Source organism: Leeuwenhoekiella sp. CH_XMU1409-2 (genome assembly GCF_037029365.1).
Lineage (GTDB): Bacteria > Bacteroidota > Bacteroidia > Flavobacteriales > Flavobacteriaceae > Leeuwenhoekiella > Leeuwenhoekiella blandensis.
In genome coordinates, this window is sequence record NZ_JAYMEI010000006.1 from 57,672 (window position 1) to 115,342 (window position 57,671).

A 57,671-nucleotide genomic window follows, 5' to 3' on the forward strand; every position below is an offset into this window, starting at 1 on the left:
CGGTCATTGGCACGTAGGCAGTATGCCAGATTCCCGAAGCATTGCCGTTGCTCAAAAAAATGGTTTGGATATCACAGATCAACGCGGTATGCAGTTTAAACCGGCGTTTTTTGATCGCTATGATCACATCTTTGTGATGGACAATTACAATTATGAAGATGTAGTTGCTCAAGCCACTAAAGATGAAGACAAAGCAAAAGTTCAGCTTATTTTAGACGAAATCTTTCCGGGAGAACGTGTTGATGTTCCTGATCCTTACAATGATAGTTTGAGGGGTTTTGACCGCGTTTACGAAATGCTTGACGAGGCCACTACAAAAATTGCAGAGCGACTTAGTTAATCTCAAGTACAAACTATGCATATCAAAACTGAACTTGGTAAACTTTATCTCATTCCGGTAACGCTTGGCGACACACCACCCTTGGAAGTGATGCCGGGAATGGTGCAAAAGATCGTTGAGCAATTAGATGATTATATAGTTGAAAATGAAAAAACAGCACGTCGTTTTATAAAACAGATTTCTCCAAAAAAACCACAACCTTCCCTAATCCTACATGCCTTAAATAAACATACGGAAGTTTCTGAAATACCTAACTTTCTAGATGCTTGTTTAAAAGGTAAATCTATGGGATTAATGTCTGAAGCCGGAGTTCCCGGTGTTGCAGATCCCGGTGCTGAAGTGGTGCGCATCGCTCATGAAAAAGGTATTCAAGTTGTTCCGCTTGTTGGTCCTTCTTCAATCTTAATGGCGATGATGAGTAGCGGAATGAATGGTCAAAACTTTGCATTTAACGGCTATTTACCCATTGACCAAAAAGAAAAGCGCAACGAGCTGAAGCGCTTAGAACACCTTTCTAAAGACTATAACCAAGCACAACTTTTTATTGAAACCCCTTACCGTAACAATAAGATGCTTGACGAACTTTGCAATACCTTGAATGGCTCTACACGATTATGCATCGCTTGCGACATCACATTAAACACCGAGTTTATCGTAACCAAACCCATTTCTGTCTGGAAAACCAATAAACCGGATTTACATAAAAGACCCGCGATCTTTATTATACAACATTAAAAAAGCGACCCACAGGTCGCTTTTTTAGTTCTATATGAATATTGATCTTAACTTTCTAAGTTTACTTTCGCAGTACGATTAGGCTCTATAAAAGAAACATCATATCCTGAAAACTTCTTCATATAGCTGCGTATAGAAGTCCCAAAAGCATCTCTAAAACCCTCTACGCCACCAGAGCGTAAATAACTTTTAACGCTACCTGGACCTGCAAGATGCGCAGCTGCCAGAATTCCAGATTCTGTCACCTTCACACCATTGATCACTTTACCATTAAAGCGTTTGATGTCTTTTCTTAAAACCCACTTGTTACGCGAGGCATTAGCTACAAAGGCTTTCTCCTGCCAAACGGGATTGTTCAAAAATTCTTCAGTATCTGTTATTCCTAAAAGCAACAAGGTACTTCTGCCAAACTGATACTTACCTAAATATCCAAGCTTGTTAATGCGCTTGTAATCATTTTGTGATTCTTTAAATCCTAAAGCTTCTTTGAAACCTGTGAACGATTTTCCGGGAGTAGCAAGATTTAAATTTGAAGTGTTGTCCAAAACTGACGAATCTACTTCATCAAATTGCGGAACAGTATAAAATAACTCTAAACCTTCAGTAGAATTTTCGCGTGGCTTATCTGCATCTTTTACTGACATGCTTAATGCCACAAGTCCAAATACAGAAGGAAGCGCTGCTAGTTTTACTATGTTTTTCGTCATAAACTAATTTTCAGACAGGTAGTAACGCGCCACTGAAATACCCATCTATATTACCGCGCAAATATACGAATAGAATTCAAGCGATTGATTATGAATTGGTTAAGCTTTTCCCAAAGTCAACAAATTCAATAAAATAGCTGCTATTTTAAAGCAATCACTACTTTTTATTACCGATTTTAACATTTACAAATATCCTTTTTGAAGATTATGTAAACATTTAACATTTGTTAAATTATCGGTTAATGCCCTGCTTGTTAATCCAATTAATATACTGCTTTCTGTTTGCATTGTGCTGAGCCATAGTCTTCGCAAAAAGATGATAGCCGGGATTAGAAACGTCTGCAACAAAGAAATAGTATTGATGATTTTCAGGATTTAACACTGCATTAATTGCAGATAGATCGGGCATAAAGATAGGTCCGGGTGGTAAACCGGCATATTTGTATGTGTTATACGGAGAATCTGTTTCCAGATCTTTATATAGAACACGCTTTATGACTTGGTCAAAATCATTCTGCGTTTTTTTTACCGCATAAATTACCGTCGGGTCTGCATCCAACTTCCAACCGTTATGCAAACGATTCAAATAAACTCCGGCAACTCTTGGGCGCTCATCATTTTTTGCTGTTTCTTTTTGAACAATAGATGCTAGCGTATATACTTCAGCTGGTGTTAATCCTTGTGCTTTTGCTTTGGCTTTTCGATCCTCGGTCCAGAATTTCTTATACTCTTTGAGCATACGGTCGCGGTATTCTTCAGCATCTGTATTCCAATAAAACTCATAGGTATTGGGCAGATACATGGTAAGCGCTGTTTCTTCAGAAAATCCGTTTTCCTTTAAAAATTCAGCATCAGTAAAGGCTTCAATCAGCGCTGTACTGTCCACTTCAAGCTGTTGCCCTATACGCCCCGCAAGATCTACAAGCCGTTCTTGATTATTAAAAGCGATTTTGACCGGAGTATTCCCGCTACGGATCGCATTTACGATCTCATTATTATTACTCCCCTTTTTAATAATAAAATGACCAGCCTTGACATTACTCGTATAGCCCTTACGCTCAGCGACTTGGTCAAAAGATTCCAGATCTTTAACTAGAAGTTCTAAATCTGCTCTTACATCACTATAGTTTGCATCAGATCGTACATAAATATGAGCCTCCCCATTATTAAATGCGGTATTGGGAGAGAAAAACTTACCGTAAATCGTGTAGGCAAAAATCCCGCCGATAATCATCCCGATTACTGCAGTAGCTGCAATGATTTTTTTAATGTACATCTGTGTGAATTAATTGGTATAAATATTCGTTTCTATAACTTCCGCCTACGCGTGTCCAATCTTTTTTGAGTCCTACGCGTTCAAAACCTTGTTTTTCAAACAATTTAATACTTGGAGCATTTTCTTCAAGTATGTTTGCATACAACTGATGAAACTCTAGGCGTTTAAAGGCGTATTTAATAATGAGTTTCAACGCTTCGGCACCATAGCCTTTTCCACGTTCCACTTTACTAAAGATCAAAATCCCTAAGCCTGCACGATTATTTCTAGGATCAAAATCAAACAGATCGATCATTCCTAAAGCTTCTTGATTATCGGCTTTGCAAATCACTAAGCGCAATTGCTTTGCCTCGTAAATATCTTTGTGTGAATTCTTCAGGTATTGCTTCAGTAAAAATTTAGAAAACGGAGTGAGCGTTGTACTCAGCTCCCACAAGTCTTCATCATTCTCGATCTCAAATACCAGATCCAGATCTTCTGGTTCAAGCGCTCTTAAATAAACTAAGTCTCCTTTTAGCGTTAATCCCTCCATACTCCTTCAAAAACTTTTTGGGCCGGGCCTATGAGAAAGATATTTTTATACCCCACTCCTTCTGGTTCAAATTCGATTTTTAAATTACCACCTTCTACCTGTAAGGGAATACTCGTATGACTTACTTTTCCCTGTTTGTGAATGGCCAAAGCTACCGCGGTTGCTCCCGTACCGCAACTCAACGTCTCATCCTCTACTCCACGCTCATAGGTACGCAACCTGAAGCCTTCAGTCGTAGCTTCAACAAAATTGATGTTACTTCCGGCTTTGCCGTAAAGCGGTCCGTAGCGCAATGCTGCTCCATTACTTTTCACATCATAATGTTCTATATCGTTCACCCACTGCACGTGATGCGGTGAGCCGGTATCTAAAAATAAATGATCTTCATATTCTTTGATTTCTGAAACATCTTGCATTTTAAGATGTACCAGACCATCTTTTATATACGCTTCGTGTAAACCATCTATTGCTTCAAAAGTGGTTGAATTTTTAATCACTCCCAACTCTTGAGCAAAAGCTACGATGCAACGCCCTCCATTACCACACATTGAACTTGGGTTGCCATCTGCATTATAATACACCATGGTAAAGTCCTGATCCTCGTGGTTTTCAAGCAAGATCAAACCGTCTGCACCTATGCCAAATTTTCGGTCACAAAGTTGCTTTACGAGTTTGGTATCATTTTTGGAAAATATATGTTGACGGTTATCGATCATTACAAAATCGTTGCCGGTGCCTTGGTATTTATAAAAAGGTATAGACATAGCTGGTTTTTTTTAAGCTTCGCAAAAATACATAAAGCGAATATTCTACACCTTGTTAAGACCGAGTTAAATACTGCAACACGATATACTGTCACTCGTATTTATAATGTTATATAAAAAAATAGAAACGTATTATGAAAAAATTTGCAAGCCTATTGTTTGTTGCCATCTTAGGTGGTGGTATTACTCTGGGAGCATATAAGCTGCTGGAAGATGAGTCTAGAACTGAAGTTTCTAACCCAACTACTAATTCTAATTTTAGTACTGTAAGCTATGAAGGCCGACCGATAAGCAGCACGAATGCCGACTTTACCGAAGCTGCCGACCGTACCGTTCATGCTGTTGTTCACGTAAAAAATGTACAAACCCAAAGGCAACCCCGTAATTTAAGAGAATTCTTCTATGGTGGTGGAGAAACCCGCAAAGGACTCGTAGGTGCCGGTAGTGGCGTGATTATTTCTGCAGATGGTTATATTGTAACCAACAATCACGTGATCGATGGAGCTTCAGAACTTGATGTGTCTTTAAATGATAACCGAACCTTTAAAGCTGAAGTAATCGGTACAGATCCGCAAGCAGATATCGCACTTTTAAAAATCGATGCTGATGAAGACCTTCCTTATTTACCTTTTGGAGACTCAGATAATGTGCGTCTTGGAGAATGGGCGCTTGCTGTAGGAAATCCATTTAATTTAACTAGCACAGTGACTGCAGGAATTATTTCGGCTAAAGCCCGAGATATCAATGAATATGATTCAAATCCGCAATCTTTTATTCAAACCGATGCTGCGATCAACCCCGGAAACAGTGGTGGTGCATTAGTAAATATCAATGGAGAATTAATTGGTATCAATACCGCTATTACTTCACAAACCGGTAGTTATGTAGGTTACGCATTTGCTGTACCCTCTAATAATGCGCGTAAAATTGTAGAAGATATTCTTGAATATGGTGATGTACAACGTGGAATATTAGGAGTAAGCGGAACCAGCTTAAACCCAAGTATTGCCAGTCAGCTTGACGTTGATGCTGTTGAAGGTGTTTATGTTGCAAATGTTGAATTTGAAAGCGGCGCAAAAAAAGCTGGATTACAAGAAGGAGATATTATCACTCAAATTGATGATGTAGAGGTAAATAAATTTTCAGATTTATCTGGATATCTTGGTTCAAAACGTCCTAATGACGTGGTGCAAGTAACTTATACCAGAGACGGTGAACGCAATACAGTTCCTGTAACCCTCTTAAAATATGAAGCTTTTGTTATTGAAAAACCAGGTTTAGAAGTTCGCGAGGCGTCTAAAGATTTACTGAAAGAATACGGAGTGAGGAATGGAGTCGTGATCTCTCAGGCCACTAATGAGAAATTAAAAAGATATGGATTAAATGGCATCCTGATCACCGAAATAGATGAGGAAGCTGTACAATCGGTAGATGACGTAAAACGCATTATGAATGCTAAAAATCCAAATGAGCCGGTGAGCATAAGCTTTGTAGGGAAAGATGGAGAGAAAAAGCAAATTATTTTTCAATAGTAAATCACCTCAGGGCTATTCCATAAGGCATTGTCTGGAAACCAACGTTTAATTTCGAGACAAGCCACGGAGTATTTGACCCTTTGGCGGCGCCAATAAAATTAGTATCCTGTCATTTAATCTCAATTATCGAGAAATTCTAGTGAAATTAAAGCCCTTCGATCGAAGGGCTTTTTTTATTCTAAAATCGCACAACGAAAACGATATAGTTAAGTATCTTTGCCGAAAATTTAAACATACAACACACTTAACTAATGACAACTCCTAATACCTACGAAAAAGAACTTGCCTTTCAAGCCGACAGACGCCGTGCCACCATTGAGTTCATTAAAATCGTTAGTGATCTTTGGTATGATAATAATATCGAACTGGTATTATTCAGAAATCAGCTTATTGATCGTAACGTGAGCGAAATCCTCAATTTGCACGCCTATGCCGGAGCATTTGTTCAAAAACCTATTTCCATATTTGATAGTGTAGAACTCGCTAAGGCTATTCAGCAAGTCAGCCTCCCTCCTGCTAAACTTGATATTGGTAAACTTACTTATGAATACCATATTGAAGACAATGAATATACCGACGCTAAAGCCTTTGTTCATGACAAATTAAAAGACGCACAAGACGCAGAAGCTATCTCTCCCAAAGATGTGGTCTTATACGGTTTTGGAAGAATTGGCCGACTTGTCGCACGCGAATTAATGACCCGAACGGGAAGCGGCAATCAGTTAAGACTTAGAGCCATTGTTGTTCGTGGCGCTATTGATGAAGCGGTCTTAAAAAAACGTGCATCTCTTTTAAAAAGTGATAGTATTCACGGGGATTTTCCGGGAACTATAGATGTTAGTTTAGAACGTGAAGCTTTAATCATAAACGGTACTACGGTAAAATTAATTTCAGCCAACAATCCTGAAGATATTGATTACACTCAATACGACATTGACGAAGCACTCATTATTGATAACACCGGTGCTTTTAGAGATCAAGAGCAATTGAGCAGACATTTAATTGCAAAAGGAGTTTCAAAAGTACTGCTCACCGCCCCGGGAAAAGGAATTCCCAATGTGGTTCACGGAGTAAATCACACACAGGTGAACCCTGACGAAACTTCAATCGTATCTGCAGCCTCTTGCACCACCAATGCGATCACTCCGGTTTTAAAAGTTATTGAAGAAACTTTTGGTATATCCACTGGTCATTTAGAAACCATACACGCCTATACCAATGATCAAAATCTGGTCGATAATATGCACTCTAAATATAGAAGAGGCCGCGCAGCTGCGCTCAATATGGTCATTACAGAAACGGGAGCCGGTAAAGCGGTTGCTAAAGCCCTACCAGACCTCGAAGGAAAACTTACCTCAAATGCGATACGCGTACCGGTGCCTAACGGTTCGCTTGCGATACTCAATCTTAAACTGAAACAAAAAACCACGGTTGAAACCATTAATGCAACTTTAAAAAAGTATGCTCTAGAAGGTGATCTGGTCGAACAAATTAAATATTCGATCAATACAGAACTTGTTTCCAGCGATATCGTTGGCTCTTCGGCACCTTCCATTTATGACAGTCAGGCTACGTTGGTTTCTTCAGATTCAGAAAATGCTGTGCTGTATATTTGGTACGACAATGAGTATGGTTACAGCCATCAAGTTATTAGACTCGCAAAGTATATTTCAAAAGTGCGAAGATTCACCTATTATTAATCCTTTGAATTTCAGTAAATTGATAACATAAACTAAAGTTTATATTTATTATGCTAATAGAAGTAAAACGCTTAGAATTGATTATTTTTGCAGGCTTTATATACTAAGATGGGATACGCTCCGTTTTCCCACACATAGAAAAATGACTAGCTAAAATGAATACTATAAAAATCAACTTCCTCCTCTTCTTTTTTGCGATAGCAGCTGTTTCGGCTCAAGAAACGCAAAACGCAGAACAACCAACCGAGCCTAAAGTAAATACGATCTCGCAACAGTTTGAAGATTTACTTGAAAATTCAAATAACTATCAGGAATATAAAGTTGTTAAGCAAAATGCGCTTCAAAAACTGAAAAGTAACGCTGCCGATAGTATCAATGGATTGAAAGGACAAATAGTAGGGCTTCAGGAGGAAATTCAAACTCAGGATGCAAAAATCAGTGAATTAAACAAATCACTTGAAGATACACAAGGTACGCTCGATCAAACCAGAGCAGAAAAAGACTCTATTTTTTTCCTAGGTATGCCTATGAGTAAAGGCAGTTATATGGGAATGATGTGGGGCATTGTGGCGGTTTTAGCTTTAGCCTTAATTTTCTTCATTTTCAAATTTAAAGGAAGTAACGCACATACGCAGGAAGCCCGACAAAAGTTGGCAGATGTTGAATCTGAGTATGAAGAATACCGTAAAAAAGCACTGGAAAAAGAGCAAAAGATGGGACGCTTACTTCAGGATGAGCGTAATAAAGCTGTTAAAAAACAATAGCAAAAGCTTTTATTCATGCGTATTGATATCATCACAGTTGTTCCTGAACTTTTAAAGAGTCCGTTTGAAGCCTCAATTATGCAACGTTCGATTGCAAAAGGTCTTGTTGAAGTTCATTTTCATAATCTTAGAGATTACACCACCAATGCGTATAAGCAAGTAGATGATTATCAATACGGCGGTGGCGCAGGAATGGTCATGATGATCGAACCTATAGATAAGTGCATCAGTGGCCTCAAAGCAGAACGCGACTACGATGAAGTGATCTATATGACGCCTGATGGAGAAACCCTTAATCAGGGAATTGCCAATACGATTTCGCTTCAAAAAAACATCATTATTCTTTGCGGGCATTATAAAGGAGTTGACCAGCGCGTGCGTGATCAATTTATCACGCGCGAGATCTCTATTGGAGACTATGTTTTAAGTGGTGGCGAATTGGGAGCGCTCATTTTATGTGATGCGGTTATTCGGTTAATTCCCGGTGTTTTGGGGAATGAAACTTCGGCCTTAACCGATTCTTTTCAAGACGATATGTTGGCTCCACCGGTTTATACGCGTCCTGCAGAGTATAAAGGTTGGAAAGTTCCTGAAATACTCACCTCAGGTAACACTCCAAAAATTGAAGCTTGGCGCGAGGAACAGGCTTATAAACACACACTTAACAGAAGACCAGATCTGTTAAAAGACTAATTTCTAGTTTCTTTATAAAAAATTAGGATTAACAATTGTCTAATTTATTTTTTATAGTAAATTTGCACGCTCATAGAACCAACCTCTGGCGAGATACGTGAATGTTGCTTTTATTCAATTTTAAAAAATCTTAAAAATGGAAGATTTAATAAGTTTTGTACAAAACGAATTCGTAGAGAAAAAAGAATTTCCAGAATTCAGTGCTGGTGATACAATCACTGTTTACTATGAAATCCGTGAAGGTGAAAAAGTACGTACACAGTTCTTTAGAGGTGTTGTAATTCAAGTACGCGGTACCGGAGTAACAAGAACATTCACTATCAGAAAAATGTCTGGTACTGTTGGTGTTGAGCGTATATTCCCAATTAATATGCCAGCTCTTCAAAAAATTGAAATCAATAAGAGAGGTAAAGTACGTAGATCTCGTATTTACTACTTTAGAGGTCTTACTGGTAAGAAAGCTAGAATTAAAGAAGTTAGAAAATAAACTTCTTTCTACATACGATTTAAATGCTCCCAAACGGGAGCATTTTTATTTGATAGCCATTCGTTATCAACAAATGTTCAAATATACTGTTAATCAATGGTTAACAATAAAATTCAAATTTCAGCTACAACGTTATAGAATTTTTATTACCTTTATTATATCAAACGTTTCTAGAATGATTTTTTTTGAAATTCATTCTGTTTCCAATAGCATTACCACTGTATAGCAGTAGTTTCTTGAAAACAGGTAAAGCTATTGGGTGGGATTTTCAAATAATCCCTATGTTTTGATTTACGGTGCAAGTACTAATATTCTTGTCTCAGGAACTTCAAGGGTTCACCGGTAAAAAGTCAAACCATTAGAAGCTCTGTTGCGCTAGTGATTATCGCAACAGAGCTTTTTTCATTTTACACTACAATATATCTTATCTGTTCACAAATTAAAGCTTACTCCCAATTTTACAGGCTTTAAGAAGAATTTAAGTGTTAAAATCTACACGAAAATTCTATATTTGCAATCCACAAATTATTCTTGAATTTTTTTAAATAAAAAAACCTTCAAATAAGAGAAAGCACCCCTTTTAGTGACGGAATTAAAATCAAGATTTATTAAACGAACTCATTTTTATGTCAACCAAAACATCTAAAATAGCTTACACCAAAACTGATGAAGCTCCGGCGTTAGCTACGCATTCTTTTCTACCTATCATAAGTAAATTTGCTAAGCCTGCCAATATCGAATTTGAGGTTAAAGATATCTCTCTTGCCGCTCGACTTCTTGCGAATTTTCCAGATTTTCTTACTGAAGAACAAAAAGTAAGCGATGCCCTTGGAGAACTTGGCGAACTGGCAAAGAGCCCGGAAGCTAATATCATCAAACTTCCTAATATTAGTGCTTCGGTACCACAGCTTACTGCTGTGATCAAAGAATTGCAAGCAAAAGGTTTTGCGGTTCCCGATTATCCTGAAGAAGCAAAAACTGAAGAGGAAAAGGCAATCAAGCAACGTTATGCAAAAGTTTTGGGTAGTGCTGTAAATCCTGTTTTGCGTGAAGGTAATTCAGACAGACGTGCTCCTAAACCGGTTAAAGAATATGCTCGTAAAAACCCACACAGTATGGGTGCTTGGTCAAAAGACAGCAAATCACACGTAGCTACTATGGCCAGTGGTGATTTTAGAGCCAATGAGAAATCGGTTACGTTACCAGAAGCGACTTCAGTAGATATCATTCACATTGACGCTGCAGGAAACAAAAAAACACTTAAGGAGAATTTAGCGCTTAAAGAAGGTGAAATTATAGATGCAACCTTAATGAGCAAGGCGGCGCTTCTTGAGTTCTTAAGCGAGCAAATTGAAGATGCAAAAGCCCAAGGGATTTTATTCTCAATACATATGAAAGCTACCATGATGAAGGTTTCAGACCCTATCATCTTTGGCCACGCTGTAAAAGTATATTTTAAAGAAGTTTTTGAGAAGTTTGGAGAAGATCTTAAAGCAATTGGTGTTGACACCAGAAATGGTTTAGGCGACCTTTTAAACGACATCAACAAGCTTCCTGAAGCTAAGAAAAATGAAGTAGAGCAAGCGATCTTGACTACTTTAGAAAATCGTGCTGACCTGGCAATGGTAAATTCTGATAAAGGAATTACCAATCTACACGTTCCTAGTGATGTGATTATTGATGCTTCTATGCCGGCAATGATCAGAAACAGCGGGCAAATGTGGAATGCTGAAGGAAAATCTCAAGATACTAAAGCGGTTATCCCAGATAGCAGCTACGCTGGAATTTATCAAGAAACCATCGACTTCTGTAAAGAACATGGTGCTTTTGACCCTACTACAATGGGTACTGTTCCTAACGTAGGACTGATGGCTCAAAAGGCTGAAGAGTACGGTTCTCACGATAAAACTTTTGAAATTGCTGAAGCCGGAACTGTTCAGGTTGTTGATGCTGCCGGCAATGTGCTTATTGAACACGCTGTTGAAGAAGGTGATATCTGGAGAGCGTGTCAAACGAAAGACGCTCCTGTTCAAGACTGGGTTAAACTTGCTGTAAACCGTGCAAAAGCAACGGGTGTTCCTACCATTTTCTGGCTTGACAAAAACCGCGCACACGATGCTGAACTTATCAAAAAAGTTGAACTTTATTTAAAAGATCACGATACTGCAGGATTAGATATTCAAATTATGTCTCCTGTTGAAGCTACCCGCTTCAGCCTGAAACGTATGAAAGAAGGAAAAGATACTATTTCGGTTACCGGAAATGTATTGCGCGATTACAACACAGACCTCTTCCCTATTCTTGAAGTAGGCACCAGCGCAAAAATGCTTTCTATCGTTCCGTTGATGAATGGCGGTGGTTTATTTGAAACCGGTGCCGGTGGTTCTGCTCCTAAACACGTACAACAGTTTGTAGAAGAAGGACATTTACGTTGGGATTCTCTTGGAGAATTTCTTGCCTTAGCGGTTTCTTTAGAACACGAAGGAAATACAAACGACAATGCAAAAGCTTTAGTTTTAGCTGAAACGCTTGACGAGGCAACGATCAAATTCCTAGATAACAAAAAGTCTCCTTCTCGTAAGGTTAATGAACTTGATAACCGTGGTAGTCATTTCTATTTATCACTTTATTGGGCACAAGCATTAGCAGCTCAGGATAAAGACAAGGAATTGCAAGTTCACTTTGCTGAAATCGCTAGTGAAATGGAACAAAATGAAGAAAAAATTCTTCAGGAACTGTTAGATGCTCAAGGAAGCGAAGTAGAGCTTGGTGGATATTATTTCCCTGATGAAGAGAAATCGTCTTCAGCAATGCGCCCAAGTGAAACACTTAACGCGATCATCAACTCCTAGGTTTTTCTAGAAGGCAATATAAATTGAAGGGTTACTTTACGGTAGCCCTTTTTTTATTTTACTAATTCTGTGTTTCAAACCTTTAAGTCTCTTATTTTTGATAAAAAAAAGCTTGAAAAACAATTATTGGTCTTTGCTACTGCTCTTGCTATGTTTCAACATTTGGGGGCAAGAGAACTACACTATAAGCGGTACGATTACTTCTGCCGCGTCTAACGAAACCTTGATTGGCGTAAATGTTATCATTCCTGAACTCAACAAGGGTGCGGTAACTAACGAATATGGTTTTTATTCCCTCACCTTACCAGAAGGGAATTACACGCTTCAAGTAAGTTTTATAGGTTTTGAAAACATCGCGCAACCTCTTCAACTTTCAGAAAACAAGAAGCTGAATTTTTCACTGAATGAAAGCACCGAAACCCTAGACGAGGTCATCATTCAGGAAGATGTAGAACAGTTGAGTATTAGAAAACCGCAAATGAGCGTGAATGCACTAACTGCTGAAACGATCAAGCAAATTCCTGTGGTGCTGGGTGAGGCCGATGTCATTAAATCGATCTTGTTATTACCTGGTGTAACCAATGCCGGCGAAGGTGCTTCTGGATTTAACGTGCGCGGTGGCGCAGTTGATCAAAACCTTATTTTACTCGACGAAGCGATCATTTTTAACTCTTCGCATCTTTTCGGTTTTTTCTCTGTGTTCAATCCTGATGCGATAAAGGATCTTAAGCTTTATAAAGGCGGAATTCCTGCACGCTACGGCGGTAGAGTTTCTTCAGTCCTTGATATTTATCAGAAAGAAGGAAACAGTAAAAAGTTTCACGCCAATGGTGGAATCGGAGCCGTCGCCAGTAGACTTTTAGTCGAAGGACCTATTGTCAAAAACAAATCGGCTTTTCTTGTGGGCGGGCGCGCTTCATATGCGCATCTTTTTCTTCCGCTATTCGATATTGATAACAAGGCTTATTTCTATGATCTGAATGCCAAACTGAATTATAATTTTGATGATAAAAACAGTCTTTATCTTTCAGGATATTTTGGCCGTGACCTTTTTGGAGTGAGCGATAGTTTTTTGAATACTTACGGAAATGCCACAATCAATCTAAGATGGAATCACGTTTTTTCAGACAAACTCTTCTCTAACCTTTCGCTGATTTATTCTGATTATTATTACGGACTGTTACTTGATTTTGTTGGTTTTCAATACGATTCAGGAATTCGGAATTTCAATGTAAAATATGATTTTCAACATTATCTAAATAGTGAGATCAAATTGAGCTACGGAGTAAACAATATTTATTACCGATTCAATCCCGCCACGATCATTCCCAACCGACCGGATTCTGGAATAAACCCATCTCAACTCACGCATAAATTTGCCAATGAATTTTCAGTTTATGCAGAAGCAGAACATGATATTTCTGAAGCACTCACGCTACGCTACGGGTTGCGCTTAAGTCATTTTACACGTCTGGGTCAAGATGCTTTCAATCGCTATCTAAATGATCAAGCCTTAAATTATAACGACCAACTCGAATTATATCAACCTGCTACGCCTGTAGAAGTCCAAACGAATACGGGCACCCTGGCCACATTTACAAATTTAGAGCCTCGTGCCTCCTTATCTTATTTGATCAATGATAACAGTTCGTTTAAAGCGAGCTACAACAGAATGGCGCAATATTTACATTTAATCTCAAACACCAACGCCCCTACTCCGCTTGACGTCTACGCACCCAGTGGGCCTTATCTCAAACCACAGTTGCTCGATCAATATGCTTTAGGATATTTTAAAAAGATAAGGAATAATGAATATTCGATAGAGACTGAAATCTTTTATAAAGACATTCAAAACAGATTAGATTACAGAAACGGCGCACAACTAATTGCCAATGATGCTATTGAAGGCGAAGTGCTAAGTGGAAAAGGCAGAGCCTACGGTCTTGAATTTCTTGCAAAGAAAAACAAAGGAAAGTTCACAGGCTGGCTCGCTTATACCCTATCGCGTAGTGAGCAACAAACACCGGGAAGAACGCCAGAAGAAACCGGTATTAATAATGGCGAATGGTATCCTTCAGCCTATGATAAAACGCATGATATCAGTGCATATGTCAATTTTGAATTGAATAAAAAATGGAATTTCAATGCAAACTTTGTGTTTCAAACCGGGCAACCTACAAATTTTCCGGTGAGCCAATCGCAATTTCAAGGATTGACCATCGCCAATTACGCTACCCGAAATCAACAGCGGTTGCCTTCTTATAATCGGCTGGATCTTTCGGCAACTTTAACCCCAAAAAATAAAAACAAAACGATTAAAGGCGAGTGGGTTTTCAGTATTTATAATGTTTATAACCGTATGAATGCTGCATCGATCACCTTTAGAACGAATGAAGATACAGGAGCAAATGAAGCTTTACGCACGTCTATTTTCGGTATTCTTCCTTCGGTAACCTATAATTTCAAATTCTGATGAGAAGAGTTGGTTTTTTATTGATTTGCGCTTTTCAAATGCTATTCCTTGTCGGTTGTCAAGAAGCTATAGATGTAGATCTTCCTCCAACCGAAGAGCGCCTCGTGGTAGATGCTTTGATGCGCATTCCCGACAATGATACCTTTCTGGTCGAGGCTTATCTAAAACTCACGCGCACTGCAAGCTATTATGCAGATACGATTCCCACAGTTAGCGACGCTCTGGTGTCTTTAACCACGAGTAATGAAACGTACACGCTACAACCCGAAGAAAACGGATTTTACAGCACGGTTCTCCCCAGATCAGAACTTACCACAGGCAACGTGATTTTAAATATTGAATACGAAGGAGAACTTTATGAGGCCAGCACACAGTATTTTCCTGCCGTTCCTATAGACTCTGTCGTTCAAGGGGAAGAAAGTTTATTTTCTGAAGATGAGACTGAAGTGGTCATCACTTACACAGACCTTGCAAATGAAGATAATTTCTATCTTTTTGATCTGGATAAAGGGCAGTTTCTCGCAAGCGAAGACACTTTTTATAAAGATCGGCAGTTTTCATTTTCTTATTTCTATGAAGATTTAAACGTTCAAGATACATTAGACATTGATTTAATAGGGATCAATAAACCTTTTTTTGATTATATGACCGTGCTATTGAATCAAACCGGGCAAGCTTCAGGAAATCCTTTTGTACCGCCACCATCTACCGTGCGTGGTAACATCGTCAACACGACCAATAAAGAACATTATCCATTAGGCTATTTTGCGATTGGAGCTGTGTATTCGGCCTCCATAATTATTGAATAAACTAACTTGCAACAGCAACTATTTACATTTCTAAAGCAATTATGAGCTTTACTAAAACTACCGAGCAAGATTCAAACTACACTGATTTAGAGAAGATGAGTGTAACAAATCTGCTAAAAAATATAAATGCAGAAGACAAAACAGTTCCTATGGCGGTGGAACAGGCTTTACCGCAAATTGAACGTTTACTTGAAGCGCTTATAGCCAAAATGAAACAAGGCGGAAGATTATTCTACATGGGTGCCGGCACAAGCGGAAGATTAGGAGTTGTTGATGCTTCAGAATGCCCTCCTACTTTTGGAGTTTCTCACGATCTGGTTATAGGTTTGATCGCTGGTGGTGAAACTGCGATACGAAAAGCAGTTGAAAATGCTGAAGACAGTACCACGCAAGGCTGGGAGGATCTTAAAGCACATAAGATTACCGAAAAAGATTTTGTAATCGGAATCGCTGCTTCAGGAACGACACCTTATGTGCTACACGCTTTAAACGCTTGTAATGAAAACAAGATTTCAACCGGAAGCATCACCTGCAATAAAGGATGCCCTATTGCCGTAGCTTCCAATTTTCCGATAGAAGTTGTAGTAGGCCCAGAATTTGTAACCGGCAGCAGCCGCATGAAAGCAGGAACCGCTCAAAAACTGGTGCTTAATATGATTTCTACCACAGCGATGATCCAACTAGGAAAAGTCAAAGGAAATAAGATGGTAGATATGCAACTCAGCAACGACAAACTTGTAGATCGTGGCATACGCATGATTAAGGCTGAAATACCGGTAAGCACCGAAGAAGCAGCACAATTATTAAAGGAAAACGGTTCGGTAAGAGCCGCGGTAACTAAGTATCAACATGGCAACAAATAAAGAAGCATTGGCAAAAGGCGTTCGTACGATGGCAACGTCCTTATTATTTATGTTCTTGGGTCCGGGAATTATCTATCAGGCTTTTAAAAACAGTGAGCACCCACTGTACATTCCTGTTTTGGTTTTGGGTTTTATCGCTGCGGCATTGGCCATTTATTTTGCCTTTAAAGGAATCAATCGCATTATGAATGCGCTTTTTGATAAGAACTAAGCTTAGAAAACACAAATCAAAGCACAAAAAAAGCCTTTGCAAATGCAAAGGCTTTTTAAAATGATATGAGAATCGCTTATTTAGCGAATTTCTTGTATTTGTTTTTGAACTTGTCAATACGACCAGCTGTATCTACCAATTTAGATTTACCGGTGTAGAATGGGTGTGATGCTCTAGAGATCTCCAATTTTACTAAAGGATAAGTCTCACCATCAACCTCAATAGTTTCTCTTGTGTTAGCAGTAGATTTAGTTAAAAAAACCTCGTCGTTAGACATGTCTTTAAATGCTACTACTCTATAATTTTCTGGATGTATCTCTTTTTTCATCGTAAATGCTTTAAAATCTGCTCAATTTTGAGGTGCAAATTTAGAAATAATTTATAATCTGACAAGGGGTTTTAAATAATTAATTACAATTTTATTCTAAAAGAAATTTCCTGTAACAATTTTGCTTAGAAGTTTACTTATCAACAATTATTAAAACTAGGTCTATAGGACCCTTATATGTACATTTACAAACTTAATCCTTTACTTATGGAAGAACAAAAACTAACCACCGGAAAAGTAGCCCTAACCTATGGCGGACTTTTAGGCCTTCTTACTATTATTTTAGCAGTAGTACTTTATGTGACCAATTCGCTACTTGATCAGAACTGGATGACCGCTGCAGTGAGTTTCCTAATTATGATAGCTTGTATTTCTTACGGGCAAAAAGTATATAGAAATGGAAACGGTGGTTTTATGGATCTGAAGGATGCATTAAAAGTTGGTGTCGGTATTGCCTTAATCGGTGCAATCTTAGGCGCGCTTTATAATTATGTGTTCCTTACCGTTATCGAACCTGGTTTTACCGAATTGATCATCGAAAAACAAAGGGAAACGATGATCAACTCACAACCTAATATGACCGAAGCTCAAATTGATCAAGCAATGGAATTTGCCGGGAAATTTTCACAACCTTGGGTACAATCTTCATTTCAGATCGTAGCAGGAATTTTCTTTGGCTTTATTATTTCTCTTATAAGTGGTTTAATTTTGAAGCGTAACAATCCGCACCAATAAATTTTATATGCAGTTATCGGTAGTTATACCCTTACTTAACGAGAAAGAATCTTTACAAGAACTATACGACTGGCTCATACGTGTGATCTCAAAAGAAGGTTACACGTATGAGCTTCTCTTTGTAGATGACGGAAGTACCGATGGCTCGTGGCAAAAAATTGAACAACTCGCCCAACAAAATCAATTTGTAAAAGGAATTTGTTTTAACCGTAACTACGGAAAAAGTCAGGCCCTCAACGCCGGTTTTCTGGCTGTTGAAGGCGAAGTGGTCATCACTATGGACGCCGACTTACAAGACAGTCCAGATGAAATTCCTGAACTTTATCGCCTTATAACTCAAGAAGGCTATGATATTGTTTCAGGATGGAAGAAAAAGAGATACGATTCTGTATTAGCAAAAAACCTTCCTTCAAAACTATTTAACGCAGCAGCTCGCAAAACAAGCGGACTACAATTACACGATTTTAATTGCGGTTTAAAGGCCTACCGCAATGAAGTTGTAAAAAATATTGATGTCTATGGTGACATGCACCGCTATATCCCGTTGCTCGCAAAAAACGCCGGTTTTATCAACATTACAGAAAAACCTGTTCAACATCAGGCTCGAAAGTATGGCCAGACAAAATTTGGTGCAGACCGCTTTATTAAAGGCTTCCTCGACTTGTTAACCATTTGGTTTACTACACATTTCGCTAAACGCCCTATGCATTTATTTGGAACCTTAGGAGCCATAATGTTCATCATCGGGTTTGGTTTGGTAGCTTACTTAGGTATTGACAAACTTTTTATTAACCCTACAGCACGACTTTTAACCCAACGCCCACAATTTTACATTGCTCTAACCAGTATGATCATTGGTATGCAACTTTTTATCGCGGGATTTTTGGGCGAACTTGTGCAACGCACAAAACACGAGCGACCACGTTATTTAATAAAAGATAAAAAGGGATTTAACTAAAGCCTAGTAAGGTTGAAAATTCCTATTTTTGATTCAAACAACTTTTGACCTATGAATTCTGAAATTATTGAGAAAGCAAAAGCTTGGCTTTCATCTACTTTTGACTCCGCAACCCAGAATGAAGTACAAAAACTTATCGATGCAAATGCTGACGAGCTGAATGAGAGTTTTTATAAAAACCTTGAATTTGGTACCGGTGGAATGCGCGGTATTATGGGCGTGGGAACCAATCGCATCAACAAATACACCCTTGGTAAAAACACCCAAGGCTTATCTAATTATCTAAAAGAAGCTTTTCCCGGCGAAACCCCTAAAGTAGCAATAGCTTACGACTGTCGTAACAACAGTAAAGAGCTTGCTCAGGTTGTAGCAGATGTTTTTTCAGCAAATGATATTAAAGTATTTCTATTTAGCGATCTAAGACCTACTCCAGAATTAAGTTTTGCAGTAAAACATTTAGATTGCCACTGTGGTATTGTACTTACAGCTAGTCACAACCCACCGGAATACAATGGATATAAAGTATATTGGCAAGATGGCGGCCAGTTGGTTCCACCACAAGATTCAGAAATTGTTGCAGAGATCGAAAGTCTTGATTACGACGCGGTAAACTTTTCAGCAAAAAAAGAACACATCACTTATATAGACAAAGATGTCGATCAGGCATTTATCGAAGCTTCACTGAAAAACGGAAGCTTTGCAGAACTTGATAAGCACCGTGATGATGTTACAATTGTTTTTACACCCTTACATGGGACTTCAGTAACCATTATTCCTGAGGTTTTAAAAGGTGCCGGTTATAAAAATGTACATATTGTTGAAGAACAACGTACACCTAACGGAAATTTCCCAACGGTAAAATCTCCAAATCCAGAAGAGCCGGAAGCATTAAAGATGGCGCTAGAACTGGCTGAAGAAAAAAATGCAGATATAGTTATAGGTACAGATCCTGACTGTGACCGTCTGGGTATCGCTGTGCGTAATAACAAAGGTAAGCTTCAACTTCTTAACGGAAATCAAACTATGGTCGTGATGACCGATTTCTTATTAGACCTGTATTTCTCAAACAACAAGCCTAAAGGAAACGAGTTTATTGGATCTACAATAGTTTCTACGCCTATGATGGATGTTTTGGCAGAGTCTTATGGTGTTGAGTGTAAATTGGGACTTACCGGTTTTAAATGGATCGCCAAAATGATTAAAGATCATCCTAACCAGAATTTCATTGGTGGTGGTGAAGAGAGTTTTGGCTATATGGTAGGTGATTTTGTGCGCGATAAAGATGCGGTTACCGCTACTTTACTCGCTTGTGAAATTGTAACAAAAGCTAAAAGCGAAGGAGCTTCTTTCTTCAAAAAATTACAAGACCTTTATGTGAAGCATGGTTTCTATAAAGAAGATCTGACTTCATTAGTTAAAAAAGGAATCTCTGGGGCTGAAGAAATCAAGCAAACAATGATCGATTTACGCGAGAATCCGTTAACTACGATCAACGGAGAGCAAGTGGTACAAATTGATGATTATGCTTCTTCAAAATCGTTAAAAACAACTACCGGAACTTCTGTAGACATTGATATTCCAAAATCTAATGTTTTAATCTACCACACAGATCAGGGATCGCGCATAGCCGCACGACCTAGTGGTACCGAGCCAAAAATCAAGTTCTACATCAGCGTGAACGACGAAGCTAAAAGCTTAGAAGATCTAAATAGCGTAGAAGAAAAATTAGATGCTAAAATAGCAGGAATACGCAAGGAATTAGGACTTTAAAGTTCTGATTCTTATATATAAATCTACTTCTGAAGGAATCTTAAGCTAAACAAATATCGATTCCAGAAGAATTGAAGTAAATTCGCCTCACCATTTCTGCTAGGTCAGATTTGTTGAGGCGATTTTTTTAAACCCGATTTTAAGGGACATTTATATGAATTATTTTAGACAAATAATGCTTTTTGCAAAACCGTATAAAAAATATGCGGTTTTAAATATTGTGTGCAACATTCTCTATGCGATTTTCAGTACACTTTCTTTTCTGGCATTGATTCCTGTAATCGATATTCTATTTGACAAAGCAAAACGCGTTAACGAACTTCCCGTTTGGGACGGTTGGAGCGGCGTTAAAGATTATCTTTTCAATTCATTTTACTATTATGTCAGTCAGCAGGTTGCAGAAAACGAATTATCTTCTCTAGTTCTTGTTTGCGGGATCGTGGTCGTGTTGTTTTTTCTAAAAAACATCTTCGGTTATCTCGCTACTTTCTTTATTACGTTTTTACGCAATGGGGTTATGCGTGATGTACGTGATGCTATTTACGATAAGTTATTAGAATTGCCGGTTGCTTATTTTTCTGAAAAAAGAAAAGGAGATACCATCTCAAGAATAACGGCTGATGTAAATGAAGTAGAGCGCTCTTTCCTTTCTATTCTAGAAATGGTAGTACGCGAACCATTGACCATCATTTTCACCATTCTTATGATGCTCGTGTTAAGTCCGAAGCTTACGTTGTTCGTTTTTGTTTTCTTGCCCATTTCGGGTATAATAATCTCTCGCATTGGTAAATCGTTGAAGAAACAATCTAACCAGGCGCAGGAAGAAAATGGTACGTTTTTGTCTATAGTTGAAGAGACGCTTTCCAGTCTTAAAATCATTAAAGGATTCAACGGTGAGAATCAGTTTAGAGCAAAATTTAGAGGCAGTACTACGCGCTTGAACAGTATCTTAAACAGTTTGATCAATCGGCAAAACCTTGCTTCTCCCACAAGTGAATTCTTAGGGATTTTTGTGATCGTGGTGATTTTATGGTTTGGTGGACATATGGTCCTTGTTGAAGGTTCGCTTGAAGCCTCACAGTTCATCGCGTTTTTAGGACTTTCTTACCAGATCCTGACGCCGGCAAAACAAATAAGTAAAGCATCGTACAGCGTTAAAAAAGGAAATGCAGCAGCAGAACGTATACTTTCCGTTTTAAATACAGAAACAACTATAAAAAATGCTCCTGATGCAATAACTGCACAAGAGTTTCACGATGCTGTGCATATTGAAAATGTTTCCTTTAAATATGAAGATGAAAACGTGCTTACCAATTTTAGTGCAGTTGTTCCTAAAGGAAAAACAGTTGCTTTAGTAGGACAAAGCGGTAGCGGTAAAAGTACAATTGCCAATCTAGTGACGCGTTTTTATGATGTTAATGAAGGTGCCATTAAACTCGACGGAATAAATATTAAACAACTTACCAAAGCTTCTTTACGCGCTCAAATGGGATTGGTAACACAAGATTCAATTTTATTCAACGATACGGTGCGTAACAACATTTTGTTAGGAAAACCTGATGCCAGTGACGATGAAGTGATCGCTGCACTCAAAGTAGCCAACGCCTGGGAGTTTGTAAACGAATTGCCCTTAAAACTGGATACCAACATTGGCGACAGCGGAAACAAATTAAGTGGTGGTCAAAAGCAACGTTTGTCTATTGCAAGAGCGGTTCTAAAAAATCCGCCAATTATGATTCTAGATGAGGCGACTTCTGCCTTAGATACTGAAAGCGAACGCTTAGTTCAAAAAGCGCTCGAAAATATGATGATGAACAGAACATCAATTGTCATCGCGCATCGACTATCTACCATTCAAAATGCAGATCAGATCATTGTGATGCAAAAAGGAAAAATCGTAGAACAAGGAAAACATCAAGAACTCCTCGCCTTAAATGGGACGTACAAAAAGCTCGTTGAGATGCAGTCTTTTGAGTAGTTTCAAAACAGGCTAAAAACAAAAAATCCGCATCAGTTTGATGCGGATTTTTTTATTGTTGTGAAGTTCTTACGTTGGGTTAAAATCATCTTTAATACTTGGGGCAAAAAAGGTTCTAAGTGTTTTTCAATCTTTACAACAATATTAATTAACGCATTCTCTTACTTTAAAGTGAGTCAAATATATATTCAAAAATGCTAACCCACAAGAGGAATATGTATTTTATCCTTTTTTTAATGTTTTTAATCGAAGTTTTATAGTTTTAACTCCAAAATATCTTAATTCCTTTAAACTGCATTTCACTTTAATTATTTCTTTAACTATATTTTATACTTTAAGTAATTAAACCATTTAGCAGATTTGCAGTCAGAAGTAAAGTAAGCATTTAAAAATCTGCATTGAATCATCTAGAAGCACATACATTGCAACCTTTAAAATTTGAAGATTTGGTATCTCAATACAAAGAACGTTTGTATTGGCACATACGACGTATGGTCATCTCTCATGATGATGCTGATGATGTCTTACAAAACACGTTTATAAAGGTTTACAAGAACCTGCATAACTTTAATGGAGAAAGCCAAATTTACACCTGGCTATACCGCATAGCGACAAACGAAAGTCTAACATTTATCAAAAAAAGAAAACGAACGACCCAGATAGGTAGTGAAGAGCTTAAAGAAAGCCTAGTGGCCAACTTGACGAGTGACCCTTACTTTAATGGTGATGAAGCGCAGCTTACGTTACAAAAAGCTATAGATACACTTCCGGCAAAGCAAAAGCAGGTATTTGTGATGAAATACTTTGATGAACTGCAATACAATGAAATTTCAGAAATTTTAGATACCTCTGAAGGTGCATTAAAAGCAAGTTACCATCACGCAGTAAAAAAGATAACAGAATACGTCACAGCGCATTAAACCTTTTATGACCTTAAACGTCTAAAATATAATGAAAAGCGAAAACGAAAATAAAAACAAGCAGTTTAATGTACCTCTCGGCTATTTTGAGTCGTTTGAGGAGCGTCTGCTTATTGAGCTAAAATTTCAGAAGCTTTTTCCTAATAACAATGATGGGTTTCTGGTTCCTGAACATTATTTCAGTCACGTTGAGCAAGCAATTCTTGATCAAAATAAACCACAAGGAAAACTTGTTCGCTATAATTTTAAAACAATACTATCAAGTGTCGCGGCAATTGCTGCTGTGCTACTCGTTCTTTTCTATGTGGTAAATCCTATAGAAAAAGAAATGCAGTTTGACTCACTTAGTATTACCAGTCTTGAAAGCTACTTTGAAGAAGAAGATCGAATACAAGATTATTTTTCTGCTGAAGAGCTTAGCACAATTCAAGACAACACCTCAATTTTTGATGATCAAAGCGTGAGCGAAGACTTGATCTATGAATATGTAGATCAGGATATCATTCAGAATACGCTTGACGGTCAGTAATTTTTTATAGAAAAACTATGAAACGATTTTTAATCTTACTTGTTCTTTGTTCGAGCCTTTCCATAAGTGCTCAAAAAAAGGACAGACACGAGCATATTAAAGCACTTAAAGTTCCATTCTTGACTGAAGAATTAAATCTTACTCCTGCAGAAGCTGAAAAGTTTTGGCCCATATACAATGTATATGACTCAAAAATGAGTGATTTACGTTCTAGAGAGCGTAAATTATTCGACGAGAAATTCTCTGAATCTGGTTCTAAAAAGAGCATTTCTGATGCTCAAGCAAAAAAATTGATGGCAGAGTATCAAGACATCGAGAAAAGCAGATATGAGTTAGAAACTAAATTAATGATAGATCTTACTCAGAAACTTCCTGCTTCTAAAATGGTGTTTCTCCCTGAAGCCGAACGTAAGTTTGGAAGAAAATTATGGGAAGAATACAAGAAACGCAGAGATAAAAATTAAGGTTAAGCTTTTTAATTAGCGTTAAAAGTTGAAAAAGCGATTCTATAACAGAATCGCTTTTTTTTTACGAATTATCGTTTAAAAGTCAGTCGTGCGATGCTTCCATTTCCAGCAGCGTAAGCAGTAGAGTCATTTAAGAATCGAACGGTAAAAAAGCCTTCGCTACTTAGATTTTTCCAGGTAGCTCCCTGATCCCTGCTGTAATCAATTCCTTTAAAGCCTACAGCCAATAATTCTTTGCCTTCGGTATCTGGAATAAACTGAGTGCAACTACGGTAGCCCGGTGCTGCTTTGTCTGCAAGTAATTCCCAGGTCTTCCCTCCATCGTGCGTGATTGCTTTATTGGCTTCGTTACCTTCAGCATTTGTATAATCCCCACCAATGATCACACCTAAATTTTCATCATAGAAATCAATTGAATATCCACCGCTTGTTGGTGTTCCTTGATTTAAAGGTGTTTCGAAAACCTCCCAGGTTTTCCCTTTATCACCTGTGTGTAAAACTCTAGATTTCATTCCGCCGGTGATGATCCACGCGTTATTCCCGTATACAGCAATATTAGTATTACTCGCTGCAAACGCGGCCTCCCCTTCTGCTGCTTCAGGTAAATTATCGCAAGAAACTTTAGTCCACGTTTTACCTCCATCTCGAGTGATAATAATTGAGATACAGCTTTCGGTAGGATCTCCCATAGCTATCCCCTCTTGATCGTTCCAGAACGTCATAGCGTCGTAAAAAGCTTTAGGATCTGCTTCTTCATACACCAACTCCATTGCGCCAGAATCTCCTGTTTTATACAACAATGCCGGACTTTCTATACTCAGCATAAAGAAATCTTCAGCGGTATGCGCTACAGCTCTAAAGTTTGGCGTAAGACTATCGCGTTTCATCACGGCCGTATTCCAAACTTTAGAAGAAGGATTGTACAAACCATATTTACCGTTAGAACCAGCAAAGGCTACGCTTCCGTCATCAAGAATTTCGAGCGCTCTAACACTTACCGAATCTTCATAAATAGATTCTATTTCAACAGATTGTATCGCATTCAACTTTTTAGGCTCTTCAGGATTTTTGCAACTCAAAACCAATAAACTGAGCAGCACTACCACTAAATATCTCATACATTTAAAATTTTCTCTAATTTAAAACTATTCCTTTTTAATCCTGTACCTTTGCGCGCATTTTAAAAACATTTGTTATGCGTTTACATCGCAATCTGGTTTTTGCTGTTATTGATGGCTTAATCGAAATTTTTAATGAAGGCGGCTATGCTGATAAAGTGATCGCTAAACAACTGAAGCGCGACAAACGCTGGGGTTCTCGTGACCGCAGCTTTATTGCAGAAACTACGTACGATATTGTACGCTGGAAAAGACTATATGCTGAAATTGCTGATGTTAAAGAACCCTTTGAGCGTAAAGACCTATGGCGCCTGTTTGCTGTTTGGTGTACGCTACGCGGAATCAAACTACCAGACTGGCCGCAGTTTGAAGAAACACCTACCCGCAGAATCAAAGGTCGTTTTGACGAACTATCAAACACCAGAAAGTTTAGAGAATCTATTCCAGATTGGTTAGACGAGTTGGGTCAGCAAGAACTTGGTGATAAGTGGGATGCAGAACTCGCTGCGTTAAACAAGCAAGCACCGGTAGTTTTACGTGTAAACCGTTTAAAATCTGATATCGGCGCATTGCAAACAGCTTTAGCTGAAGAAGGTCACGAGACCGAAAATATTAAACCTTATAAAGACGCACTTCAACTACAAGAACGCGGCAATGTATTTACAACCGAAGCCTTTAAAAACGGACTTTTTGAAGTACAGGATGCTTCTTCTCAATTGGTGGCTCCATATCTTGACGTCGAGCCGGGAATGCGTGTGGTAGATACTTGCGCAGGTGCTGGTGGTAAAACCCTGCATCTTGCTGCTCAAATGGATAACAAAGGGCAGTTGATCGCTCTGGATATCTACGGAAATAAGCTAAAAGAGCTCAAGCGTCGTGCGCGTCGTGCAGGAGCTTTTAATATTGAAACCCGTGTGATCGATTCAACTAAAGTTATTAAGAAGCTTCACAATTCTGCAGACCGTGTGCTTATTGATGCGCCGTGTACGGGACTTGGTGTTTTAAGCCGTAATCCGGACGCCAAATGGAAACTGCAACCGGATTTTGTAGAAAAAATTCAGGCAACGCAGCAAAGCATTTTAAAAGACTATTCAAAAATCGTGAAGCCCGGCGGAAAAATGGTTTACGCTACCTGTTCTATTCTACCTTCAGAAAATCAAGAACAGATTAAAAAGTTCCTGAAAACCGAAGAAGGAAGCGATTTTAGTATTGAAAAGCAGAAAACTGTTTTATCTAGCGAAAGTGGTTATGACGGCTTTTATATGTGTCTTATGGTTAAAAAAGACAAAGCCTAGCTACTGAAAACAATAGCATTTTAAAGCCTTAAATGTTTCAACTTTTAAGGCTTTTCTTTTTTGTAGTTATGGAGAAGGTTCATTTTTCAGTTATCAACAAAAACTGTCATTTTTCTGTTGAATTTTGTTTCAATCCAAGCGTGTTTCTAACCGTTAAAAATCCTTAAATTTGTGGCTCCTTAGTAAAAGCACTATGATTCATTTTTTCGGTTCACAAGACACCAAAATTTACGCAGTTCAAGCTAAAGCTGAACTTTCAGAAGAAACTATAAACAAGCTCATCTGGCTTTTTGGCAACCAGCCTAAAATAGAAGCGTCTGCAATCGACGCTTTTTTTATTGGTCCGCGTGCGACGATGATCACACCCTGGAGTACCAATGCTGTTGAGATCACCCAAAATATGGGAATTGAAGGCATTATTAGAATTGAAGAATTTGTTGCCGGAAAGGCCGAATTTGATCCGATGCTTTCTCAGGAATACAGCAAGCTCGATCAGGAAGTTTATACCATCGACATCGAGCCCGAAGATATTAAGGCTATTGAAGATATTCAAGCCTATAATGAGCAGGAAGGTTTAGCCTTAAGCGAAGAAGAAGTCGCTTATCTGGAAAGTGTTGCAGAACGCATAGGCCGCCCGCTTACCGACTCTGAAGTGTTTGGTTTCAGTCAGGTGAATTCTGAGCATTGCCGCCATAAGATCTTCAACGGAACCTTTGTGATCGACGGGAAAACGATGCCCTCTTCCCTATTCAAGATGATTCGTAAAACTTCCGAAGAAAATCCTAACGAAATTGTTTCGGCTTACAAAGACAATGTGGCTTTTGTAAAGGGTCCTAAAGCGACACAGTTCGCTCCTGCAACCGCAGATAAACCTGATTTTTATACCGAAAAAGAATTTGACAGTGTGCTTTCGCTTAAAGCGGAAACCCACAACTTCCCTACCACCGTTGAGCCTTTTAACGGTGCTGCAACTGGTGCCGGTGGTGAAATACGCGACCGTCTGGCGGGTGGTCAAGGTTCGCTTCCGCTGGCAGGGACAGCTGTTTATATGACTGCCTATTCTCGCCTTAGGGAAGAACGTCCTTGGGAAGATGCAATGCCGGCGCGCAAATGGTTATACCAGACGCCCATTGATATTTTGATCAAAGCCTCAAATGGAGCTTCAGATTTTGGAAACAAATTTGGCCAACCACTTATCGCAGGTTCGGTACTTACTTTTGAGCACGATGAAGCCGGAAGAAAACTCGGTTTTGACAAAGTGATTATGCAAGCCGGTGGAATTGGCTACGGCAAGAAACAACAAGCCTTAAAAGAAAAACCGGAAACAGGAGATAAAATTGTAATTCTTGGTGGGGACAACTACCGTATTGGTATGGGCGGTGCAGCTGTATCTTCGGCAGATACGGGTGCATTTAGCTCAGGAATTGAGTTGAATGCAATCCAACGTTCTAATCCTGAAATGCAAAAACGTGCGGCCAACGCCATCCGCGGAATGGTAGAAAGCGATGAGAATACTATCGTTTCTATTCACGATCACGGTGCCGGTGGTCACTTAAACTGTCTTTCTGAATTGGTTGAAGAAACCGGCGGATTGATCGATCTTGATAAATTGCCAGTGGGTGATCCTACCCTTTCGGCTAAGGAAATAATCGGTAACGAATCGCAAGAACGTATGGGTCTCGTTATAGGTGCCGAACAAATTAAAACTTTAAAAACCATCGCAGATCGCGAGCGCTCACCAATGTATGAAGTGGGTGACGTTACCGGCGATCATCGTTTCACGTTCAAGTCTGCTACTACCGGTGCTGCACCAATGGATTTGGCGATGAACGATATGTTTGGCAGTTCGCCAAAAACGGTCATGGTTGATTCAAAAATTCACCGTATTTACAGCGATGTTTCGTATTCTTTAGAAAACTTCCACGAGTATTTAGAGAACGTATTACAACTTGAAGCGGTTGCTTGTAAAGACTGGTTGACCAATAAAGTTGACCGTTGTGTAGGTGGTCGTGTGGCAAAACAACAATGTGTTGGTTCGCTACAACTTCCGCTGAATAACGTAGGTGTGATGGCACTTGATTTTAAATCTTCAAACGGAATTGCTACTTCAATTGGGCATTCTCCCGTTAGCGGATTGATTGATCCCGTTGCCGGAAGTAAAAACAGTATCGCAGAAGCGCTTACCAACATTGTGTGGGCGCCGCTGGAAAAAGGTTTAAAATCGGTTTCACTTTCTGCAAACTGGATGTGGCCGTGTAATAATGCAGGTGAAGATGCGCGTTTGTATGAGGCGGTTGAAGCTGTTTCAGAATTTGCGATTGCTTTAGGAATCAATGTTCCTACCGGAAAAGATTCCTTATCAATGAAGCAAAAATATCCTGAAGGTGATGTGCTTGCGCCGGGAACAGTTATCATTTCTGCGGCAGGAAGCTGTGATGATATCAACCGCGTGGTTGAACCTGTTCTGGATGCTGAAGCAGGATCGATCTACTACCTCAATTTATCTCAAGACAACTTTAAATTGGGAGGTTCTTCGTTTGCCCAAATTCAGAATAAAGTGGGAATGGAAGCTCCAAGCATTAAAGACGATGCTGCTTTTGCTACCGCTTTCAATACCTTACAAAGCCTAATTAGACAAGATCTTGTTGCGGCCGGTCACGATGTGGCTTCGGGCGGATTGATCACGACACTTTTAGAATTGTGTTTTGCTGAAAATAAACTGGGAGCTTCAGTTGATTTTTCTTCATTTGCTGAACTAGATATCATAAAGATCTTATTTGCTGAAAATGCCGGTGTAGTCGTTCAGGCAACTGATGATGCTGCTTTTGAAGCCGCCTTGACTGATAATAACGTGGAATTCTTCAAAATTGGATCGACTAATACTTCAGACGAATTATTGATCAAGAAAGATTCAGTAGAAATTGGTTTGAATATTCCGTCATTACGCAGAAAATGGTTTGAAACTTCTTATTTATTAGATCAGAAACAAACGGCTAACGGTTTGGCAGAAGATCGTTACAACAATTTTGATCAGCAAGATTTGAAGTTTGAATTCCCGAAACAATTCACCGGAATCAAGCCAACAATTGATGCTTCTAAACCAAGACCAAAGGCTGCTATTTTACGTGAAAAGGGAAGTAACTCAGAACGCGAAATGGCCAATGCGATGTACCTCGCAGGTTTTGATGTCAAAGATGTGCATATGACCGATTTGATCACCGGTCGTGAAACGCTTGAAGATATTCAGTTTATTGGTGCTGTGGGTGGTTTCTCTAACTCAGATGTTTTAGGTTCTGCAAAAGGTTGGGCCGGAGCATTCTTATACAATGAGAAAGCCAACAAGGCATTAAAAGATTTCTTTACACGCCCTGATACGCTTTCGGTAGGGATCTGTAACGGTTGTCAGCTTTTTGTTGAATTAGACCTGATCAACCCGGAACACAACGAAAAGCCAAAAATGCTGCATAATGATTCGCACAAACACGAAAGTGGCTTCACCAGCGTGAAGATTCAGAAAAACGATTCGGTAATGCTTTCTACGTTAGAAGGTGCTACTCTTGGTGTTTGGATCTCTCACGGAGAAGGAAAATTTGAACTTCCGCTTAGCGAAAAAGAATACAACATTGTGGCTAAATATGGTTACAATGCTTACCCGGCGAATCCTAACGGAAGTAGCTATAACACCGCAATGATGACCGATAAAACCGGACGTCATTTGGTAACAATGCCGCACATTGAGCGCTCTATTTTTCAATGGAACTGGGCAAACTATCCAAAAGGTCGCAAAGATGAAGTAAGTCCGTGGATCGAAGCTTTTGAAAATGCCCGCAAGTGGATTGAGAAGCAGTAAACCCAACTAATTAAATGACAGGTCTGAGCCGTAAACATACTGGTATTCGCATATTTTGGGGGCTTATTGCGCTCTATATGCTCAATATCTGTGTAGACAGTCCAGACCTGTTTCCTAATCAACCAGAAAACCTCAATATTAACGATCAGGAGAGTGTTATTGAGTTGGTTGTAGAACAGGTTTTAGATCTTGGAAATGTCATTCCTGAGTATGATGATAATGATACTGAAGACCATACCTCTTCTAAAACTTCAGTCAATCTGGATCACTTTATCGTTGACGAATCAGCAATTGCATTTCAGCAAAATTTCAGTCTTTTAAAAAAACAAAATACGCTTTTTGCCTTAGCAAACTTCCGAAATTTATCATTGGAGGTTGACGCTCCCCCACCCAAATTTTAAGTTGTTTATACCGCATTGTTGAACACCTCAGTATCTGAGGTGCATCCTTACATTCAATACACTCATTAAACAAATTAAAATGAAACGATTACAATTAGTGCTGCTTTTGGCAGTGCTCACCCACTTTTCCTATGCTCAAGAAACAGAGCCCAAAGCTATTACAGACAGCTTATATATTGCTGAAGTTGAAGAAAGCAAAGAACCCTTAAAAATCTTACATGCTGAACCGCTTTATATCGACCTCATTCGAGATCTGGGCGCTCGCAAAGGAGAAAAAGAATGGAATATTGGTCTAGGCCTTACCGATAATGATCAATACGATGAATATCTTGCGCTTGTAGAATATGAATGGGCGCCCGCAGACCGATTGGGTTTAGAAGTAGAATTACCCTTCTCGTTGCATTATCCTGTAGGAGATAATGGCGATGCACCCGGAAACCGATTAAACAGTATCAAGATCGCTGGTCAATATACTTTTTGGGTTTCTGAAAAGTACAAAACCAGTATGGCGTTTGGGTACATTCAGGAATTTGAACTTACAAATTTTAGCAACTATGGTTCAGGAAAATTGTTTACCGGAAATATCTACAATCCGTTCTTCATTGCGGCTAAGCGATTGGGATCTAATTTTCATAGTTTGATCTATACAGGTCCTGCAATTGCGCATCACTTTAGTGACGGAGCCATTCACACCAGTTGGCAGATCAACAGCAACCTGCATTATATGATTCCCGGTACCCGTAATTTCATTGGTCTTGAATTTAATAAAGAATTCAATCAAGGTGATTTCGATATGACCATAAGACCACAATTGCGACTTGACGTTGCAGACAACCTTTTAATAGGTATTGTAACCGGCATTCCTATTAACCGCGAGACCGAACGCTTCAGTTCGTTTTTACGCTTAATTTACGAGCCGGGGAGTTAAAGAATTCTGTAATGTTCTATGATAAAAGCACAGACCTAAAAAATCTGTGCTTTTTTATTTTTACTAATACAACGTTGTAAATTTTTCTAAAATCGTAGAAAAAAGTCTACAAATTCGCTATTTTGCAGTAATCAAATACCTCAGAGGGCTACTTAAAGAGCAGAATCAAGAACTTGTATCGTATTTTTGTAAAGACCTCATTACCTAAAATCACACTTGTAAGAAAACCTATTTCATAACTATGGAAATTAAACGTCTTTTTGACTTCCCCTATCACCAGCTTGAGCAGTATAATTTGAAGGAAGCGCTGGTCACTAAATATGATGGTAAATGGGTAGCAACTACTACACAATCCTACCTCGATCAAGCCAATGCTATAAGTCGAGGCTTATTAAAATTAGGCGTCAAACCTAATGATAAAATCGCCGTGATCTCTTCGACTAATCGTACAGAATGGAACATCATGGATATCGGTATCCTGCAATTAGGTGCTCAAAATGTTCCCATATATCCAACGATTTCGGAAGAAGAATATGAGTATGTACTTAACCATAGTGAGTCTATTTATTGCTTTGTTTCTGACGAAGAAGTACTTACCAAGGTCAATGCAATAAAGGCAAATGTGCCCACACTTAAAGAGGTGTACAGTTTTGATGCTATCAACGGATGTAAGAGCTGGGAAGAGGTAAAAGAAGAAGACAAAACTCTTCAATCTGAAGTTGAAAAATTAAAAGACGCGGTTAAAGAAGACGATCTTGCAACCTTAATTTATACATCCGGAACCACCGGAAGACCTAAAGGCGTAATGTTGAGCCACAAAAATGTGGTGTCTAACGCAGTTAATAGTGCATCGCGTTTTCCTATTATTCTAGGACAGAGTAAAGCGTTGAGTTTCTTGCCGGTGTGTCATATCTATGAGCGTATGTTGATGTATCTCTATCAGTATACCGGAGTTTCTATTTATTTCGCTGAAAGCTTAGATACCATAAGTGAAAACTTAAAGGAGGTTCAGCCCGAAGTAATGACCGCTGTTCCACGTTTATTGGAAAAAGTATATGATAAGATCATTGCAAAAGGTGCAGACTTAACCGGGATTAAAAAGAAACTCTTTTTCTGGGCTGTAGAAACCGGATTAGAATATGAACCTTATGGTCAAAATGGCTGGTGGTATGAGAAAAAACTGGGAATTGCCCGTAAACTTATTTTCAGTAAATGGCAAGAAGCTTTAGGCGGAAATCTAAAAGTGATCGCTTCGGGTAGTGCTGCTTTGCAGCCGCGTCTCGCACGTGTATTCAATGCTGCAAATATTGGGGTGATGGAAGGCTACGGTCTTACCGAAACTTCACCGGTAATTTCAGTAAACGATATGCGTGATCACGGATTCAAAATAGGAACCGTGGGAAGGCCGATTCCGGAGACTGAAGTCAAAATCGCTGAAGATGGTGAGATTCTTATTAAAGGTCCGCAGGTAATGATCGGTTATTATAAAGACCAGGAAAAAACAGACGAAGTTTTAGAGAACGGTTATTTTCACACGGGAGATATCGGTGAGATCGATAGCGAAGGTTTCCTCAAGATTACCGACCGTAAAAAGGAAATGTTCAAGACCAGTGGCGGTAAATATGTAGCACCTCAAATCATCGAAAATATGATGAAGCAGTCTCGCTTTATCGAACACATAATGGTGGTAGGTGAAGGCGAAAAAATGCCGGCAGCTTTAATTCAGCCTAATTTTGAATTTGTAACCGAATGGGCAAAACTCAAAAATATTAATGTAGGCAGCACACCTCAAGAAATCGCTTCTAACGAGGAAGTGAAGAATCGTATTCAAGAGGATGTTGATCTTCACAACGAGAAGTTTGGTAAATGGGAACGTGTAAAGAGATTTGAGCTCACTCCAGACGAATGGAGCATAGAAGCCGGCCACCTCACCCCTACTATGAAACTCAAGCGACGTATCGTAAAAGAAAAGTATCTTGATCTTTACAACAAGATTTACGAGCATAAATAATCTATCAAACTCCTTAGAAATAAGGAGTTTTTTTATGAATATGTTCATCTTCTTACAGCTGAGATAATAATCTTATAAATTTTCCTTAATTTATTATGCGTGCATAGTAATATTTTTTAAATTTACGCAAACGTATGAGTAAAAAAGATATTACAATAGATCACGCTCTTAGAGCTACCTGGCAAGCCATCATTAAAATGTATAATGAGCAAGCTGCAAAATTAGACAGTACGATGGCTACAGGATTTGCTTTATTGAGCATAGACCCCGAAGAAGGAACGCCTTCTACAGCTTTGGGTCCTCGCATGGGTATGGAAGCTACAAGCCTTTCAAGAACCTTAAAATCGATGGAAGAACGCGGACTTATAGAACGCAAACCCAATCCGGCTGACGGACGCGGCGTGTTGATTTTCCTGACGGAATTTGGAAAGGAGAACAGAGACTTCAGTAAAGACCGTGTATTAAAATTTAACGAAGCGGTACGCGCTAACATTGATGCAGAAAAAGTAGATCACTTTTTTGAAGTGATTCACGTGATCAATGATCTAATACAGAATAAAAAGATTTATAACACTTCTGAAACTACTATAAAACAATGAGTAAAAGACGTATAAATAAAGTTGCAGTAATTGGCTCTGGTATTATGGGAAGCGGTATCGCTTGCCATTTTGCAAACATAGGAGTTGAAGTACTGTTGCTCGACATTGTTCCTCGCGAACTTAACGACAAAGAGAAAGCAAAAGGTTTAACACTTGATGACAAAGCGGTACGCAACAGGCTGGTAAACGATCACCTGCAAAATGCGTTAAAATCTAAGCCCTCTCCTATTTACCACAAAGATTTTGCAAAGCGCATCACTACCGGAAATATGGAAGATGATATCGCTAAAGTAAAAGACTATGACTGGATCATCGAAGTGGTGATCGAGCGTTTAGATATTAAAAAGCAGGTTTTTGAAAAACTTGATAAACACCGTACTCCGGGAACGCTGATCACCTCAAATACTTCGGGAATTCCGATCAAGTTTATGAGTGAAGGCCGAAGCGATGATTTTCAAAAACATTTCTGCGGAACGCATTTCTTCAATCCAGCGCGTTACTTAGATCTTTTTGAGATCATTCCGGGACCGAAAACCGACAAAGAAGTTTTAGCATTCTTGAATGCCTACGGCGAAAAATTCCTCGGAAAAACATCTGTTGTAGCAAAAGATACTCCGGCGTTCATCGGTAACCGCGTTGGTACGTATAGTATTATGAGTCTTTTCCACACTGTGGAAGAACTCGGGATGACCGTTGAAGAAGTTGATAAATTAACCGGACCGGTAATTGGGCGTCCAAAATCGGCTACTTTCCGTACTGTGGATGTTGTAGGACTTGACACCTTGGTTCACGTAGCAAATGGTATTCGTGAGAATGTAGAAAACGATGAGCGTGCCGAGTTGTTTTCGCTACCTAACTACATCAATACGATGCACGAGAATAAATGGTTAGGAAGCAAAACCGGACAAGGATTTTATAAGAAAATTAAAAAAGAGGACGGCTCTAGCGAGATTCTAACGCTAGACTTGAATTCTATGGAATATAGAGCCAACAAACGCGCATCTTTCAGTACACTTGAGATGACCAAGTCTATTGCTAATGTAGCTGATCGTTTTCCGGTTCTAGTAAAAGGAAAAGATAAAGCCGGAGAATTCTTCCGAAAAAATTTCGCAGGCTTATTCGCTTACGTGCAAAATCGTATTCCTGAGATCACCGATGAACTATACAAGATTGATGACGCGATGCGTGCCGGTTACGGCTGGGAGCACGGTCCGTTTCAAATTTGGGATGCCGTTGGAGTTGAGAAAGGAATCGAATTGATGAAAGCCGAAGGTTATGAAGTAGCCGGTTGGGTTTCAGAAATGATTTCTTCCGGTAAAAATTCGTTCTACACTGTAAAAGAAGGAAATACCTTCTACTACGATATCCCGAAGAAAGAATATGTGAAAAAACCAGGTCAGGATGGCTTTATCATTCTCGATAACATTCGAGAATCTAAAGAGGTGTTTAAAAACAGCGGCGTTGTCGTTGAAGACCTCGGCGATGGCATCCTAAATGTTGAATTTCGTTCTAAAATGAATTCTATTGGTGGTGATGTTTTGAGCGGTTTAAATCGAGCTATTGATATTGCTGAGAAAGATTTCGCCGGACTCGTTGTTGCCAACCAAGGAAAGAATTTCTCCGTTGGAGCAAATATCGGGATGATCTTTATGATGGCTGTGGAGCAGGAATATGATGAACTGAACGCCGCCGTAAAATACTTTCAGGATAGCTGTATGCGCTTGCGCTACTCTTCTATTCCTACCGTGGTTGCTCCACAAGCGATGACCTTAGGTGGTGGTTGCGAGATGACTTTGCACGCAGACCGCGTTGTGGCTGCTGCAGAAAGTTATATTGGTTTGGTAGAATTTGGTGTTGGGGTAATTCCCGGCGGTGGTGGTTCTAAAGAAATGACTTTAAGAGCTGCAGAAACCTATAAAAAAGATGACGTCGAGTTAAACCGACTACGGGAATATTTCCTAACGATTGGTATGGCAAAAGTTTCGACTTCTGCATATGAAGCCTATGACTTAGGGATTTTAAAACCGGGCAAAGATATTGTCGTGGTCAATAAAGATCGCCAGATCGCTGCAGCTAAAGAAGTAGCGAAGTTTATGGCAGATCAAGGCTACACCAAACCTATTGAACGTACCGACATTAAAGTCTTAGGTAAACAGGCTTTGGGTGCTTTCTTAGTAGGAACCGATCAAATGAACGCAGGTAAATACATAAGTGATCACGATCAAAAGATCGCTAATAAACTGGCTTATGTAATGGCTGGTGGTGATTTATCTGAAGCTTCTTATGTAAGTGAGCGTTACTTGCTAGATCTTGAACGCGAAGCTTTCTTAAGCCTTTGCGGGGAGCGTAAGACTCTAGAGCGTCTGGAGCATATGATCAAGAAAGGGAAACCTTTGAGAAATTAGACTAGAGACTTTAGATACAAGACCATAGACTAAAATAAATCCTATGCATAATTTTCAAGAACTTAAGATTTGGCAGAAAGCGATGGATATCGCAGAAAGTACCTATTTAATTTCGGCTGAATTTCCAAAGGAAGAAAAATTTGGTTTGACAAGTCAAATTAGAAGAAGTGCCGTAAGTATTCCTTCTAATATTGCCGAGGGAGCTGGAAGAAATACAGATGGAGAGTTTAAAAATTTCCTAGGAATTGCGAGTGGCTCTTCTAATGAACTGTATACACAGCTTATTTTGGCACAACGCTTAGGTCTTATATCTGAAGATGAACAACTTTCAAATATCTTAAAAGAATTGGAAGAGGTTCAAAAGATGAATTATACGCTAATAAAGAAATTTTCAAAATAGACTAAAGATTATCTCATATCTCAAGTCTAGAATCTAAAATCTAATAAATGAAAACAGCATATATCGTAAAAGCATACAGAACAGCCGTAGGGAAAGCACCGCGAGGTTTGTTCCGATTTAAGAGACCAGACGAACTCGCCGCAGAAACCATCGATTACATGATGAACGAGCTTCCTGATTTTGACAAGAAGCGCATTGATGACGTGATGGTAGGTAACGCGATGCCGGAAGCTGAGCAAGGCCTTAACGTAGGGCGATTGATCTCGTTGATGGGATTAAAGATCGAAGACGTACCGGGAGTGACGGTGAACCGTTATTGCGCTTCAGGAATAGAAACCATCGCTATGGCTTCGGCTAAAATTCAGGCAGGAATGGCTGATTGTATTATCGCCGGGGGTGCCGAAAGTATGAGTTACATCCCGATGGGTGGTTACAAACCGGTTCCTGATTATAAAGTGGCAAAAGCCGGAAATGAAGATTATTACTGGGGAATGGGTCTTACTGCAGAAGCGGTTGCCAATCAATTTAATGTTTCTCGTGAAGATCAGGATGAGTTTGCATACAACTCGCATCAGAAAGCCTTAAAAGCGCAGGAAGAAGATCGTTTTAAAGAGCAAATCGTTCCGATTGATGTTGAACACACTTTTGTAAATGGTGCCGGAAAGAAAGAAACTAAAACCTATACGGTTAGCAAAGACGAAGGTCCTCGTGCAGATACCAAGCTTGAAATTCTGGCGAAACTACGTCCTGTTTTCGCCGAAGGCGGAAGCGTAACCGCAGGTAACTCTTCACAAATGAGTGACGGTGCAGCATTCGTACTAGTGATGAGCGAAGAAATGGTTAAAGAATTAAAATTAGAGCCTATAGCTCGCCTGGTGAATTTCGCTGCCGTTGGTGTGGAACCACGCATTATGGGAATTGGTCCGGTTAAAGCCATTCCAAAGGCATTAAAACAAGCCGGATTACAGCAGAAAGATATCGACCTAATCGAATTGAATGAAGCATTCGCGTCGCAATCTTTAGCAGTGATCAGAGAGTTAGGTCTCAATCCGGATATCGTAAACGTCAACGGTGGTGCAATCGCTTTAGGTCACCCGCTAGGTTGTACGGGAGCTAAACTTTCCGTTCAGCTTTTTGATGAAATGCGCAAACGCGAAATGAAAAATAAATACGGCGTTGTGACGATGTGCGTTGGTACCGGTCAAGGTGCAGCCGGGATTTATGAGTTCCTCAATTAGACTTGAGACTCTAGACCAGAGATATCAGACATCTAAATAAAATTTAAAAACACACTTGAGACTAAGGTTTCTAAAATCTAAAATCTCAATACTTATATCTTAAAAAATGGCAGAAACAGCAGATAAAAAAGAAATTCTACGTGGCGGGCAATTCTTAGTGAAAGAAACCGCTTGTGAAGATGTTTTTACTCCCGAAGATTTTAATGAGGAGCAAAAAATGATGAAGGAAACGGTTAAAGAATTTGTTGACCGTGAGATCGTTCCTAACAAAGAACGTTTTGAACATAAAGACTATGCGCTTACCGAAGAAGTGATGCGTAAAGCGGGTGAACTCGGTCTTCTTGGTATCGCTGTTCCTGATGAATACGATGGTCTGGGAATGGGCTTTGTTTCAACAATGCTTGTTTGCGACTATATTTCCGGAGCTACGGGTTCTATCGCGACGGCCTTTGGTGCGCACACCGGTATTGGTACAATGCCAATCACCCTTTATGGTACCGAAGAGCAAAAGAAAAAATACGTTCCTAAATTGGCTACCGGAGAGTGGTTTGGCGCCTATTGCTTAACCGAGCCGGGAGCAGGTTCTGACGCCAACAGTGGTAAAACCAAAGCAGAACTTTCAGCAGACGGGAAAAGCTATAAGATCAACGGTCAGAAGATGTGGATCTCTAATGCCGGTTTCTGTAATCTGTTTATTGTTTTCGCCCGCATTGAAGATGATAAAAACATCACCGGTTTTATTGTTGAAAATGACCCTTCCAACGGAATTTCACTTGGTGAGGAAGAAAAGAAATTAGGTATTCACTCCTCTTCTACACGACAGGTATTTTTTAATGATACCGTGGTTCCTGTAGAAAATATGCTTGCAGGGCGTGGCGAAGGTTTTAAGATCGCGATGAATGCGCTTAACGTAGGTCGTATTAAGCTAGCTGCTGCCTGTCTTGACGCGCAACGCCGTATTATTGATATGGGCGTAAAATATGCAAATGAGCGTGTTCAGTTTAAAACACCTATCGCCAAATTTGGTGCTATTAAGTATAAATTGGCTGAAATGGCTACAAATGCTTACGTGTGCGAAAGTGCTTCCTACCGTGCAGCTAAAAATATTGAGGACCGAATCGCGATCAGAATGGCCGATGGTAACAGCCATCAGGAAGCCGAATTGAAAGGTGTTGAAGAATATGCGATCGAGTGTTCTATTCTTAAAGTTGCCGCTTCAGAAGATATGCAAAACTGTGCCGATGAAGGTATCCAGATCTATGGTGGTATGGGCTTCAGTGCCGATGCACCGATGGAAGCTGCCTGGAGAGATGCCCGTATTTCGCGTATTTATGAAGGTACCAATGAGATCAACCGTATGCTTGCGGTGGGAATGCTCGTTAAAAAAGCGATGAAAGGTCACGTAGATTTGTTGAATCCGGCGATGGCAGTTGCCGATGAGTTGACCGGAATCCCTTCTTTTGATACTCCAGATTATTCCGAAGTACTTTCTGAAGAAAAAGCGATGATCGCTAAACTGAAAAAGGTATTCTTGATGGTAGCTGGTAGCGCCATTCAGAAATACGGACCAGAATTGGAAGAGCATCAGCAATTGTTGATGGCGGCTTCAGATATCTTGATTGAGATCTATATGGCAGAAAGTGCCATCTTACGTACCGAAAAGAACGTAAAACGCTTTGGCGAAGACACTCAGAAAGAGCAAATCGCAATGGCACAATTGTATCTGTATCACGCTGTAGATACCATTAACCAAAAAGCAAAAGAAGGCATTGTGTCTTTTGCTGAAGGTGATGAGCAGCGTATGATGCTTATGGGTCTTAAGCGTTTCACCAAATATCAAAGTCAGCCTAATGTGGTTGCTTTGCGCAACACCATCGCTGAAAAAGTAACGGAAGAGAATACCTATCCGTTTTAAAATTTTGCCCTAATAGTTACATTTTGATTTGAATTCAGCCCCAAAGCTTTGCTTTGGGGTTTGTTTTTTTTAGATTGACGAGAATGAGATAAACAATGGCTCAAATCTTGATTACCTTGGTTGTGATGTAAGAAACATTGTATCTTTAAAACTTCAACTTAGTTTATGCAAAAAATAGGATTTATACTGCTTGCCTTTGTGATGAGCCTTTCACTTCAAGCACAAGAAAACACAGAGATTTTTCTTTTTGAGATCAAAACAACTCCCACCACTGTTGACATTGTAAATGGTAAAAACATTTCTCAAAATGCAGGTTATGATAATCAGCCTTCATTTTATGATGGGAACACTTTACTCTACAGCCGTACCCAAGACAGTCTCACTGCTATTGGTATTTACGACATAACTACTTCTAGAAATTCGATTTTCACTAACGAACCGAATAGCGGTTATTTCTCTCCGCAGCGCATTCCAAATTCTGAAACAATCGTTGCGGTACGTCAAGATCCTGAGGGACGTCAGCGCTTGGCGCAATATAACTTTAAGACTAAAGCCTTCAAAAAACTCTTAGACAGCAGTCAGGTTGGTTATTTTTCATTTTACGATGAGCACACGTTTATTGCTTCGGTTTTACAGCCAAATCAAATGGATCTCTTCCTTATAAATTCAGAAAAAGGAACTTCTGAGAACATCATTACAAATTCCGGTAGGTCGTTACAAAAAGTCCCCAATAGCAACTCGATGAGTTATACGGTAGAAAATGAAACCCAAAATATGGACCTGTATACGCTAGATTTTTCGGGTGACGAACCTACAAGCTATTTTGTATGTGAGATGCCCATAGGTCGCCAAGATTATACGTGGCTCGATGAAAACCGAATTCTCGTAGGTAGCGGCGATAGTCTTTTTGTCTATGATCTATTTGGAGAACCGGCCTGGACGTTTGCCACGAGTTTAAACAGCTATGGTCTTAAAAATATCACCAGAATGACTGTGAGTCCTGACGGAAAATACCTCGCAGTAGCGGCAGAACCTGTAGAAAACTAAATTCAATAGGTGCCTAAGCAAACCCAAATTATTATTCTCATTGTTCTCGCTCAATTTCTGGGAACAACGCTGTGGTTTGTAGGCAATATTGTGGTTCCGCAACTTCCTGTTACCCGGTTGGGTAATCCTGATCTTCTGGGAGATTTACTTGCCGCAGTGCAAATTGGGTTCATCTTAGGAACACTTGTCTTTGCGATACTCGCGATTGCCGACCGCTTCTCGCCTTCTAAAGTTTTTGCGGTAAGTGCCATTTTGGGAGCGATTACCAATCTGGCGTTACTCTTACCTCAGGCAGAAAGCGGCACTTTATTGATTTCGCGATTAAGCACCGGATTTTTCTTGGCCGGAATTTACCCCGTTGGAATGAAAATCGCAGCAGACTATTTTGAAAAAGGTTTAGGTAAAGTTTTGGGATTTTTGGTTGGCGCCTTGGTCCTAGGTACAGCACTCCCCCACTTTTTGAACAGTTTTGAAGTTTCAGTAGATTATAAGATTATCACATTGGTCACTTCGGGCTTAGCTGCTGTTGGCGGACTATTAATCGGCTTTTTGGTTGCTGATGGTCCGTATCGAAAAGCACAGCAAAAACTTTCGATAAACGCCATTCCCTTTATTTTTCAGACTAAAAAATTCAGAAGGGCGGCTTTTGGATATTGGGGACATATGTGGGAGTTATACGCTTTTTGGGGATTTCTACCTGTTTTTATAAACTATTATCAAGCAGAACATCAAGTCTATCTCAACACTTCGCTTTGGTCCTTTTTTGCCATTGCGATCGGTGCAATTTCCTGTGCCTATGGTGGCGTTTTGACTCAAAAAATAAGCAGTAAAAAGGTAGCCTTTTACGCGCTCCTGATCTCAGGAATTTGCTGTTTGGTTTCTGTTTTTAGTTTTGAATTTCCACCGGCGATTTTTAGTTTCTTTCTTTTACTATGGGGCGCTGCCGTGGTTGCTGATAGTCCGCAATTTTCAACATTGGTCGCGCGTAACGCACCACCCGAATACCGCGGGACCGCACTGACGCTCGTTAATTGCATAGGATTTGCGATTACCGTAATTAGCATTCAACTACTCAAGCATTGGGTTATTCATTTTGAGATCGATTATCTCTTTTTGATTTTAAGTCTGGGCCCTATCTTTGGAATTTTGAGTTTGTACCGGTCTAGACTATGAGAATTCTTTCCTGCTGTTTCTTTCTGATTTTTATAGCGTGTGGCAAAAATGACGGCCCGCCGCCATTATTTCAAAAGTCAGCAACTGCTTTTACTCCGGTTCAAAAAGCGATCATCGCTCCTAAGGTCGACGGTAAAGCTCACGATCCCGCATGGCAATCTCTAGAATGGAAACAAATGGATCATATTTGGAGCGGAAAAGCTTCGGAAAATTCATCAATTCAATATAAACTCACGTGGACACCTGATGCTCTGTATGTGTTGCTTCGGTTAGAACATATTGCACTTCAGTCTAATTTTGGCAATCCAATGGAGAACTTCAACAGCGAAGATCACCTGAGTGTTTATGTTGATGAAGACAACAGCGGCGGAAGCTACGAAGATTCTTATAATGCTTTTGCATATCAAATTTCGCCAACGAACATTTCAGTATTTCTAGATCAGAATAAAAAACCGAGAACTGCTCATCACGCTGTTTATTCCATTTTAAAAAATTATGGGACTACCGCATATTGGGAATTGAGAATAACCAATTTTGATTCGGCATATCAGCCCAGCAAACCTAATGAAGCTGTATCTTTAAAACCCGGAAAATTTATGGGCTTGGCGCTCGCTTTTGAACACGTTGATGCCAAAGCAACCAACACAATTCTTGGTTCTGTTGCGATTCCTGAAGATTATGAGGGACGTATAAACCTGGATGCCGGACTTTTTGAAACCCTAAAATTGATTCAATAATTATGGAAAATAGAATAGCACTTAATGACAACTTAAGCTTATCACGCATCGTTCACGGATACTGGCGTTTGCGCGATTGGGATTTGAGCGATGAGCAACTTTTAAAGCTCATTGAGCAAGTTCTGGAATTGGGAATCACCTCTTTTGATCACGCAGATATCTACGGAAATCACACCTGTGAAGCCTATTTTGGCCGTGCATTAGCGCTGAAACCGGAGCTGCGCGAAAAGATGGAATTGATAAGCAAGTGCGGAATCAAAATGGCTACCGATTACAATCCGGAGCTTGACATTAAAATCTATGATTACAGCACCGAATACATTATAAAACAAGCCGAAACTTCGCTTAAAAACTTAGGTACAGATCGTCTTGATCTTTTATTGCTTCACCGCCCTGCTCCTTTTTTCAATCCGGAAGAAGTTGCTAAGGCTTTTGATCAGCTTAAAAGTAGCGGTAAAGTGCTCAACTTTGGCGTATCAAATTTTAGTCCAGCACAATTTGATACCCTGCAAAGTTATCTTGATATGCCTTTAGCCACCAATCAGGTTGAGATTTCTGTCAGTTGTTTAGCGCATTTTGAGAATGAGAATACCGAATATTTCTTAAAACATAAGATCAAACCGATGGCGTGGTCGCCACTTGCGGGCGGAGCTATTTTCGACCCAAAAACGGAAAAAGATCAGCGTTTAACTGCCGTATTAAAAAATATCGCTGCTGAATTGAATACAGATATAGATCAGGTGATGTATGCGTGGCTTTTAAAGCATCCTACAGGCATTATGCCTATTGTGGGATCACAACATATCAATCGAATTAAAAGTGCTGTTGATGCCCTTAAAATCGAGTTAAGTCTGGAGCAATGGTATAAAATCTATATCGCTTCTAAAGGTGAAGATTTGCCTTAGTTTTTTACTTCATAATCAACATCCTTATAGCCTATTCTCCCGTCTGTAGCAATGATCTCGATACGAATGGTTTTGGTTCCTGAGATTTCATTATTTTGAACGTTTAAACTAATCACCTCTTTGTCTTTCAGCTTCAAATCAGGATTCCAATAAAGACTTACACTGTTATCTCCGGGACCTAAGGCAGACTCTTCACGCTGATATTTTGGAATATAAAATTCTTTAGTTGATGCAAATACAGGAATTGAGGTTTTCAAAATTCCCTTCGACTTCGTGGCGGTATATAGCCCGTTACCACTATACGTATATATGGCCAAAATGCAACCCTGAATTGGGGTCGACCGCGTATCTTTAAACGGATACACCCTTCGATAGAGCGGCATAAAATTTTTAGTGATTCCATCAAGAATTTCAACGCTTTTCACCTCACTGGGCGGTAGATTAGGCAAAAACTGGTAGGCATCATCCAAAACCGGAATTCCGTCGACGAGCACTATTGTTTCCATACCACCGGTTACCACTGCCTTTTGATAGCGAACACCGGTGCTGTCTTGATACATTTGAAAACTGATTTTATCACCAAAAGACTGCAAGAGCACTCCATACAAACCACGGTTGTATTCATTTTCTTTACTTTCAAGCTCCCGGCCATCTATAACAACATCGGGTTTACCGTAGGTGTCCATTACTTTTTGACGTTGCGGCGTAAGTTCATAATTGCTGATCACCACTTCGTCTAACTGGTTGACTTCAGGATCATAATCAAAAAAAGAATCAGACGCCCCCTCACTTTCTGATTGCTGAAAAACCTTAGATTGTAAATTATTTTGTTTGAAGAAAGCTTGAGTTCGATCGTATCGTATTTTAGGTTTGTCTGACTCGGCTAGACTCAACGTATAATTTCGGTTTTTACCAGCATCATTTTTGGTTTGTAACACCGCCCTTACCCGTCTGCCTTCCATTGGAGGCAAAAGAAAATTAAACCTTCCCAGACTGTCAGTCTTTTGAGTGTAAAAACTTTGCTCTTCACCAAAAACCATTAAGCTGACATCAACACCTTCTTTCATTTTATCTTTATTAAAAAGGGCTGCGACCGCTCCCTCAACACCCAGTGCAAATTCAGGAAAAACGTTCATCTGTTCTTCATCTATAGGTGTATTAAACGCGTAACCTCGCCAACCCTGAGTCAATAGCAAATTATCAAGCTCATCTGGTTTAACAAGATCGGTGTCTTCAAAATAAAACGAAGGTTTTTCAATAGTTCCACTTAATTCTGAACTGAGCATAAAATAGTTCCAAATGTTTTGATCATTGCCTAATTCTTTCGGAATTACAACTACCGACGCACTGGCTAGTTGTGCTATTCCAGATGCAGAAAATTCAAGGTTTGCTTCTTCACCCGTTTTATAAGAGCTCTTAGCCATCTTAAAGTCGATTGGAAGCGCTTCTATTTCCAGATTATTAAAAAACAAACGTTCGGCTAAGGGATTCTTATTTTGGTCTTTAAGACTAAAAACAATAATTCCAGCAGGTAGCGATTCTTTTGAAAACATTAAAGTCTGCTTTCCGGCCTTTAGCTTTCTAGCTATTTCACCTAATATCAATCCCCTGCTGCTTACTTCTACATACACTGAATCATTTACAAATTGAGTTGAATTGATGAGCACGGCTAGATTATTTCCGACCTCATTGACCGAAAGTGTACTCCCCTTCTCTACCACATCTGTAAACGAATAACTAAGCTTGAGATCCTCGTGAGGCTCTTTCAGTTCAACTCTGTAGCTTGCTTCAGGTTTTGGAAAGATATAGATGCGCCCCATACCCAGTTTATTACTTTTAAATGAGGTAATGACATTATTTGCCTCGTCGTACACAGTCCCTGTAACTGCCACGCCTTTTCCTTTCTCGTTAATCGCCTTAAATCCTATTAGGTTATTGATCCCGGCGATTAAGCTACCTCCTTCTGGTAAAAACTGAATGTCAATAGCCGGCTGTGACAAAGGAATGCTTTCGCTCCATTCTTTTCCTGATTCGGTTATTAACTTCATATGCACCCAAGCTGTACCTTCAGGAAAATCTTGTTCCAATAGAAAATACCCGGAGCTGTTTTTACGAATGACCTGCTTCTTTACTCGGTCGTCATAAGCCAGTTCTAAATCAAATTTAGAACTGGTGGTACTATCAATAAGCTCAGGCTTGAACAGGAATCTCGTGGTGTCCTGATCATCTGCATCTATTTTTTGAACTACATCATTCAGCGCTTTGTCTTCTGTTATGCTGAGGTAACTTTTAAAAATAAAGTCAGACTTAAAATTCTTATTCCACTGCGTGTAAGCTCTCAATTGATAGGTACCCGGACTGTAGAAATTTTGAATATCAAAATAATTGTTTGCAATTCCGGTTTCTAAATCCAACAGTTTTTCACCTACAACGGTCTCAAAAGGGTCTATCAACTCTACGTGCAAAACGCCACTTAACGCTGAAGGAACATTATCTTTTGCCTGTGCGACAATCGCCTTAAACCATATAGTTTCACCCAAAGTATAATTACTTCGGTCTGTTTGTAGGTATACTTTTTCGGCCAGAGCCTCTTTAGTTGCGATGTCGTTCTGTGCTTTAAGCGCAGAACTTATTAGCATGAACATAAAAGCACAAAGACCCGATTTTAGCTTAATAAAAAAATTAATCTGGGAACGCTTTGATACTTTTATAGTAGGCATACGTTTTAATTTATAGGCTTGATGATAAAACTGAATTCATAATCTTGAGGCTTCAGTTGGTATTTTTCCAGTGGTTTTGCACCCCAGCTGTTATCGCCTCCCACTCCGGTTTGCTTGTAATCAATATGAAGACTGATCAAATCCCGAGGTTTTATATCTGTGGTATGACGCTGTGCTTTACGAGTCCCCGGGTCAAAATCAGCAGTATAATTATGATGCGCGCTGAATGAAAACTCCGGTAACCCTAGTATTTTAAAACCGCTTCCTTGATCATCAGTAAGTTGCAGCCAGCGGTTTTCGGTGCGATAGCCATTTTCTTGTGGACGAATGTAAGGGAAATATAAATCGGCCACTGAAGCTTCATAAATACCCACAAAAGCCGCTTCTTTACGGTCTTGATAATTTTCAAAGGGTCCGCGGCCGTACCATTTTACCTGATCATATGCCGCCGGAAGTATCAAATTCATCCCAAACCGCGGAAGTTCTGCTAAATCTTCAGCGCCGGAATATTCTAGTTTCTCATTGATTTTTAAACTTCCGTCTTTATAAAGCGTGTAGCGTATTTTTGTTGTAGCCTGAAGCGTGTCTAATGCAAATGTCGATTCTAAAATCACAGAATCTTTAGTTTTTGTCAGCGTTTCAAAACTGATCAATTTCTGATTTTCTGAAGCATCTTTCCAAGCTTTACCTCGTCTTTGATAATTATTACCAAAATCATTGTCTGTAGGCGCGCGCCAAAAGTTCGCTCGTGGCGCTTTCAATAGATAATCCTGATCTTTATACGTCCATTTGGTCAAGCTTCCGGTTGTTTTATCAAAATGTAAACTGAAATCTTCCCCAGAAACTTCAAGCGCATCCCGTGTACTTTTGGTTTTAAGCTTTTTCTTGTCCAAGTTGGGTGCAAATACAAGCGGTGCTGCTTTTTGAAGTAAAATCTGATCTTGAGCAATTACAAAAGCAGCAGGAAGCATTGCAGATGCGCCTTTCGTTGTTATACTGAAATTGATAAAATACTCGCTTCCATCTTCGGGAAGTTCAAGGGTTTTTATTGAAAAATCTACCGACTGCTGTGGTGCTACATCAAAAGTAGGAAGCTTATCTTCAGCGATAATTTTTCCGTCCTTCAACACTTCATAACTGATCGCGTACATGTTTAAATTGGTAAAGAAGAATCGGTTTTCCAGTTTAAACTTTCGCTGAAGCGTATCAACTAAACTAATTTTCACATCTTGATACACGTGCTTTACTTCAGCTAAAGCCGGGTGCGGACTGCGATCAGGATTGACCAAACCGTTCAATACAAAATTTCCATCATTGCGATACCGGTCGGGACCATAATCACCGCCATACGTCCAATATTCAGTTCCGGTGCTGTCTTTTTTCACAAAACCTTGATCTACCCAATCCCAAATAAAACCGCCTTGCACTTGGTCGTGTTTATATACAAAATCCCATAAATCGCTCAGATTTCCCGTGCTGTTCCCCATACTGTGTGCATATTCGCACCAGATAAACGGGCGATCGGGATACTTGCCCAGATAATGTTCTTCGATATAATCCATACGTGCATACATCCACGGAATGACATCGGTATGCGGTTCTTGAAAACTCTTACCGCGCTCTGCACGCTCGTATTGCACCGGTCGTGTGTTATCGCGGTTTTTGATCCAGTGATAGCCATCAATAAAAGCGGGACCATCGCCGGCTTCATTCCCCATAGACCAAATGATGATCGACGGGTGATTTTTGTTGGTCTCGACCATCGCTTCAAGTCTATCTTGATGCATCAAAGCAAACTCTGGTTTGTTTGCGGGCGTTTTATCTTCATCATAACCAAAACCGTGCGTTTCTATATTGGCTTCATCAACCATATAAATCCCATACTCATCGCAGAGGCTGTACCATAGCGGATCGTTAGGATAATGCGAATTGCGCACCGCATTGATGTTATTTTCTTTAAAGGACCTAATATCCTCAAGCATCGATTCTTTTGAAATCACGTGACCCGTGTGCTGGTCATGTTCGTGGCGATTGACCCCTTTTAGCAAAATAGGTTTCCCGTTAACCAGTAAATTTCCGTTTTTGATCTCGCTGGTTCTAAAGCCTATTTTTGCCGAAGTACTCATCAAAAGTTTGTCTCCTTTTCTTAAGGAAAGCACCACTTGATACAACTTAGGATGTTCTGCGCTCCAAGGCTCTATAGCTTCAAAAGTTTCTTGAAACTGAAGCGTATCGGTTTTTGCTGAAGCAAGTTTTAGGCTTTGTGTTGCGCTATACAGTTCGGCATTAGCATCGCGGATTTTTAAATCAAGCTGAAGATTTTCAGTAGTTGTACCGTCATTTCTTATAGCGATTTTTCCGTCAAATATTCCGTCAATATATTCGGTGTCAAGTCCCGCTTTGAAAAAGAAATCCTGAATATGTGCTTTAGGCTGTGCATAAACATACACATCCCGTTCAATTCCGCTCAGGCGCCAGAAATCCTGATCTTCAAGATAGGTACCGTCACTCCAGCGGTAAACTTCCACAGCGATCTCATTATTACCCGGTTTTACAAAAGATGTGATATCAAACTCAGAAGGTGTTTTTGCGTCTTCATCATAACCCACTTTTTGCCCGTTGATCCAAACATAAAAAGCACTGGTAACTCCTCCAAAATACAGCTTGATCTGCTTATCCTTCCAATCCTGCGGAAGGATAAATTCTCGCTTATACGAACCTACAGGATTATAAATCGTATCTACAAAAGGTGGATTAATTCTATGCGTATATCCGGCGCTCACATACAAGGGAAAATCGTACCCCTGCATCTGCCAATCCCCGGGAACCTTGATATCATCCCAGTCTGAAGTGTTGAAATCTGAATTGTAAAACGCTTTAGGTCGCTGCTCTGGAGTGTCTGAGAGGTTAAACTTCCAAGTGCCGTTAAGCAGCAACAGATTTTCTGATTTGTAATATTCATTTTCAACAGCTTCTTCCTCAGAATCATAAACGTAAAACGTAGATCGAGGCGACTCGGTGTTTTGCGTAACCACACTCAGATTTTGCCATTCAGGCAATTCTTGCGCTTTTAAAATTGGTGCACAAATAAGGACAAAAACTATTAAAAATCTATAGGAGAACATACGCATTATCTAAATATTAATGTGTTGAATATAGCTTTACCGGAGCATTATAAATACGTCAGGATTAATCAAAATTGATACTATGTAATTCACCCGATGTCATTTTAACCTCAAGGTTGTTTCCTTCTGACTCTAGACTTTTCACCGGTAACAACTCCTCTTCTTTCCAGGCTTCGCCTGATTTTTTCCAAAGCATAAGCGTCGCATAGATTTTATTTTTAGCCTTCGGCGAAAATTCAGCAGATACATTGATCACGGCACTGTCATCAGCCACCGGATTTAGATCAGTTTTCTCTAAAATCTCGACTTCTTCCCATCCTGAAAGCGGTACCATAGCGAGTTGATATTGCCCATTATCAATGATGGTCGCGGTATAATTACCAACTTCTTGCGTGCTTTGCTCTATTGTTTTTCCGTCTAATTCAGGAAGCGCATAATGCCCAAGACGCATCGCAACAGGCACTTCACTTGTCTGCTTATCTACGCGCAAAATACCGTTAGCTAACGGGATGTCAACCAACTGCATATGCACCTGATCATTGGTCTCCAAAACGGCATCACGGTAGTATTTACCGTCTTCATATTTTTTAAAAGTATACAGTCGCCAAGGTTCCCATTCTTCCTTTGCATTTTTAAAAACATAATTCATCGAGATGGTACCGTCTGTACCATCGGCTTGCCAGGGAAATGCCGAATTATACGACAACTTATTGTAGTTCTCACTACTGCGAAAGCCCTGCCAGTCGTCTGCTTTACGCTCATGACACCAGGCTCTGATTTCTGAAGCTCCAATCCCGGGGTAATCGGTTAGCAAAACGTTGGAAGCTGCTTGAAATTTGTTATACACCGCATCATCTTCAAATCGTGAGGCCCACGGACCTTCATTTTCGGTTGCGGTCCAAAACGCATTATCTTCCGGAAGCAGCAATCCTAAAAAGGCTTTACCCATCCAGAATACGCTACCTCGCGTGCTATAATTCTGTACTGCCGGCTCAAAATGATCGTAAAAACCAAGAGTTGGGATTCGATCTTTTAAAAACTCAGGATTCTTTAAAAACTGAAGCAACACCCCCGAAGAAATACGACGCAACCAGCCCAAATTAATCGTATCGTCATCAAGCGTTCCTGCAAATGGAAACGGACTGATAGACGCAATGCGATAACTTATACTTCTTCCAAACATGATCATTTCTCCGTCTTCAGAAAACATATAAGGATAGTGATACACCAAATCTTGAAAATTGGTTTTAAAAGCCTTAGCGATCTCTGGATAATGGGTGTTTCCGTACACCGACGCCCACATGGGTCCGTACACCTGAAATGCCCACATACTGTAATAATCGTAGGCCGGGTTGTCGTTATACCAACCTTGGCCGCGATAATCTGCCAGTGATTTGTTCAAATATTCTTCAAGCAAAGGTTTGTTAACCTCATACCCTTGCGCATCAAAAAAACTCAACACAAAAATGTTGAAGAATTTCCAGTTTGAAGGCACAGTTGGTCCGTCACCATAACTCAGCATAGAAGCTGCCAGGGCATCTTTATCTTCCTGACTTAAAGGTTCCCAAAGCGTTTCTGGAGAAATAAATAAGGAAATTGCCAGCGCACCATACTCAACCAGATTTTGACTTGGTCCGCCATTGCCTCGTGGTTTTATAAATCCTTCACTATTGGGATTTGCCAACTTCGGAATTTGATGCTGGTAATATTCGGCTACTTTTATTCCGTTTAAGGTAAGATCTGGTTCCTTTTTAAGCAAAGGAGCCGCGACAAATAACGTACGTACGAGGCCTTCTAATTTCTCAGTAGGCACACGACTTATATCGTGCGGATAACTCTTTCCGGGAAGTTTAGGAAACTTCATCGGGTCATCTAGATCATCAATATAGCTGAAGGCTCCTTCGAGCAAATAGCGTGCTGCATCTTCCCAATGCTTACGCGTCATTCCCGTCATTGGGCTCAATTCATAATCTGGATCTTCTACCTCAAAAAGCGGCATTTCACCATCAACTTGCTTAGCAGGTTTTATTTCTTGAGCTTCGATAGAAGCCATAGTGAATAGCACCACACAAAAACCGGTGATGTACTTTATTTGTTTTACTAAAATCATAACTGGTATTTATTCTGAATCGACAAAGCGTGCCATTTCTGAAGCTGCAAGCAAATACGCTCCAACTCCAAAATCTGCTGTAGAATTTACATCTACCACTTGCCCGGGAATGGCTTTTTCTCCAATAGGTTGTACATAACCCACGCTTCCGTCTTCTTGCAAAGCAACTTCAGTAAGGTATTCCCAGCTTTTTTCTACAACCGGCAAATAGGTTTCTTCATCAAGAAGATCATTGTTAATTCCCCATAAATAACCATAAGTAAAGAATGCTGTCCCGCTAGTTTCTGGTCCCGGAGCGTGCTCAGGATCTAGAATACTGCGCGTCCAATAGCCTTCTGGCTGCTGCGCTTCCTTAAGGGTTACAGCCATTTTTTTGAAGCGGCTTTCAAATGCTTCGCGATACTGAGAATCTTTAGGCAAATCCTGAAGCACCTTAGCTAAACCGGCAAAGACCCAACCGTCTCCACGCGCCCAGAAGTCCTTCTTTCCGTTGAGACTTTTATGCTTCGGGTAAACATATTTCGCATCGCGAAAGTATAATCCGGTTTCTTCATCGAGCATAATGCTGTCTGAATAGGTCAGATACTCGTTGAGTTTATCTAAATACTGCTCATTTCCCGTTACTTTATACAATTTGGTCATTACCGGCATCACCATATATAAACCATCTGCCCACCACCAGTAATCGTTATTTGTCGTGCTCATCTCGTACTCCATCACCTCTTTTGCTCGGGCAATCTTTGAAGGGTCTTTTGAACCTTCAAGCGTATAGAGGTCGATATAGGTTTGAAACGCAATTTGCCAGTCTCCAAAAAGTACGTGATCGTCGGTTTCTCCGTAGTTGTATTTCCAGGCCGATTTGTCTTGGGACTTTGCTCCCATCCACTCGTTATGCTCTGCCCAGGCTTCAGAATAGGCTAAGAACTCTTCATTTCCGGTCACTTTATAAGCCTCTATATTCCCGGTATGATAGGCTGCCGGATGCCAAAATGCAAAATTAGGCTCGGGATGCGCTTCTTGCCAGTGCGTGTTTACCTTTTCAATAATGGCTAAAACCGAATCTTTTTCCTGAGGAATTGCGGTTTCCTCAATATCAGCATCTTGCTTCTGAGTGGTAGAGTCTCCGTTGCTTTTACAACTACTGAAAGCAACCGCCAAAGCTGCAGATAATAGAACTATTTTAAAGTGGTTATTCATTGCTAATTTATTAGTTAGTGTTTTTATTTAAATTCTTAATGCGCGTGGTCAATTGAAATATTTTCGCCACTCCATATCTTTTTTTGAGTCCAGGCTGCATAATCATCAGACCATAGTGGGGCTGTTTCCGGTAAACCTAAGATTAAAAAAGCCTCAGAGCATAGATATAGACTTCCGGTAGAAATGTAGCCTTCTCCAATATTATTTTGAGCTCCATATAAACCTACTTTTAACCATCCATTTTCATCGAAAGTTCCTGGAGCTTCGATTTGTCTCTTAACCATCGTTAATAAGGCTTCACGCACCTGAGCAGGTTTTATTTCTTGAGGTAACTCTTGCCTAAGCGCTATATGTGATAATAATTGAAACGCTCCAAAACGATATGCTAATGATCTTCCTATTGGTGGATAGGTTCCTTCGGGACCAATCAGGCGCTCCTGTATTGCAGCATAACGTTTGGCTCTATATTTTACGTTATCATAATCTTTATCAAGACCATTTCCAGTTTCTTGAAGTGTTTGATGAATATCTAGTAAAAATGGCTGTATCACGAAACTGTTGTAATAATCCCAATGAAAATCAGGACCATCGCCATACATACCATCGCCTAAATACCAATCCTTATGTTTGTTTAAGCCATATTCTATTCGTAACATATCTCCACTATTATCAAATTTTTCTAGTGCGGCTTCAACCATTCCTGAGAACAAAAGCCAATTGCTATAATAAGGCCTAATTACGCGGGTAGACTTCAAAGCTTCAATAATATTCTTCTGGATTGTTTGGTCTAATTGTTCCCAAATAGAAGGATTCCGTAATAACCCCTGAGCTAAAAATGCAGCATCTACAAGTGGTTGAGCATCCTTATTAAAATTCATAAAATCAGCAGATTCAGGGTTTGTAGCATTGTCTAAACAACGAATTACTAAATCGATATATTTTTTACGTAATTTACCTTCGGGAGTGTCATCTGGCCCCAATTCTAACCAAGGTGCCATCCCTGAATATAATCTACCAAAAGCCTCCAAATAGGTAACGTGAGTACGATCATCCCAAGCACCAGGAGAACGCTCAATCGGCATATTCTTTTTCAGTTTCTCTTCAGCAAGATTATTTAAAACAGGATCCGCTATTTTAAGCATCTTCTCAATCATATACTCTCGTTCATCTTGTTGAGCGAGACCTTTCAAACTGACCAGATTAAACGCTATAAAACAAAAGATGAATATGCCTTTAAGTTTTCCCATTATTTAAATTTTAATTATAAGTTTTGATCTTTTCTCTGAAATATCCGAACGTAATCTATAAGGTATTCTCTGGGGAATTTTGTGTTTGAAGGATCTCCCCCATTAGAACCTATAGCCAGATTGAGTAAAAGATAATGCGGTTGTTGAAAGCCATTAAAGCCATCAGGATTTTGCGTTTTATTGAGTTCGATCTCGTTAAGTAATTCGCCGTCTAAGTAGAGTTTGATAGATTCTGAAGTCCAATCCATTTTCCAGATGTGGAATTTTTCAGGCCATTGCGGGTCTTTTTCTAAAAATTCAGCAAACGGAATTTTTGCACTATCCCACGATACATTCCTCCAATTAGCACCCCAGGCTGCATTAGCCAGAATATGAGGTTTACCGCCTATTTGATAGAATTCCATCATATCGATCTCGCCATTGGATGGCCATCCTTTATCAATGCCCAAAGTCCAGATTGCCGGCCACATTCCGCTTGCGGTATCAATTTTTGCGCGCACTTCTACAATGCCATATTTAAACTGAAACTTACCACGGGTATTGATACTCGAAGAAGTATAGGCTGACTGCTCCCGATTCTTTTTCCAATTCGTGCTCTTTGCCTCAAAATTGGGATTGTTAACCTTTTCCTTCTTTCCGGTAATTACCAAATGACCATCTTTGATCGAAGCATTGTCTTCCTGATACCATTGTAATTCTTCGTTGCGTACAAATCCGTTCTCATAAGACCAGTATGCTGCATCTGGTTTTGCACCGGAATCGAATTCGTCGTGCCAAATCAATTCATACCCACTTGGAACTTGAATAGCTTCTTCTATCGATTTCTCTGCTGAAGATTTACAGCTGCCCATAAGAGCAGTTAGTATCATAGTGAAGAGCGCTCCACAAAAACCGGCGATATGTTGAAAATTCAGTTTCATTATTTTGAGATCAATAAGGCTCCTCCTTCAGCAAGAACATCAATTTTTAATTTTCCGTTCTTTTTGACTTTAACTGTTTTTTGAGCAGCCGTTTTGTCTTTTGCGTCATAAATTAGGGTTGCTTCGATACCTTTAAACATGGGTAAGTCTAATTCCAGCGTCTTCTTTGCTTGCTCTCCATTTGTTACTGCCAGATACCAGGTATCTCCTTTTCTACGCGCTATTGCTGCGTAATCGCCCGGTTCACCGCCCACATAAACGGTCTCGTCCCAAACTGTAGGCACTTCTCGCAAAAAGTCTAAAACAAATTCAGGCTGCTCTTCAAGATTGTTTGGTGTTAAGCCAAAATGCTGAATCGGTGAAAAATAAAGAACTGCAGTTGCCAGTTCAAAAGCGTCTGTAGTTTTACGCACGGTTCCTCCCTTTTGATCACGGCTCAAACGCTTGTTCAAGAACACCGGAGCAAAATCCATTGCACCTATGGGATTACGTGTAAATGGTAAAATCGTACTGTAATACGCGTGTTTGTCGAGTGCATATTGCGTAAAAATTAAATTCTCTGATGCACGCACTGCTTCTGAAGTCACGTAGTTTGGATACATTTTTTCCCAACCACGTGGAATAGTACAGCCGTGAAAAGTAATTGCCAGACCATACGTATTGGCGTCGTTCAATATATCTTCATAAAGCTGCATGGTCATCTGCTTATCACCGCCAAAAAAATCAACTTTTAAACCTTTGACTCCTATTTCTTTTAACCAAGCCATCTCTTTTTGGCGCTTATAAGCGGTATTCATAAAATCTTGTGGAGTTTGCGGCGCATTGCTCCAAAAACCATTGGAGTTATACCATAAAACCACATCAACATCTTTTGAATTGGCATACTTTACCAACTCCTCAATCTTATCGCGACCTATGCGGGCATCCCACCAGTTATCGATAAGTACGTATTCAAAATTTAAAGCAGCAGCAAGGTCAATATATTCAATTTGATCTTCGTAGTTGATGCTGTTATCTTGCCAAACGATCCAGCTCCACGTTGCTCTTCCCATTTGATACTCCTGAGAAGGCGCATAACGCTGCTCTACAAGATCAAACGAAGCCGTGGTCTCTACTATAGGTTTTAATGTTTTACCTACAGTTATGGTTCGCCAAGGAGTTTGCGCCGGCATAGCCATTGCCGCAAAAGCATCTCCTAAACCATTATTCTCACCTTCCTGAGGAAAAGCTAACGGAAACAAGCCGTATTTATCTGATTCTCCTAATCGAGAACCGGGATAGCTTCCGTCAACGTTGGTTTCAGAAATTAGAATCCATCCCTTTTCTTCATTTTTGAATAAGCCAGGAAAGGTGTAACCTACACCGTATTGTGATTCGGTTCCTAAAGCTTCGTCAAAGGTGTATTCTTCTTCATACGAAGGTTTGGTTTGTTCCCAGCCTGTCATTGGTAAAGCCTGAGGTGTAATAAACGAAGTAGCATCATCTGGTAAATTAAATCCGGTTGCTTCTTCTAGAATCTTCACTTTGGTATTACGCTCTTTTGCAGTGAGTTTGTATGCAAAAGCAACATCCCTATTACTCACTCTAAACTGAACAGCCAAGGTATCTTGATTGGCATTTACAAACTTTACGATCAGCTCTTTTGCCTGATATTCAACGTGACTTACTTTAGCTTTTTTAAGGTCGTAGGTTTCAGCTATTGCTGTTGAACTTTGCGCTGCAAACGATAATCCTTCAGAAAAATCTCCTATTGAAGTTTTTAAACCCAGTGGTGAATCTTCCAAAAAATCAACACCATCAAGTTTTACGGCATAAACCGGCTTTTGATCTTCTAGCTGAATATGCACTTTAATATGTTCATCAGGACTAGAAACCACAGCCGGAAGCTGACTCCATACTTGTGA

General features: G+C 39.8%; 46 protein-coding genes (2 of these 46 cut by a window edge). 33 read left to right on the plus strand and 13 right to left on the minus strand.

Annotated elements, in window-relative coordinates; all coding sequences use genetic code 11:
* Both WA338_RS08165 and WA338_RS08170 read left to right on the plus strand, forming a co-directional pair.
* A protein-coding gene (locus WA338_RS08165) for a low molecular weight protein-tyrosine-phosphatase (protein ID WP_009779982.1) crosses the window boundary here: on the plus strand, positions 1-340 show its 3' portion. It extends 116 nt beyond the left edge of the window; only the last 340 of its 456 coding nucleotides appear in the window; the start codon falls outside the window, past its left edge; the stop codon is at positions 338-340.
* 15 nt (positions 341-355) lie between these two features.
* Positions 356-1,075 carry an SAM-dependent methyltransferase gene (locus tag WA338_RS08170; RefSeq protein ID WP_336092943.1) on the plus strand — a complete coding sequence of 240 codons (720 nt, stop codon included), beginning with the start codon at positions 356-358 and terminating at the stop codon, positions 1,073-1,075.
* Between the two features lie 47 nt (positions 1,076-1,122).
* On the opposite strand, the gene WA338_RS08175 is transcribed toward WA338_RS08170, so the two are convergent.
* The 4 genes from WA338_RS08175 to dapF all read right to left on the minus strand — a co-directional run bounded on the left by WA338_RS08175 (position 1,123) and on the right by dapF (position 4,354).
* Positions 1,123-1,782, minus strand: coding sequence for a hypothetical protein (locus WA338_RS08175; RefSeq protein WP_009779980.1), 660 nt, complete (start codon positions 1,780-1,782; stop codon positions 1,123-1,125).
* Positions 1,783-2,014: 232 nt separating this feature from the next.
* On the minus strand, positions 2,015-3,058 hold the full coding sequence (gene mltG, locus WA338_RS08180) for an endolytic transglycosylase MltG (RefSeq protein WP_009779979.1): 1,044 nt from the start codon (positions 3,056-3,058) through the stop codon (positions 2,015-2,017).
* Positions 3,048-3,590, minus strand: a complete 543-nt coding sequence (locus WA338_RS08185) for a GNAT family N-acetyltransferase (protein WP_009779978.1) — start codon at positions 3,588-3,590, stop codon at positions 3,048-3,050. Before WA338_RS08185 ends, mltG begins: the two co-directional genes overlap by 11 nt.
* Positions 3,578-4,354, minus strand: coding sequence for a diaminopimelate epimerase (gene dapF, locus WA338_RS08190; protein ID WP_009779977.1), 777 nt, complete (start codon positions 4,352-4,354; stop codon positions 3,578-3,580). The genes WA338_RS08185 and dapF overlap by 13 nt, the downstream gene beginning before the upstream one ends.
* 134 nt (positions 4,355-4,488) lie before the next feature.
* On the opposite strand from dapF, the gene WA338_RS08195 reads away from it, so the two are divergent.
* The 10 genes from WA338_RS08195 to WA338_RS08240 all read left to right on the plus strand — a co-directional run bounded on the left by WA338_RS08195 (position 4,489) and on the right by WA338_RS08240 (position 16,741).
* Complete coding sequence (locus tag WA338_RS08195) at positions 4,489-5,886, plus strand: trypsin-like peptidase domain-containing protein (protein ID WP_009779976.1); 1,398 nt, start codon at positions 4,489-4,491, stop codon at positions 5,884-5,886.
* Between the two features lie 254 nt (positions 5,887-6,140).
* Positions 6,141-7,589 carry a glyceraldehyde-3-phosphate dehydrogenase gene (locus tag WA338_RS08200; protein WP_009779975.1) on the plus strand — a complete coding sequence of 483 codons (1,449 nt, stop codon included), beginning with the start codon at positions 6,141-6,143 and terminating at the stop codon, positions 7,587-7,589.
* A 155-nt stretch (positions 7,590-7,744) separates the two neighbouring features.
* The gene (locus tag WA338_RS08205) at positions 7,745-8,353 is read left to right on the plus strand and encodes a hypothetical protein (protein WP_009779974.1); all 609 of its coding nucleotides are present in this window, start codon (positions 7,745-7,747) and stop codon (positions 8,351-8,353) included.
* A gap of 15 nt (positions 8,354-8,368) precedes the next feature.
* On the plus strand, positions 8,369-9,046 hold the full coding sequence (gene trmD / locus WA338_RS08210; RefSeq protein ID WP_009779973.1) for a tRNA (guanosine(37)-N1)-methyltransferase TrmD: 678 nt from the start codon (positions 8,369-8,371) through the stop codon (positions 9,044-9,046).
* A gap of 136 nt (positions 9,047-9,182) precedes the next feature.
* Positions 9,183-9,533 (plus strand): 50S ribosomal protein L19, encoded by a 351-nt coding sequence (gene rplS, locus WA338_RS08215; protein WP_009779972.1) that lies wholly within the window; start codon positions 9,183-9,185, stop codon positions 9,531-9,533.
* A 626-nt stretch (positions 9,534-10,159) separates the two neighbouring features.
* On the plus strand, positions 10,160-12,385 hold the full coding sequence (locus tag WA338_RS08220) for an NADP-dependent isocitrate dehydrogenase (protein WP_272985245.1): 2,226 nt from the start codon (positions 10,160-10,162) through the stop codon (positions 12,383-12,385).
* A 112-nt stretch (positions 12,386-12,497) separates the two neighbouring features.
* A complete protein-coding gene (locus WA338_RS08225; RefSeq protein WP_272985246.1) occupies positions 12,498-14,858 on the plus strand; it encodes a TonB-dependent receptor in 2,361 nt (786 codons plus the stop codon).
* On the plus strand, positions 14,858-15,667 hold the full coding sequence (locus tag WA338_RS08230; RefSeq protein ID WP_009779969.1) for a DUF4249 family protein: 810 nt from the start codon (positions 14,858-14,860) through the stop codon (positions 15,665-15,667). The genes WA338_RS08225 and WA338_RS08230 overlap by 1 nt, the downstream gene beginning before the upstream one ends.
* A gap of 41 nt (positions 15,668-15,708) precedes the next feature.
* Entirely contained in the window at positions 15,709-16,530 is an 822-nt protein-coding gene (murQ, locus tag WA338_RS08235) for an N-acetylmuramic acid 6-phosphate etherase (RefSeq protein WP_009779968.1), read from the plus strand.
* Positions 16,517-16,741 (plus strand): DUF6095 family protein, encoded by a 225-nt coding sequence (locus WA338_RS08240; protein ID WP_009779967.1) that lies wholly within the window; start codon positions 16,517-16,519, stop codon positions 16,739-16,741. Before murQ ends, WA338_RS08240 begins: the two co-directional genes overlap by 14 nt.
* A 76-nt stretch (positions 16,742-16,817) precedes the next feature.
* Here the strand turns inward: WA338_RS08240 and WA338_RS08245 are convergent, their stop codons facing one another.
* Positions 16,818-17,069: a type B 50S ribosomal protein L31 gene (locus WA338_RS08245; protein ID WP_009779966.1), complete on the minus strand. Its 252-nt coding sequence runs from the start codon at positions 17,067-17,069 to the stop codon at positions 16,818-16,820.
* Positions 17,070-17,276: 207 nt separating this feature from the next.
* Between WA338_RS08245 and WA338_RS08250 the strand changes: the two genes are divergently transcribed.
* The 7 genes from WA338_RS08250 (at position 17,277) to WA338_RS08280 (ending at position 24,423) form a co-directional block, all read left to right on the plus strand.
* Complete coding sequence (locus tag WA338_RS08250; RefSeq protein WP_040533362.1) at positions 17,277-17,804, plus strand: DUF4199 domain-containing protein; 528 nt, start codon at positions 17,277-17,279, stop codon at positions 17,802-17,804.
* A gap of 7 nt (positions 17,805-17,811) precedes the next feature.
* A complete protein-coding gene (locus WA338_RS08255; RefSeq protein ID WP_009779964.1) occupies positions 17,812-18,762 on the plus strand; it encodes a glycosyltransferase family 2 protein in 951 nt (316 codons plus the stop codon).
* Positions 18,763-18,813: 51 nt separating this feature from the next.
* Positions 18,814-20,532 carry a phospho-sugar mutase gene (locus WA338_RS08260; protein ID WP_273016230.1) on the plus strand — a complete coding sequence of 573 codons (1,719 nt, stop codon included), beginning with the start codon at positions 18,814-18,816 and terminating at the stop codon, positions 20,530-20,532.
* Between the two features lie 154 nt (positions 20,533-20,686).
* Entirely contained in the window at positions 20,687-22,510 is a 1,824-nt protein-coding gene (locus WA338_RS08265; protein WP_273016228.1) for an ABC transporter ATP-binding protein, read from the plus strand.
* A 398-nt stretch (positions 22,511-22,908) separates the two neighbouring features.
* Positions 22,909-23,430 carry an RNA polymerase sigma factor gene (locus tag WA338_RS08270; RefSeq protein ID WP_273016226.1) on the plus strand — a complete coding sequence of 174 codons (522 nt, stop codon included), beginning with the start codon at positions 22,909-22,911 and terminating at the stop codon, positions 23,428-23,430.
* 31 nt (positions 23,431-23,461) lie between these two features.
* A complete protein-coding gene (locus tag WA338_RS08275) occupies positions 23,462-23,959 on the plus strand; it encodes a hypothetical protein (RefSeq protein WP_009779960.1) in 498 nt (165 codons plus the stop codon).
* A 17-nt stretch (positions 23,960-23,976) separates the two neighbouring features.
* A complete protein-coding gene (locus tag WA338_RS08280) occupies positions 23,977-24,423 on the plus strand; it encodes a sensor of ECF-type sigma factor (RefSeq protein WP_273016224.1) in 447 nt (148 codons plus the stop codon).
* Between the two features lie 71 nt (positions 24,424-24,494).
* On the opposite strand, the gene WA338_RS08285 is transcribed toward WA338_RS08280, so the two are convergent.
* A complete protein-coding gene (locus WA338_RS08285) occupies positions 24,495-25,544 on the minus strand; it encodes a WD40/YVTN/BNR-like repeat-containing protein (RefSeq protein WP_273016223.1) in 1,050 nt (349 codons plus the stop codon).
* A 77-nt stretch (positions 25,545-25,621) separates the two neighbouring features.
* Between WA338_RS08285 and WA338_RS08290 the strand changes: the two genes are divergently transcribed.
* The 14 genes from WA338_RS08290 to WA338_RS08355 all read left to right on the plus strand — a co-directional run bounded on the left by WA338_RS08290 (position 25,622) and on the right by WA338_RS08355 (position 44,448).
* The gene (locus WA338_RS08290) at positions 25,622-26,839 is read left to right on the plus strand and encodes an RsmB/NOP family class I SAM-dependent RNA methyltransferase (protein ID WP_273016221.1); all 1,218 of its coding nucleotides are present in this window, start codon (positions 25,622-25,624) and stop codon (positions 26,837-26,839) included.
* Positions 26,840-27,032: 193 nt separating this feature from the next.
* Positions 27,033-30,689, plus strand: coding sequence for a phosphoribosylformylglycinamidine synthase (gene purL / locus WA338_RS08295; protein WP_336092961.1), 3,657 nt, complete (start codon positions 27,033-27,035; stop codon positions 30,687-30,689).
* 14 nt (positions 30,690-30,703) lie between these two features.
* Positions 30,704-31,090, plus strand: coding sequence for a hypothetical protein (locus WA338_RS08300; protein ID WP_273016217.1), 387 nt, complete (start codon positions 30,704-30,706; stop codon positions 31,088-31,090).
* Between the two features lie 79 nt (positions 31,091-31,169).
* Positions 31,170-32,018, plus strand: coding sequence for an HAEPLYID family protein (locus tag WA338_RS08305; RefSeq protein ID WP_273016215.1), 849 nt, complete (start codon positions 31,170-31,172; stop codon positions 32,016-32,018).
* Between the two features lie 241 nt (positions 32,019-32,259).
* A complete protein-coding gene (locus WA338_RS08310; RefSeq protein WP_273016213.1) occupies positions 32,260-34,029 on the plus strand; it encodes an AMP-dependent synthetase/ligase in 1,770 nt (589 codons plus the stop codon).
* Between the two features lie 134 nt (positions 34,030-34,163).
* The gene (locus WA338_RS08315; RefSeq protein ID WP_009779949.1) at positions 34,164-34,628 is read left to right on the plus strand and encodes a MarR family winged helix-turn-helix transcriptional regulator; all 465 of its coding nucleotides are present in this window, start codon (positions 34,164-34,166) and stop codon (positions 34,626-34,628) included.
* Complete coding sequence (locus tag WA338_RS08320; protein WP_272985278.1) at positions 34,625-37,033, plus strand: 3-hydroxyacyl-CoA dehydrogenase/enoyl-CoA hydratase family protein; 2,409 nt, start codon at positions 34,625-34,627, stop codon at positions 37,031-37,033. Before WA338_RS08315 ends, WA338_RS08320 begins: the two co-directional genes overlap by 4 nt.
* Before the next feature lie 43 nt (positions 37,034-37,076).
* A complete protein-coding gene (locus tag WA338_RS08325; protein ID WP_009779947.1) occupies positions 37,077-37,433 on the plus strand; it encodes a four helix bundle protein in 357 nt (118 codons plus the stop codon).
* Between the two features lie 47 nt (positions 37,434-37,480).
* Positions 37,481-38,671, plus strand: coding sequence for an acetyl-CoA C-acyltransferase (locus WA338_RS08330; RefSeq protein ID WP_009779946.1), 1,191 nt, complete (start codon positions 37,481-37,483; stop codon positions 38,669-38,671).
* Between the two features lie 106 nt (positions 38,672-38,777).
* Entirely contained in the window at positions 38,778-40,586 is a 1,809-nt protein-coding gene (locus WA338_RS08335; protein ID WP_272985281.1) for an acyl-CoA dehydrogenase family protein, read from the plus strand.
* 165 nt (positions 40,587-40,751) lie between these two features.
* Positions 40,752-41,633, plus strand: coding sequence for a hypothetical protein (locus WA338_RS08340; protein ID WP_336092968.1), 882 nt, complete (start codon positions 40,752-40,754; stop codon positions 41,631-41,633).
* Between the two features lie 9 nt (positions 41,634-41,642).
* Entirely contained in the window at positions 41,643-42,806 is a 1,164-nt protein-coding gene (locus WA338_RS08345) for an MFS transporter (protein ID WP_336092970.1), read from the plus strand.
* Positions 42,803-43,543, plus strand: coding sequence for a sugar-binding protein (locus tag WA338_RS08350; RefSeq protein ID WP_336092972.1), 741 nt, complete (start codon positions 42,803-42,805; stop codon positions 43,541-43,543). The genes WA338_RS08345 and WA338_RS08350 overlap by 4 nt, the downstream gene beginning before the upstream one ends.
* Before the next feature lie 2 nt (positions 43,544-43,545).
* Complete coding sequence (locus tag WA338_RS08355) at positions 43,546-44,448, plus strand: aldo/keto reductase (RefSeq protein WP_272985287.1); 903 nt, start codon at positions 43,546-43,548, stop codon at positions 44,446-44,448.
* On the opposite strand, the gene WA338_RS08360 is transcribed toward WA338_RS08355, so the two are convergent.
* From WA338_RS08360 to WA338_RS08390, 7 genes are all read right to left on the minus strand, one after another.
* The gene (locus WA338_RS08360; RefSeq protein ID WP_336092975.1) at positions 44,445-47,087 is read right to left on the minus strand and encodes a hypothetical protein; all 2,643 of its coding nucleotides are present in this window, start codon (positions 47,085-47,087) and stop codon (positions 44,445-44,447) included. The two genes, WA338_RS08355 and WA338_RS08360, sit on opposite strands and share 4 nt — an antisense overlap.
* 86 nt (positions 47,088-47,173) lie before the next feature.
* Positions 47,174-50,227, minus strand: a complete 3,054-nt coding sequence (locus tag WA338_RS08365) for a glycoside hydrolase family 2 TIM barrel-domain containing protein (protein ID WP_336092976.1) — start codon at positions 50,225-50,227, stop codon at positions 47,174-47,176.
* A 130-nt stretch (positions 50,228-50,357) separates the two neighbouring features.
* Positions 50,358-52,403, minus strand: coding sequence for a DUF2264 domain-containing protein (locus WA338_RS08370; protein WP_272985292.1), 2,046 nt, complete (start codon positions 52,401-52,403; stop codon positions 50,358-50,360).
* Positions 52,404-52,412: 9 nt separating this feature from the next.
* Entirely contained in the window at positions 52,413-53,600 is a 1,188-nt protein-coding gene (locus WA338_RS08375) for a glycoside hydrolase family 88/105 protein (RefSeq protein WP_272985294.1), read from the minus strand.
* Between the two features lie 35 nt (positions 53,601-53,635).
* On the minus strand, positions 53,636-54,790 hold the full coding sequence (locus tag WA338_RS08380; RefSeq protein WP_273016211.1) for a DUF2264 domain-containing protein: 1,155 nt from the start codon (positions 54,788-54,790) through the stop codon (positions 53,636-53,638).
* Between the two features lie 71 nt (positions 54,791-54,861).
* Entirely contained in the window at positions 54,862-55,767 is a 906-nt protein-coding gene (locus tag WA338_RS08385) for a glycoside hydrolase family 16 protein (RefSeq protein WP_272985298.1), read from the minus strand.
* Positions 55,767-57,671, minus strand: the 3' portion of a protein-coding gene (locus WA338_RS08390; RefSeq protein WP_272985300.1) for a glycoside hydrolase family 97 protein. Its footprint extends 54 nt past the window's final position; 1,905 of the gene's 1,959 nt are visible here — the last part of the coding sequence; its start codon lies off the right edge, out of view; it ends in the stop codon at positions 55,767-55,769. Before WA338_RS08390 ends, WA338_RS08385 begins: the two co-directional genes overlap by 1 nt.

Bases quoted from the DNA above. Each gene is read 5' to 3' on its own strand.
- WA338_RS08355 (WP_272985287.1), top strand. From the start codon at position 43,546: ATGGAAAATAGAATAGCACTTAATGACAACTTAAGCTTATCACGCATC.
- WA338_RS08335 (WP_272985281.1), top strand. From the start codon at position 38,778: ATGGCAGAAACAGCAGATAAAAAAGAAATTCTACGTGGCGGGCAATTC.
- WA338_RS08230 (WP_009779969.1), top strand. From the start codon at position 14,858: ATGAGAAGAGTTGGTTTTTTATTGATTTGCGCTTTTCAAATGCTATTC.
- WA338_RS08300 (WP_273016217.1), top strand. From the start codon at position 30,704: ATGACAGGTCTGAGCCGTAAACATACTGGTATTCGCATATTTTGGGGG.
- WA338_RS08170 (WP_336092943.1), top strand. From the start codon at position 356: ATGCATATCAAAACTGAACTTGGTAAACTTTATCTCATTCCGGTAACG.
- WA338_RS08290 (WP_273016221.1), top strand. From the start codon at position 25,622: ATGCGTTTACATCGCAATCTGGTTTTTGCTGTTATTGATGGCTTAATC.
- WA338_RS08250 (WP_040533362.1), top strand. From the start codon at position 17,277: ATGGAAGAACAAAAACTAACCACCGGAAAAGTAGCCCTAACCTATGGC.
- WA338_RS08240 (WP_009779967.1), top strand. From the start codon at position 16,517: ATGGCAACAAATAAAGAAGCATTGGCAAAAGGCGTTCGTACGATGGCA.
- WA338_RS08375 (WP_272985294.1), bottom strand. From the start codon at position 53,600: ATGAATAACCACTTTAAAATAGTTCTATTATCTGCAGCTTTGGCGGTT.
- WA338_RS08175 (WP_009779980.1), bottom strand. From the start codon at position 1,782: ATGACGAAAAACATAGTAAAACTAGCAGCGCTTCCTTCTGTATTTGGA.
- dapF (WP_009779977.1), bottom strand. From the start codon at position 4,354: ATGTCTATACCTTTTTATAAATACCAAGGCACCGGCAACGATTTTGTA.
- WA338_RS08340 (WP_336092968.1), top strand. From the start codon at position 40,752: ATGCAAAAAATAGGATTTATACTGCTTGCCTTTGTGATGAGCCTTTCA.
- WA338_RS08315 (WP_009779949.1), top strand. From the start codon at position 34,164: ATGAGTAAAAAAGATATTACAATAGATCACGCTCTTAGAGCTACCTGG.
- WA338_RS08255 (WP_009779964.1), top strand. From the start codon at position 17,812: ATGCAGTTATCGGTAGTTATACCCTTACTTAACGAGAAAGAATCTTTA.
- WA338_RS08245 (WP_009779966.1), bottom strand. From the start codon at position 17,069: ATGAAAAAAGAGATACATCCAGAAAATTATAGAGTAGTAGCATTTAAA.
- WA338_RS08305 (WP_273016215.1), top strand. From the start codon at position 31,170: ATGAAACGATTACAATTAGTGCTGCTTTTGGCAGTGCTCACCCACTTT.
- WA338_RS08275 (WP_009779960.1), top strand. From the start codon at position 23,462: ATGAAAAGCGAAAACGAAAATAAAAACAAGCAGTTTAATGTACCTCTC.
- WA338_RS08320 (WP_272985278.1), top strand. From the start codon at position 34,625: ATGAGTAAAAGACGTATAAATAAAGTTGCAGTAATTGGCTCTGGTATT.
- purL (WP_336092961.1), top strand. From the start codon at position 27,033: ATGATTCATTTTTTCGGTTCACAAGACACCAAAATTTACGCAGTTCAA.
- WA338_RS08310 (WP_273016213.1), top strand. From the start codon at position 32,260: ATGGAAATTAAACGTCTTTTTGACTTCCCCTATCACCAGCTTGAGCAG.
- WA338_RS08195 (WP_009779976.1), top strand. From the start codon at position 4,489: ATGAAAAAATTTGCAAGCCTATTGTTTGTTGCCATCTTAGGTGGTGGT.
- rplS (WP_009779972.1), top strand. From the start codon at position 9,183: ATGGAAGATTTAATAAGTTTTGTACAAAACGAATTCGTAGAGAAAAAA.
- WA338_RS08205 (WP_009779974.1), top strand. From the start codon at position 7,745: ATGAATACTATAAAAATCAACTTCCTCCTCTTCTTTTTTGCGATAGCA.
- WA338_RS08360 (WP_336092975.1), bottom strand. From the start codon at position 47,087: ATGCTAATAAGTTCTGCGCTTAAAGCACAGAACGACATCGCAACTAAA.
- WA338_RS08280 (WP_273016224.1), top strand. From the start codon at position 23,977: ATGAAACGATTTTTAATCTTACTTGTTCTTTGTTCGAGCCTTTCCATA.
- WA338_RS08330 (WP_009779946.1), top strand. From the start codon at position 37,481: ATGAAAACAGCATATATCGTAAAAGCATACAGAACAGCCGTAGGGAAA.
- trmD (WP_009779973.1), top strand. From the start codon at position 8,369: ATGCGTATTGATATCATCACAGTTGTTCCTGAACTTTTAAAGAGTCCG.
- WA338_RS08185 (WP_009779978.1), bottom strand. From the start codon at position 3,590: ATGGAGGGATTAACGCTAAAAGGAGACTTAGTTTATTTAAGAGCGCTT.
- WA338_RS08385 (WP_272985298.1), bottom strand. From the start codon at position 55,767: ATGAAACTGAATTTTCAACATATCGCCGGTTTTTGTGGAGCGCTCTTC.
- murQ (WP_009779968.1), top strand. From the start codon at position 15,709: ATGAGCTTTACTAAAACTACCGAGCAAGATTCAAACTACACTGATTTA.
- WA338_RS08260 (WP_273016230.1), top strand. From the start codon at position 18,814: ATGAATTCTGAAATTATTGAGAAAGCAAAAGCTTGGCTTTCATCTACT.
- WA338_RS08265 (WP_273016228.1), top strand. From the start codon at position 20,687: ATGAATTATTTTAGACAAATAATGCTTTTTGCAAAACCGTATAAAAAA.
- WA338_RS08200 (WP_009779975.1), top strand. From the start codon at position 6,141: ATGACAACTCCTAATACCTACGAAAAAGAACTTGCCTTTCAAGCCGAC.
- WA338_RS08350 (WP_336092972.1), top strand. From the start codon at position 42,803: ATGAGAATTCTTTCCTGCTGTTTCTTTCTGATTTTTATAGCGTGTGGC.
- WA338_RS08370 (WP_272985292.1), bottom strand. From the start codon at position 52,403: ATGATTTTAGTAAAACAAATAAAGTACATCACCGGTTTTTGTGTGGTG.
- mltG (WP_009779979.1), bottom strand. From the start codon at position 3,058: ATGTACATTAAAAAAATCATTGCAGCTACTGCAGTAATCGGGATGATT.
- WA338_RS08285 (WP_273016223.1), bottom strand. From the start codon at position 25,544: ATGAGATATTTAGTGGTAGTGCTGCTCAGTTTATTGGTTTTGAGTTGC.
- WA338_RS08325 (WP_009779947.1), top strand. From the start codon at position 37,077: ATGCATAATTTTCAAGAACTTAAGATTTGGCAGAAAGCGATGGATATC.
- WA338_RS08220 (WP_272985245.1), top strand. From the start codon at position 10,160: ATGTCAACCAAAACATCTAAAATAGCTTACACCAAAACTGATGAAGCT.